The following is a 56,456-nucleotide window of genomic DNA, read 5'->3' as shown; positions in this document are numbered from 1 at the left end:
GCAACATCTTCGCGTCGCACGTGATCGACGGGAACATCAAGAACGTGCACACGGTGCGGTCCGGCATCGAGTACATGATGTACCTGGCCGATCACTACACCGAGGTGACGAAGACGGCGTCGCTGGGCTTCTTCCAGATCGGTGGCGGCATTGCCGGCGACTTCCCGATCTGCGTGGTGCCCATGCTGCATCAGGATCTGCAGCGCACCGAAGTGCCGCTATGGGGCTACTTCTGCCAGATCAGCGATTCGACCACGTCGTATGGGTCGTACTCCGGCGCGGTGCCCAACGAGAAGATCACGTGGGGCAAGCTCGGCATCGATACGCCGAAGTACATCATCGAAAGCGACGCGAGCATCGTGGCGCCGCTGGTGTTCGCATTGGTGCTGGGGTGGTGAATGACGGAGTCGTGGGGGGTGGGTTTACGCAAACCCACCCCCCACGACTACTGCGGCTGTTCGACCGAATCCGCCTCCACCTTCGGCACCCGTAACCGCTGGCCCACCTTGATGTCGTCCTGCGTGAGTTGATTGAGTTGCTTCAGGACGTCCGGTGACGTCCGGAAACGACGGGCGAGGCCGGTGAGCGTCTCGCCGCGTTTCACGATGTGAAAGACGTATTCGGCGGCCACCGGAGCCGGGGCCCGCAGCGTGGCGTCGAGCTGTTCGATTTCCCGCGAGACCGCGCCACGGGCCCGCGCGCTTTCCACCGCCACGCGCTGCGCGTCGACCCAACTGCCGTCGTCGACGATGAAATCCACCTGGGCGGCGGGGGTGCGCAGCACGAGTCCGCGTCCCCGTCCACGCCAGATGGTGCGGGGCGCCAGTGTGAATGCGGCGTCGTACGGATAGCTCTCGACGAGCAGTTCCAGCGGGCCATCGTCCCGTGGACGCAACAGCGGCGTGGGCGGCGCACCGACGTAGAGCAATCGTCGGTTGGTGGCCGCCACCACACCGAACGACTCGCGCCACATATCGGTCCAGCGGCGCTGCGAGGCGAACGCCTGGGCCACGATGTGTTCGCCGGGCAGCACCTGGGCACCGATCTCCCGCAGTGCGGCATCACGCGCCGTGCGCCGTGCGCCGATGGGCGGCACCACCGCCGCGGCGGCCACCACGGCGGCCGTGGCCAGAACGGCCGTGGTGCTGGTGAGCGCCACCAGCACCCGCACCCACACACTGCGCTGACGACGCGGCGGCGGCGCGGCGGCTCCGGCGCGAAGCCAGCCGCGGGAGGTTCCGCTGAGAGTCCCTGGCAGCTTCGGGACGGTCATAGGGCGTGCATGATCCTGATAAGATAAGCAATCATGCACACCGAAGATTCGACGCCGCCTGAATCGACAGGCCAGCGTCTCGCCCTGACCGCCACCGTGATCGGCACGATCGGGATCGCGCTCGCTTATGCCTCGGCGTTCGCTCCGCCGCCGATCGCCACCTGGGGCGCCTGGCTCATGGCCGTGATCATGCCACTGGTGATGATGGCGGTCATGGTGCTCGGCGCGGCACGGACGGGCCGTACGCTGGGATGGCTGCTCTGGCCGATGCTGCTGGTGTTCGTATTGGTGGCAGGTGGTTTTCTGCTGGCCCTGTGGCTGCCGGCGGAAACGCCGGACAGTCCGCTGTGGTTTGGGCTGCCACGGCGGGCCGCGATCGTGCTATATGGCGTGGGCGTCCTGCCGCTGTTCGTCCTGCCCCTGGCGTATGCACTCACCTTCGACCGGCTGACGCTCTCCGATGAGGACATCGCACGGGTGCGTGCCGCACGATCGGGTGGGGAGGGTCGCCAATGATCATGGCCGTCGTTGCCCTCGTGTACTTCGGGATCGTGGCCGCCATCGGTGTGTGGGCCACCAGACGCACACGATCGGCGTCGGACTTCTTCGTGGCGGGGCAGGGGCTTGGATTCGTCACGCTGGCCATCGCGGCCATGGCCGCGACGCTCTCCGGATTTGCATTCATCGGTGGACCGGGACTGGTGTACAGCCTCGGACTCGGCGCGGTGTTCATCGTGCTGCCCGCTGCGCTCACCAATTCCATGGGCGCCTGGGTGCTGGCCAAACGGTTGCGACTGCTCGCCGAGGTCCGGGAGATGATCACCATCCCCGATGCGATCGGTGCGCGATTCCAGTCACCCGCGGCGCAGGGATTGTCCGCCGCTGCCATCATCCTGGCCGTGATCAGCTACATGGCCACGAATCTGCTGGCGCTCGGACTCGTGGTGCAGGCCACCTTCCAGATCGGCCTGGCGCCGGCCATCTGGATCGGCACCCTGATCGTGCTGGCTTATTCGGTGTCGGGCGGCATTCTCGCGGGCATCTACAACGATGTCTTTCAGGGCGTGCTGATGGCCGTCGCCTCGACCCTGGTGTTCTTCTTCGCCCTGGGAAGTGCCGGAGGCATGAGCGGCATCTCGCACACCATTCTCGCGCACGATCCCGCCATCCTCGGACCGTGGGGCAAACTCTCGCCGCTGGCCGCGCTGTCGTTCTTCTTCGTGTTCGGATTGGGGACGCTGGGTCAGCCCCACGTGGCGCACAAGTTCTTCATGCTGCGTGATGCGCGCAAACTCAAATGGTATCCGCTGGTGATGACACTGGCACTCACGCTCACACTGCTGTTGTTCGTTGGAGTCGGTGTGGCCATGAAGGCGCTGGTGCTGCAGGGAAAAGTGCCGCCCCTGACCACGCCCGATGACGCCACCCCCACGTTCCTGCTGCACTTCACACCGTTGCCGCTGGCTGCGATCGTCTTTGCGGCGGTGGCCGCGGCCATCATGAGCACCGTGAATTCCTTCATGAGTATCGGTGCGGCGGCATTCACCCACGATCTTCCGGTGGCGTTCGGTCGGCGTGTGGATGATGAATTGCGATGGGGACGTATCTGGACCGCGGTGCTCACACTGATCTCGGCGGCCGTGGCGCAGTTGTCCGGATCGCTGGTGGCATTTCTGGGCATCTTCGGCTGGGGATTGTTCGCGTCCACGCTGGTGCCGGCGCTGGCCATCGGCCTCAATTGGAAAGGCGCCACACGGGCCGGTGCCGTGGCCTCCATCGCCACGGGGCTGCTCATCACACTGGGACTCGAGACGCTGGCGTACTTCCGGATCTTCACATTCCCGTCCGGCGTCACGGCCACGGCCATCGCCCTCGTTACCTCCCTGCTGGTGTTCTTCGGTGTGTCCTGGTTCACCCGCGAAACCGCGGCAGCGACACTGGCGCCCGACGTGCGCGCCGTCATGGACGCTTGAATGGACGCCTGACCGGTGTCCGACGACCTGTTCCCGTTGCACGGGGCGGCGCCCGCGCCGCTGGCGTCCGACGCGCACGCTGGCGAGCATTGGGGCATGCATCGTCAGGCGCTTCCGTGAGTCCGGCCCGTCGATCGTCGAACCGCCGTGCGGACGACGACCCGCAGGTGGTGGCTCCCACACAACTCGATCTCTTTCCCGTAGCCCCCGTGGTGGACGTGCTCGACGCACGGGCCATTGTGGGCCCGCGCACGGGTGTGGAGCATCTGATTCGTGTGCGTCTGCGTCCCAACGATGCGCCCCATCTGGTCTTTCACGATCGGCACGGCTGGTACTGCGAAGCGCACGGACCCGCATGCCGGGCCGTCTCGCTGGCGCAGCACGAAGTGCGTTGATCGTCTCCTCTTCGCTCATACAATTGGCGTGACGTGACCGATCCGTCGCTTCTCTGGAAGCCGAGTGCCCGTGATATCGCGGCAACGCGGCTGCAGCAGTTCCTGAACGACCTCGTGGCACGCGGTGTGGTGCCGACCGGAGGCCGCGATGCGCATGCGCTGCAACGCTGGTCGGTGACGCACCCCGAGCGGTTCTGGGCCGAGGTGTGGCGTGCGGCGGGAATCATGGCCGACGGCCCCGGCACACAGGATGCGCCCTGGCGCGACGTGTTGGTGGGTGGTGACCGTATGGCGCCGCCCGACCCGGTGCATGGCCCACGCTGGTTCACCGAAACGCGGCTCAACTTCGCCGAGCATCTGCTGCGGCGTCGTGACGACGGACTCGCGCTCGTGTCGTGGAACGAGCAGGGGCCGCAACAGCGACTGACCTATGCCACCCTGGCCACCCGCGTTGCACAATGTGCCGCGGCGCTCGCCGCGCGAGGGGTTGGCGTGGGAGACCGCGTGGCGGGGTGGATGCCCAATCTCCCCGAAACGGTCATCGCCATGCTGGCCGCCGCGTCGCTGGGTGCCGTGTGGTCGAGCTGCTCGCCGGATTTTGGCACCAAAGGCGTGCTCGATCGGTTCGGGCAGATCGCACCCACCGTGCTCATCGCGGCCGACGGCTATCGCTACGCGGGCAAGACCATCGATTGTCTGCCGCGGCTGGCCGAGATCGTGTCGGCCATTCCCTCGCTGCGCGCCGTGTGGGTGGTGCCTTACATGAGTGATGCACCTGCGCTGGACACGATCGACCGGGCCGAGCGTTTCGATCAGGTGCTCGCGGCAGAGGCCCAGGCCACGACGCCGGCGTTCGGGCGTCTGCCGTTCGATCATCCGCTGTACATCATGTACTCGTCGGGTACGACCGGTCTGCCCAAGTGCATGGTGCATGGCGCGGGTGGCACCTTGCTGCAGCATTGGAAAGAGCTTGCGCTGCACACCGACGTCTCGGCCGATGACGTGCTGTTCTACTTCACCACCTGCGGCTGGATGATGTGGAACTGGCTGGTGTCCGGACTCGCGGTCGGCGCGACGGTGGTGTTGTACGATGGGGCTCCACTCGCGCCCGATCCGGCCATTCTCTGGCGCATGGCGGAAGCGGAACGGGTGTCGGTGTTCGGGACGAGCGCGAAGTACCTGGCCGTGCTCGAAAAGGAAGGTGTGACTCCACGCACCACGGTGAATCTCGAAGCCCTGCGCGCCATTCTGTCCACGGGCAGTCCGCTCGCCGCGCACAGCTACGATTTTGTGTATCGCGATATCTCGCCGTCGGTGCGGTTGTGCAGCATCAGCGGGGGCACCGACATCATCAGCTGTTTTGCACTGGGCGACCCCACCGGCGCGGTGTATCGGGGCGAACTGCAGATGCGCGGGCTCGGCATGGCCGTTGCCGTGTGGAACGACGTGGGGCAGCCGGTGGAGCAGGAAGCGGGAGAGCTGGTGTGTACGCGGCCGTTTCCCAGCATGCCGGTGGCGTTCTGGAACGATCCCGACGGCTCACTCTATCGGGCGGCCTACTTCGAGCATTTCCCGGGCGTGTGGCGGCATGGGGACTGGGCCGAGATCACGGCCCACGATGGTCTCGTCATTCACGGACGCAGCGATGCCACGCTCAATCCCGGTGGGGTGCGCATCGGCACGGCGGAGATCTACCGCCAGGTGGAGCAGATCCCCGAGGTGCTGGAGTCGCTCGTGGTGGAGCAGCGCTTCGAAGGCGCCGACGGTCCCGACTCGCGCGTCGTGCTGTTCGTGCGCCTGCGGGATGGTGGTGAACTCACCGAGGCATTGCGCGACACCATTCGTCGCCGCATCCGCGAACATACCAGTCCACATCACGTGCCGCGGGTGGTGATCGCCGTACCGGACATTCCGCGTACCATCAGCGGCAAGATCACCGAGCTGGCCGTGCGGGAAACCATTCACGGCCGGCCGGTGAAGAATCAGGATGCCCTGGCCAACCCGGAAGCGCTGGCGCACTTCCGGGATCGGCCGGAACTCGTCGTCGGTCCTGACAGATGACCGGGTGTGCGGTCGGTCAGGGAACCGGCGCCGGGGCGCTCATGCGCACCACCAGGTCACCGGCCGGCTGTCCGTCCTTGGGCGTCTTGAGCTTCGACGTCACGAAGACCGCACCGGTGGCGTCGACGAACGCCGTGTTCGGGTAGCCAGCGACGGGCACATCGGCCACCTTGCTCAGCGACTTCGCGTCGATGACCGACACGGTGCCGGCCTGACGGTTGGCCACGTACACGCGACCCTGCTGCGGCACGAACACCAGGCCCAGTGCTCCCTCGCCGGCCGGGATGGTCTTGATGACCTTGTTCTCCTTGAGGTCGATCACCGACACGTCACCCGATTCCTGATTCGACACGAACAGGCGCGCGGCTTCGGCATCGAGCGCCAGCATGCTCGAACGCTTGCCATCGGTGTTGATACGACGGGTCACGCGGCCGGTCTTGAGGTCGATCACGGCGACCTGATTGTGCCCCATGTTGGCGGCGTAGAGCTGGTTGGCGGCCGGGTCGAGGGCCAGTCCGACCGTGGTGGCGCCGATGTTCTCGAGGATGCGCGAGAGGGTGTTGGTCTTGCCGTCGATCACCCAGATGCGGCCGCCCGTGACCGACGCGTACACGGTGTTCGACGCTTCGTCGACCAGGACGCGGAAGAGATGGGCGTTGGCTTCGGCCGGATCGGTGATCGTCGCGACGATCTTGCCGGTGGCCGCCTCGATGGCCGTGATGTTGCCGGCGCGCGTGTTCGTGGTGTAGAGGATGCCCGTGCGGGTGTTGATGCCCATGCCGTACGGCGCGGCGGCGCCGAGCGCGACACGCTTCTTCTCCTTGAGCGTGGCCGCGTCGTAGGTGATGAGCCCGCCGCCCGGCTTGTCGCGCGAGCCGGCGAAGGCCACGAACAGCGATCCCTTGCCGTCGGAGGCCAGCTCATAGACGCCGGGGCCGGCGGGCGCCTGGGCCGCGAGGCCGGATGCGCCATGCCCGGTGTGTTGAGCCTGGGCGGGAAGAGCGATCGCTCCGAGAGCGAGGGCGGTCGTGAAGGAGAGCAGCCGAGGGACGGGGATCACGGAAAGCTCCGGAATGGCGATTGAGGAACCGGCATCGGAGTCGAGGCCGGAGGTACGGGTTGTCACGCTCCAACAAATAGCCCCGGGTATTCCGAGGATTCAACTCCCAATTGATACGGAGGGGCGTGCTCCAGCGCTGGCGCTCTGTCGGGAGGACCCTGAACTTGTTGGTCGCCCGGGGTATCACCCGGTATCGAGCTCCCGCCCGCCTTCCGGAGAAATCCATGTCCCGGCTCCTCCCGCGATCGTTCTCCCGGTTCCTGACAGTGGCGGCCGCCGCCGTCGTCGCCCTGGTGCTGGCGGTGTCCCCAGCCCAGGCGCAGAAAAAGGCGGCCGATGCGGTCCGCCCTGCGACGCCTGCCGCGTCCAAGCCGTCCGAAGTCGCCAAACCCGCCAATCCGGCCCTGATCGACATCAACCGGGCCACTACGGCGCAGCTCGAAACGGTCCCCGGCATCGGCAAGGCATACGCCGGCCGCATCGTCGCCGGACGTCCCTACGCCAACAAAGCGCAACTCGTACAGAAAGGCATTCTCACGCAGGGTCTGTACGACAAGATCAAGGATCGACTCATCGCGAAGCAGTAGTCGTCCGTACTACCTTATCGTCATGCTCTTCTCGCCATTCCCGGAGGATCAACGGCAGCGCGCATGGATTGCCGCGCTGCCGCGATCGCACATCTGATCGGATGAGTCGTTCACGCGACAGGTCGGGCCGTCTTTCGCCCGACGGGTCGCGCCGTATTTCACGCGCAGCCATCCGGCCGTGCGTGTTCTCAACGACTTCCATCACCGAGGTGTGCCCATGGCCACGCTGACCGCTCCCGAAACGGGTATCGAGCAGGACGCTTTTCCGATCAACGGCACCGACTACGTCGAGTTCTACGTCGGCAATGCCAAGCAGGCGAGCCACTACTATCGCTCGGCCTTCGGTTATTCCCTCGTTGCCTATCGCGGCCCGGAAACGGGTGTGCGTGATCGCGCGAGCTATCTGATGCAGCAGGGGAAGATCCGCCTGGTGCTGACCACGTCGATCACTCCCGACACGCCCATCGCCGAGCATGTGCACAAGCACGGCGACGGCGTTCGCGACTACGCGCTGTGGGTGGACGATGCACGGCTCGCCTACGAGACCGCCATTGCACGCGGCGCCATCCCCATCCAGGAACCGCAGGTGTACACCGATGAGGATGGCGAGGTGGTCATCGCCGCCATCGGCACGTACGGCGACACCATCCACTCCCTCGTGGAACGTCGCAACTATCGGGGCGTGTTCCTGCCGGGGTTCCGGGCCGTCACGCCGCACTACCAGCCGGCCGATGTGGGACTCAAGTACATCGACCACTGCGTGGGCAATGTCGAGCTGGGCCGGATGAATCACTGGGTGAGCTACTACGCCGACGTGCTGGGCTTCCGCAATCTCATCACCTTCGACGACAACGACATCAGCACCGAGTATTCGTCGCTCATGTCCAAGGTGATGGCCAACGGCAACGATCGCATCAAGTTCCCCATCAACGAGCCGGCCTCGGGCAAGAAGAAGTCGCAGATCGAGGAGTATCTCGACTTCTACGGCGGCCCGGGCGCGCAGCATCTCGCGCTGGCCACTGACGACATCCTGACCACGGTGACCACGCTGCGTGATCGGGGCGTGGAGTTCCTCTCGGTGCCCACGTCGTATTACGACGACCTGCAGGAACGCGTCGGCAAGATCGACGAACAGGTGGACGAACTCGCGAAGCTCGGCATCCTCGTCGATCGCGATCCCGACGGGTATCTGCTGCAGATCTTCACGAAGCCGGTGGAAGACCGTCCCACCCTCTTCTACGAGATCATCCAGCGCAAGGGCGCGACCAGCTTCGGCAAGGGGAACTTCCGGGCGCTGTTCGAAGCCATCGAGCGCGAACAGGAACTTCGCGGCAACCTCTGAGGTCACGATGCCCATCTATCATCAGTTGGGGACCGTGCCGCGCAAGCGTCACATCGTCTTCCGTCGCCCCGATGGCGGACTGTATGCCGAAGAACTCATGGGTCACGAGGGGTTCGTCGGCACCTCGTCGCTGCTGTACCACATCCATCCGCCCACCACGGTCAAGTCGGCCCGCAAGGTGCGCGATGTGATCTGGGAGGCGGATACGGAAACGTCGCTGCGTCATCGGCATTTCCGCACGGCACGCGCGGCGAAGGGTGGGTCGGCCACCCTCGATCGCATCCCGCTGCTGTTCAACAACGACATCGGCATGCTGTACGTGGAGCCCGACGTCACCGACACGCACTTCTACCGCAATTCACAGGCGGATGAAGTGGTGTACGTGGTGGAAGGCAGCGGCGTGCTCGAGTCGGTGTTCGGCGAGCAGAGTTATCGCGCGGGGGACTATGTCGTCATCCACCGCAACATCACGCACCGGTGGCGGCTCGATCCTTCGCAGGGCCCCACCAAGCTGCTGGTCATGGAGAGCGCGGGGCATGTGCGCTTTCCCAAGCGCTACCGCAACGAGTTCGGACAGTTGCTGGAAGGGGCGCCGTACTGTGAACGCGACATCCGTCGCCCGGAACAACTCGCGCCACACGACGAGAAGGGCGATTTCCCGGTGCTGGTCAAGCAGTACAACCAGATCAACGAACTGGTGCTCGATCATCACCCGCTCGATGTGATAGGCTGGGATGGCTACTTCTATCCGTGGATCTTCAACATCCACGACTTCGAGCCCATCGTGGGACGCATTCACCAGCCCCCGCCGGTGCATCAGACGTTCCAGGGCGACGGGTTCGTGATCTGCTCGTTCTGTCCGCGTCCGTACGACTTCGATCCGCAGGCCATTCCCGCCCCGTACAATCACAGCAACGTGGACTCCGACGAGGTGCTATTCTACGCCTCCAGTGAGTTCATGAGCCGCAAGGGCATCGAATACGGTTCCATCACGCACCATCCGGACGGACTGCCGCACGGTCCACATCCGGGGCGCGCGGAAGCCAGCATCGGGGCCACGCACACCAACGAACTCGCCGTGATGATGGACAGCTTCCGTCCGCTCAAGGTCGCGAAGCAGGCCATGCCCATCGAAGACGAGGCGTATCACCAGAGCTGGCTCGATTCGCAGCACGCGCAGTTCAGTCCGCCGACGTCCTGACGATCTCCTGAGCGGCGGCACGTTCGCACCACACACGTATCACCTTCCGTCTCACCATCGTCGATGCCCCGTTTTTCGAAGCGTTTCACCGGATTTCCGGTCTATCCGTTGGCGCACATTCCGGCGCGCAAGAAGGCACTGCTTGCGGCCGGCGTGGATGTGATCGATCTCGGGGCCGGCGATGCGGATCTGGCACCACCACCACGGGCGGTGGCCGCGTTGCAGGCTGCCGCCGAAGTGCCCGCCATGCAGCGTTATGGCTTCGGGCTCGGGCACGTCCCGTACCGCGAAGCCATCGCTGCATGGATGCAGACGCGGTTCGCCCAGTCCGTCGACCCGATCACCGAGATCGTGCCACTGCTGGGCAGCAAGGAAGGACTGGCTCACGTCGCGTTCGCGTTTCTCGGACCTGACGATGTGGCCATCATCCCCGACCCGGCGTATCAGGCGTACATCGGCGGTACGCTCATGAGCGATGCCACGCCGTACGTGTATCCGCTGCGTCCGCGCACGGAATTTCTCGTCGAACTCGAGGAGATTCCAGCGGATGTCCTCGCGCGCACGCGGGTCGTGTATCTCAACTATCCGAACAATCCCACGGCGGCCATCGCCCCGCGCGAGTATCTCGAGCGGGTGGTGCGCATCTGTCGGGAACGCGACATCCTGCTCGTGTACGACAACGCCTATTCGGAGATGGGGTTCGATGGGTATGTCCCGCCGAGCATCTTCGAAATCGACGGCGCGCGCGATGTCGCGATCGAATTCCATTCGCTGTCGAAGACATACAACATGACCGGTTGGCGTTGCGGCTGGGCGGTGGCGGCACCGCCGCTCGCATCGGCGCTGGCCAGGGTGAAATCGTTCACCGATACGGGGCAGTACATGGGGATCCAGGCCGCTGGCGTGGCGGCCATCGAAAGCTGGGCGGAGTTCGTGCCGCGGAATCTCGCGGTGTTCGCCGAGCGACGGGATGCGTCGGTGGCGGCGTTTCGTGCGCAGGGCTTCGTGTGCGAGGTGCCCCGAGCCACGATGTATCTCTGGATTCCTCTGCCTGAAGGCATTGCCAGCGCGGCATTCGCCGATCGGCTCCGTGAAGAGCAGGGAGTGATCGTGATGCCGGGCTCCGGATTCGGCGCCGGCGGTGAAGGGTTCTTCCGGGTGTCGTTCATTCAATCGCCCGCCCGGATCGCCCAGGCGGCGGAGCGCGCCGGTGTGGTGCTCCGCGCCATGTTGGCCGAGCAGGGTGCGGGAGTGGGAGCGGGGGCGCGGTGATGGGGACGCGCGCGCGTCAGGTGGCCTGGGCGATGTTGTTGTCGAGCCTCGTTCTCATGTCGTGTCATCGTGGCAAGCGGCCGGGCGCCAACGTGAGCCCCGCCACGCCGGTCGCGCCGGGCGATGTCGTGTCGTCCGCGCCGCCGTCGACACCACCATCGTCCCCGCCATTCCGGCCCGCACCGCCGGACGTGGCGCCGACGCCGAAGCCTGCCGAATCCACGGTGAGCAAGGAACCGCCGCCGGTGCTCCGCGAATTCCGCGGCGTGTGGGTGGCCAGCGTGGCCAACATCGACTGGCCCAGCAAGCGCACGCTGACCACGGCGGAGCAGCAGGCGGAATTGCTCGCGCTGTTCGATCGCGCCGCCGAACTGCGACTCAATGCGGTGATCTTTCAGGTGCGGCCGGCGGCCGACGCGCTGTATGCGTCGAGCATCGAGCCGTGGTCGGAATACCTCACCGGCGCGCAGGGCAAGCGCCCCGATCCCTACTGGGATCCGCTCGCCTTCGCCGTACGGGAGGCGCATGCCCGTGGCATGGAACTGCATGCCTGGTTCAATCCGTATCGCGCCCGTCACACCGACGCGAAGTCGCCCCTGGTGGCCACGCACATCGCGCGCACCAATCCGGCGCTCGTGAAGCCGTACGGCGGCTATCTGTGGATGGACCCGGGTGAACCGGCTGTGCGGGCGCGCACGTTGCGTGTGGTACTCGATGTCGTGAAACGATACGACATCGATGGTGTGCACATCGACGATTATTTCTATCCGTATCCGGCCACGACGCGTCGCGGCAAACCCATCGATTTCCCCGACGCCACGAGCTGGGCCAAATACCGCAAACAGGGCGGTACGCTCTCCCGCGCCGACTGGCGACGCGAGAACGTGAATCTGCTCGTGAAGGAGCTCTACGAAGGCATTCATCGCACCAAGCCCTGGGTGCGTTTCGGCATCAGTCCCTTCGGCATCTGGCGCCCCGGATATCCGGAACAGATCCGCGGACTCGATGCGTACGAGAAGCTCTACGCCGATGCGCGGAAGTGGCTGCACGAGGGATGGCTGGACTATTTCACGCCGCAGCTCTACTGGCCCACCACCAAGCGCGAGCAGTCCTATCCCGCGCTGCTCGACTGGTGGTCGTCGGAGAATCGTCAGGAGCGTCACCTCTGGCCCGGCAACTTCACGTCGCGGGCAGGGGGACGGGGGGCCGGCGCGTTCACGGTGGCTGAACTGGTGCAGCAGATCCGGGTCACGCGCCTCAATCCCGGCGCGTCGGGCAACGTGCATTTCAGCATGAAGTCGTTCCTCGACAATCAGGCCGGCATGAATGATTCGTTGCGTACGGAGATGTATGCGGCGCCGGCGCTGCCGCCGGCGTCGCCCTGGCTGGCCTCGCCACCACCGGCCTCTCCCACGGTGCGGGTGGAGCGCAACGGCGGGCTGTGGCGGGTGGGACTCGCGCCGGATGGCACCGTGGCGCCCTGGCAGTGGCTGGTGCGCCTGCGAACCGACTCGGCATGGGTTACCATGGTACTGCCGGGAGGTACCACGCAGTGGACGGTGCCGCCGGCGCTCGGTGCCAACACGATTGCCGTCACGTCACTCAATCGGGTGGGGATCGAGAGTCCTACCGTCACGCTGCCGCTCGTGTCGGCTCCCGCGTCGGGTTCGGCTTCGGGTTCCAACATGGGTCCCCACACGGGCCGCACGTCGTCGCCTGCCTCCACCTCCGTCAAACCGGGACGCAACGATGCCCGCTGAACGGTCGCCGTTCTACTACCGGATGACGTCGGGAATCCGCATCACGGTGCGCCCGTCGTATCTCAGGGAACGTTCCAATCCGCTGCTGGGGCAGTTCGTCTTCGCCTATCACATCCGCATCGAAAACGTCGGCGATCAGGCGGCACAACTGCGGACGCGCCGCTGGCTGATTCACGACGAATCGGTGGGCGACTCGGTGGTGGAAGGAGAGGGTGTGGTGGGCGAACAGCCGCATCTGCTGCCCGGTCAGGTGCACGAGTACCGCTCGTTCTGCGTGCTCAAGGCGCCGCATGGCTGGATGGAAGGCAGCTACCGGTTCGTGCGGGACGACGGCAGTTCTTTCCAGGCCGCCATCCCGCGCTTCATGCTCGCGGCCGAACCGCGCGCCGATACGGTGTCCTGATCGCGTCCGCGCATTTGTCGCCCGGTCGCCCGGTCGCCCGGTGCCTCACGCGTCGAGCGCGTCCACCGGGATCACGTCGTGCATGGGCGCGTAGAGCGTCGCGAACATCGTAGGCTCCAGCAGATCGCGTACGATCAGCGCGAGCAGCGCCGCCAGGGCCGGCTCGGCCACCGGATCGAGGGTGGCGAGCGCTTCGTCGGGCGAAGCCGTCTCCGGCAACGGAGCGATCTCGGGACGGTGCACGAGTTGCAGCAGCGGCCCGGAGACGGCCTCCTGCGCCCCGCCGCGGCCGCTGCGCTCCATGACCGCGGCGAGCGCCGTCTCCGCCTGTTGCCAGCGACGGGTGTCGACCGCCGCGGCGTACGCCATGCAGGCCTGCGCGCGTTCCGTGGTGCCCAGCGCGGCCAGGCGCACCAGGAACCGACGAACGGCCGCCGTGGCGGGGCCGTAGGGTTGGGAGTCGTGCCGGAGCATCGGGGGGTGGTCGGTCACGGGTCCTGTGGCGCGCCGAGGAATGCCAACGGCTGGCCGTCAGCCCGACTCATCGTGTAGATTTGTCGGGTTACCGCCGGAGCGATTCCCGTTCCGGATTCACGCAGGGACTCACCGCAGGGACAGGGCAGCAGCATACATGGGGAAACAGGACGCGATTGAACTCGAAGGAACCGTCACGGAACTTCTCCCGAACGCGACGTTCCGGGTGACGGTGCAGAGTGGTCACGAAGTGCTGACGACACTGGCTGGAAATATGCGACGCAATCGCATCCGCGTGTTGGCCGGCGATCGTGTGACCGTCGAGGTCTCGCCATACGATCTGACGCGTGGCCGGATCACCTTCCGCCACAAGAACTGACACCCGGACTGAACGCATTGCGGGACATATCGCCCGGACGCTGCACGGCGGCGCGGCGATATCGTGTCCGGTGTCGTGTCGGATGTCGCGTCCCATGGCTCCGGCACCGGAGCCGCGGGTCACCGCAGGAAGAACCACCATCCCGCCGCCGCGCCGGCCGCGAGCAGGCCGCCGGCGAGCAGCAGCAGCGGGGTGCGTGACGCCGAAGGGGCCGCATCGTGCGATCCCGGCGCCCGGGGCGCGTGGGGCGTCGTTTCCACGGCCGATCCGGCATGGGGAGTGGGCAGGACCACCGCGACACTGCGCGGCGAACGCTGGGGCTGACTCGATGGGCTGGTCGGCGCCGGTACCGGAGCTGCGGGGATGTCTGCTGGTGGAGCGTCGGCCGGTGAGGCACCCGGCACCACCATGTCCGTCGCCTCGACACTCGCCATCGAAACATCCGGTTGGACAATACTTGGCGGCATCGCGGCTTCGCTGACGCTTTCCACGATCCCGCTGACGCTTGCCTCGACCTCGCGGTCCTCTCTGATCTCCGTCGGCTCGATGGCGTCCACCAACTCCAGAGTCGGCGTGATCGGCGCCCGTGGCGCTTCGAGATACTCCTCGTCGATCAACCCGTGGTGCACGGCGAAGTCGAGCACCAGCGGTTCCGCTGTCGGCGTGGCATCGGGCGTAGCGGCGGACATCTCCGGTATCTCCGGCATGGCCTGCACGATCTCCGGTCCGGGAATGGCCGGCACCCCCGAGGGAGTCGTGCGCAGCAGGACATCCGTGAGCGCGACGGCGTCCCGCAACGGTTGATCCTCCCATTCGACATCGACAGGAAAATCGGGGGGCAGGCGACGGGACAGATCAGCGGCGAGTTCACGGGACTGGTCACCGACCGGCGAGGCCGCGGGTGCTGCCGGCACGGCCGCTGAGGCCATGGGCTCTCTGGGCACGGCCGGCGTTGCGCCGGGTGGTGTTGCCACCGGCACGGCGGCCCTGGGTGTGCCGCTCTGCATCGTCCGCACCTCGGCGATGCGGGCCAGCAACCGATCGGCCGATTCCGTGGACTCATCGTGCAGCGCCAGCAGCGCATGGAGCCGCAGCAGAAACGGTTCCGCGCTGGCCGCAGCCCCGGTCGACAGCGCGATGCGCGCGGCGTTCTCCAGCACCACGGTGAGCCGCGGATCTTCCTCGCCCACATGACGCTCCACGGCCGCGATGGCGCGTTGCACGAGGGTCATGGCCTCATCACGGCGATCGGCCGTGGCCAGGATCACCGCGAGATCCATACGGGCCCGGGCGGCGGGCATGCCGTCCTCGCCCGTGAGCGCCACCCGCAGCGCGCAGGCCCGCTGCGCATGCCCCAGCGCTTCGTCGAGGCGGCCGGCGCGAAAACACGCCTGGGCCAGATTGCCCAGCACCAGCGCGAGGGGTTCGTGCGGGGTGAGCTCCTCCGGATCGGACGCCAGCGCCTCGGCGGCGACGGTAAACGCATCGGCCGCCTCCGTCCAATCGGCCGCGGCGGCAAAGGCCAGGCCGCGCCGATTGTGGTCCTGCCATCGTTCGTGCGTCAGGGGCACGTCGTAGTCCATGAGGAGCTCAACCATCAGAAATTGGACGCACCGTCCCGGGCAAGGTCACCACGATCTGCGCGACCGGGCCCGACGCGTGACGGTCGGTTGCATCGTCCGGGGCGGAACATCCGGCGGTCACCTCGCATGGAGCCCCCGGGATTCCGCAGGATCCTCCGGCAATATGCGCCTCCGCCCTCGAAGAAGTCAGCGGACAGGCGGGTGAGGTCGGTGATGTCGTCGCATCTCACCACGGTGCCGGGAGGCGCGGCCGAGGTCGCGCCGCTCGTCCCTGCATTGCCGTCCTGTAACGTTGACGGCGCCACCGCAACCCATAGCTTGTGGATATGCGCCCGTTCCCGTTCATGGATGGATGCGATATCCCGATTCGGCTGACGCCTTTCGTGCTGGCGGTTGCCTTGCTCGGCGGCTGTTCCGGCGGTGATGGATCGGTGACCGTGAAAGGTGATGTCGCGGGGCTCGATTCGCTGGCGCATCGCGGAGACTCGCTGATCGCCATGGCCGACCGCGGCCCGCGTGTTTCCCTCGATTCCCTTCGAGCGGCGATGGATGCCGAACTGCGCCGCAGCGGCGTCAGTGTGGCGACCGGTTCCGGTGACGGCGTGCTGGTGGGCGGTTCCCTGGCCCCGTCGGCAGCTGCCGAAGCGCCTGCTGCCGCACCGATGTCGTCAACGGGCGCCGAGATGTCGCGACGTGCGCAGGCCCGCGGGGATTCGATTGCCCGGGCCGTCGCGGCCCGCCTCGTGGGAGCCGGCGATGCGAATCGCAGTCGCAGCGATTCCCTGCGTGGTGTGCTCGCGTATCAGGGGAAGGAACCGGCGCGCCAGGTGGTGCTCCAGACTCCCGAGGCCACGGTGACGTTGAGCGGCATGGCCACGAGCGGCATGTCGCGGCTCGTCGGCAAGGAAGTGGTCATTCACGGACTCAAGGTCACGCCGCGGGATATCGTGGTCTCGGACTACGTCGTGCGTGCGGCCGATGGAGTGCCCGCCGTCGATGGCGTGCTCGATGCCGAAGGCGTGTTGCGATTGACCGACGGCAGCGGTGTGCGACGGGTGCCCGTGCCGCAGGCACTGCGTCCTTTCGCCGGGGCGCGGGTGTGGATCGCCCTGCGTGACGGGGTGCCGGTGAACTACGGCGTCATCGGACGGCGGTAGCGCACGGCCCCGATACCATTCCGATGCGGAGACGAGGGAGCAACCGGACCGGTGCTCCCTCGTCGAGTCTCAGCAGGCGCCGGGACGCGGCATCAGGCCGATTCGCGAATGGCCATCATGGGCGTCTCGCGATACACGTCGCGACTCGTGAGCAGACCGATCGCCATGGTGAGCAGCAGCATGCCGGCCGCGATCATGAACGTTGGCCCGACGGCGGGATTGAACGTTTCCTCGAAGACGAAATATGTGAGCGCCCACGCGCCCACGAACGACAACAGCATGCCGGTGAGCGCACCCAACGCCCCCAGCGCGCCGTATTCCGCGAGCAGTACGCGGGCGACCTGGGCCTGCGAAGCGCCCAGCGTGCGCAGCAACACTCCTTCGCGCAGACGCGCGCGACGCGTCGCGGCCACGGCGCTGAAGAGCACCGGAATGCCCATCGCCAGGGAGAACAGGCCGAGGAACCGGATGGCCAGCGTCACGCGATTGACGATCGATCCGATCGTTTCGCGCACGAGAGTGAGATCGACGCTCGACACATTCGGAAAACGTCGCACGACATCGCGCTGCATCGTGGCCACGGCTTCGCCACCCGGCACGTTGGCGACGATGACGAACTGCTGCGGCGCGCGCCGCAGGGCCGCGGGTTCGAACACCACGAAGAAGTTGGCTTCGAAACGTGCCCAGTTGACCGCACGCACGTTGGCCACCACGGTGCGCACCGGCACGCCCTGCACATTCCACGTGAGCGTGTCACCGATGTTCACGGCCATGTCGCGCGCCAGTTCTTCCTCGAGGGAGATCACGAAGGGCAGATCCGGATTGGCCTCCCGCGCCGCCGCGCGTGTCGTGGCCGGTGCGAACCAGGGGCCGCGCACCAGTTTCTCCGACGCCACCAGCGTGTCGCGATAGGTCGACCGGAATTCACGACGCATCGTCCAGCCGGCCCGGCGCACGGTGGTGTCCGCGAGCAGCGCCGTGACGCTGCGGCCATTGATGGCATCGAGGCGCATCGTGACGATGGGTGTCTGCTGCGCCACCGGATGATCGTGGGCCTTCAGCAGCGAGTCGATGGGAGCGGCCTGATCGTCCTGCACATCGAAGAAGAGCAGGTTGCCGGCCGCGCCTTCCGCGCTGGCCTGCACACGTCCCAGCAGATTGGCCTGCACCAGATACACGGTGCTGAGCAGAAACGCACCGAATCCCAGGGCCAGAGTGACGGCCCGGGTCTGATTGGCCGGACGATGGAGATTGGCGATGCCCTGTCGGAGTTCGAATGGCCACGAAGGGCGTGCGCTGCGTCGGGCCGCGGCGATGAGCAGCGTGGCCGCCACCCACAACACCGCCACCACCAGCGCGATACCGGCGGTGATGCCCAGTCCTTCCCGCACGTCGCCGATGCGCGAGATCACGATGGCCACGATGCTGCCCACCAGCAGACCGTCCACGAGGAGACGGGCCATGTCCTTCCACTCCTTGGGCAGCGCCGACGGATCGGCATCGCGCCGGATGGCCTGCAGCGGCGACACACGACGCAGCGCGAGCAGCGGTCGCAACGCGAACACCAGCGACACCCACACACCCGTCGCGAGACCGAGGATCAGCGGCCAGAACTCGAGCGTGATGGTGACATCGAGTGGCAGGAAATCCGAGACCACATTGGGCAGCAGGAACTGCACGGCCACACCGAGCAGCACACCCGCGCCGGCGCCCACGAATCCCATGGAGGCGGCCTGCACCACGTAGAGCGCGAGCACCTGCCGGCTGGTGGCGCCGAGACAGCGTAGCACGGCCACGGTATCGATCTTCGAGGAGACGAACGCGTTCACCCCACTGGCCACACCGATGCCACCCAGCAGCAGCGCGATGAGACCGATGACGGACAGAAAATCGGCCAGCCGTGAGACGGCCTCGGTGAAGTCCTGCTCCGTGTCGGCCACCGTGCGGATGCGTACACGGGTGGGGGGCGTCCGGCTCACGAGACCGGCCGCGGCACCGGCGCTGTCGGTACGCGGCTCGGCGCGTGTGCCCGTACCCGTGTCTGTCACGGTATCCGCTGCCGACAGCGTCACCGGCATGTCCCGGGCGCTGGTCGACGTGCTGTCGCGCGGGTCCTCCTCTTCGGCGGCTTGGGACCGTTCTTCTCCGCGGGCTTCGCGCGCTTCCTCGAGGGCGGCCTGCCTTGGATCGATGCGTCGGCGCAGATCACGCTTGAGCGTCGCGGCATTGCCCGATGAGGCCAGCGTCGCGGGCAGGCGCAGAATGAGATCGTATTCCACGCGACTGCCGAACGACAGCAGCCGTGTGCGCTCCAGCCAGCGATCGGAGACGTAGATGCGTGGACCGATGACCGCGGTGATCCCGGCATCGCCGGGCACGTTGCCCAGCGTGCCGCCGATGGTGAAGACCTGTTGGCCCAGGCGCAGGCGATCGCCCACGCGCGCATCGAGCGACACCAGCAGCGACGGATCGACGAACACCACGGTGTCGTCGTGCACCCGACGCCAGCCATCGGCCGGCACCGTTTCGATCTCACCGTAGAAGGGATATCCCGGCGAGACGGCGCGCACCTGCACGAGACGCGTGTTCCCCGAGGATTCGGCCAGCGCCATCGACGTGAAATTGGCCACACGGGCGTGCTGCACACCGAGGGTGCTCAGCGAATCGACCAGCGTGTCCACCACGGCGGGAAATGCCGCACGCGCCTGGAGTGCCATGTCGCCACCCAGCAGGGTGCGCGATTGTTCGCGCACCGAGCGCGTGACATTGCCCGCGAACGAATCGATAGCCACGAGCGCGGCCACCCCGAAGGCGATGGACGACATGTACAACGCCAGACGCCGGCGCGCCGACCGGCTTTCACGCCAGGCCAGGCGGAGCAGGGCGCCCAGCGACATGCCGGGCGCGCTCACGGGTGTACTCATGCGACGTCCTGATCGTGGCGGAGATCCTCGACGATGACGCCGTCGCGCAGACGGATCGTGCGCTGCGTACGCGCCGCCAGCGCCGCGTCGTGCGTGACGAGCACGATGGTGCAGCCCCGTTCGCGGTTGAGGGCCTGCAGCAGTTCGACGATGCGTTCACCCGTGGCGCCATCGAGATTGCCGGTGGGTTCGTCGGCGAAGAGGATGCGGGGCTCGTTGACGAAGGCGCGGGCGAGGGCCACGCGCTGCTGCTCGCCACCGGAGAGCTGCTGGGGGAAGTGGTGCACCCGATCCCCCAGGCCCACGCGCTCGAGCAGGTCGCGGGCCCGCGTGGCGGCCTCGCGCACGCCCACGCGTCCGGCGAGTTCCAGAGGCACCTGCACGTTTTCGAGTGCGGTGAGGGTGGGGATCAATTGAAAGCTCTGGAAGACGAATCCAACTTTCTCCCCGCGCAGGCGGGCCCGCTGATCTTCATCGAGCGCGCTGAAATCGACGCCATCGAGGGACACCGTGCCGCGTGACGGGGTATCCAGACCGGCGAGCAGGCCCAGCAGGGTCGTCTTGCCGCTGCCGGATGGTCCGACGATGGAAACAAAGGCACCCGCCGGCACGTCGAAGGTCACATCGCGCAGCACCGTGAGGGGCTGCGAACCACTCAGGTACTCTTTGGTAAGGCCACGGGCAACAAGCATGCGTTGGCAAGCAGAGGTTCGTTGGATCGGACGGCGGGTCGAGCAGTGGGTCGGACGGCGGGAACGGCGACGCGCTGGCCGGGTGCTGGCCGCGGGCGTGTCGCTGGCCCTGCTCGCGTGCGGAGGCAAAGGGGACACCTCTGCCAACGGGCGTGGCGCCTCCGGGGATTCAGGCGCCGGTGTGGGAGCGGATGCCAGCCGAGGTGCCGTCGCGGAGAATACACCGCGGGGCACGGATGGCGCCGCTTCCCGCAGGGACGGGGGCGGGGGCATCCCGCGGGTGGTGTTTCTGGGCACCAGTCTCACGGCCGGTCTGGGGGTGGCGCCGGAGCAGGCCTATCCGGCGCGGTTGCAGGCCAAGGCGGATTCGGCCGGGTACGCCGTGCGGATCGTGAACGCGGGGTTGAGCGGGGAGACGTCGGCCGGTGCGCTCCGTCGCGCGGCCTGGGTGCTGGACCAGCCGGCGGCGCTGGTGGTGCTGGAGGTGGGGGCCAATGACGGGCTCCGGGGAGTGGACCCCGATTCGACCTACGTCAATCTGGTGAAGCTGGTGGACGCCGTGCACGAGTATCAGCCGGCGGCCCGGGTCGTGCTGATCCAGATGGAGGCGCCGACGAACCTCGGTCAGCGTTATACGACGCGTTTTCACGCGGCCTACGAGCGGGCGGCCCGGGTGGCCGTCGTGGCGCTGTGGCCGTTTCTGCTGGAGGGGGTCGCGGGCGTGCCGGCGCTCAATCAGGCCGACGGGATCCACCCCAATGTGGTGGGGGCCCAACGGGTCGCCGATGCCGTGTGGGGCAGCCTCGAACCGACGCTGATGGATCTGGGCATCGTCCCGCTGGCGGCGGACACACTTCCAAAACGTCCCCGAACGCAGTAAGTATCGAGGCTGGACCAACTTCTCTACCTGTTCGCCGCTCGATCGATATGGCTTTTTCCGCAACCCAGATCCGCCGTGGCATGGTTCTCGTCTTCGAAGGCGATCCGTGCCGTGTCGTTGAATTCCGGCATCACACGCCGGGGAACCTGCGCGCGATGGTGCAGGCGAAGCTGAAGAACCTGCGCACCGGGTCGAGCTTCGAACATCGTTTCCGTGCGGCCGACACGATCGTGAAGGCGGACATGGAAACGCACGAACTGGAGTTCCTGTATCAGGGTGGGGATTCGTACCACTTCATGAACAGCGAGAACTACGACCAGCTCGAAATGGACGAAGAGTCGCTGGGCGATTCGGCGCCGTGGATGCAGCCGGGGATGAAGATCCTGGCGGAGTATTACAACGGCCGGCCGATCGGCATTCAGTTGCCGAATTCGCTGGTGTTCGAGATCGTCGAGACGACGCCGGTGGTGCGTGGGGCCACGAAGACGGCCTCGTCGAAGCCGGCGAAGCTCGAGAACGGTGTGACGGTGAACGTGCCGGAATTCATCGAACAGGGCACCCGCGTGCGCGTGAATCCGAGCACCGGCGAGTACCTCGATCGCGCGAAGGACTGAGTCGGACTGACATGTGTGGGCGCATCGAACTTCCTGCGCGCCCCCGCTTGAAATCAGTCGTTCGACCGGTTACCGTTTGCGTCTCCCGTAGAACTCCGCCCGCCGCTCGTCGGTGGGTGGTGTGTCACCGGGAGTCCCGATTGCAGAAGTCGCTGCATCGCTGTGGCGTACGGCTCGATCGGTCATGGTGGCCGTAGCTCAATCGGTTAGAGCACCGGATTGTGGTTCCGGGGGTTGCGGGTTCGATTCCCGTCGGTCACCCTGAGTCACACAGGAGTCTCACTGGCGGGCAGCGATTCTTCGCCGCTCACCGGAGGTCCGTAGCTCAATTGGTAGAGCACCGGTCTCCAAAACCGGCGGTTGGGGGTTCGATTCCCTCCGGGCCTGTTGTTCGGGTAGAAGGTGGTGTGGAGGGGGGCTTTCCCCCAACCTGCCACCATCAACTCACAACCGCAGTTTGGCGGTATCGTCTAGGGGACTAGGACACAGCCCTCTCAAGGCTGGAACACGGGTTCGAATCCCGTTACCGCTACTGAAGGTGCTGTTACGGTCGGAGTTCCAACGGCTCCATCGTCTATCGGTTAGGACGCGACCCTTTCAAGGTCGAGAGACGGGTTCGACTCCCGTTGGAGCTATCGACTCAGCCGAGTCGTGCAGGATGCAGGTGTGGTACCGCAGGTGTCGGACCGAAGTTGGGGGCGTAGCTCAGTTTGGTTAGAGCACTCGACTGTCACTCGAGAGGTCGCGGGTTCGAGCCCCGTCGCTCCCGTTGTATGGGCTCAGCAGGTGCAGGTGAAGTTGGCAGGTTGTGGTTGCAGGTCTCGGTCGGCTCGACCGGGCCCCTCGCCCTGGTGGTGAAATTGGTAGACACGCCATCTTGAGGGGGTGGTGCCGCAAGGCGTCGCGGTTCGAGTCCGCGCCAGGGCATGTTGTAGCCATGTTGTTCCTCCGCGGTGGACGCTACATTCCACCGCATTGCCACAGTAGCTCAGTGGTAGAGCACCCGATTCGTAATCGGGCGGTCATCGGTTCAATCCCGATCTGTGGCTCTTTCGCCAACGCCGATCCGTCACCCGACGGATCGGCGTTTTGCGTTGCCGAAGTCCCTGTTTTGTCCCCGTTGCTGTATTCCCCCTGTTTGCCCGTCCGCATGGGGATCCGTCGTGTCGATGTGTCTGCGCAGGAGGTGCCGTCGGCGAACGTTTCGTCAACGCTGTCGGCCCTCTTGCCGGTAACCTTTCCCGTGACCCCCGGGTCCAATCGGGGGTACCGCGTCCGACACCAACTCTGCAGGATGTTGCCGGAGATTTGCCGATGCCGTCGTTGCCCCCGTCTTTGCCCCCGTCGTTGTCCTTGTCGCTGCTCACGTCACCGTTCATGTCCTGGTTCACCGCGTTCTCTGGTCATTCCCGCGCCGCTGGCCGGCGGGCCGGGCTTCTGTGTGCCGGCGTCGGCGCCGCGGTCCTCGCCAGCGCCTGCCACACTGCCGAGTCCACAGGCACCATCATCCCGACCGCTACGGTGATGGAGATCGTGGCCGCCACCGACAGTCAGTCCGCGCCGGTGGGCACGACCCTGGCCAAGCCCATCGGGGTGAAGGTGTTCGATCAGAATGGCAATCCGATGGTCAACTCGCCCGTGTCCTGGGCCGTGCTCACCGGGGGCGGATCGCTCAGTCTGACGCTTTCCGGAACCGACGCGACCGGTGAAACCACGACCATCTGGACGCTGGGCAAGCGGGTCGGAGTGCAGATGGTCACGGCCACCATGATCAGTGGCGCCATCGACACGCTCGTCGCCTTCGGGACGGCGGGACCGGCGGCGGCCTTCGCGCTGCTCGATGGTGACAATCAGACGCTGGCGGCAGGAGCGACCAGTGCCGCGCTTCGGGTGCGGGCCTTCGATCAGTACGGCAATGCGGTGCCGTCGGCCACCGTGACATGGAGCACGACCGCAGGCACCCTCAGCGCGCTGCAGTCCACGACCGACGTCAGCGGCGTCGCGTCCGTGACGCTGCAGGTGGCCGTCGGCTCGCAGACGGTCACCGCCCGTCTGTCCAACGGTGCATCGCTCACCTTCAATCTCCGGGGTACGCAGCCCTAAGACGGTTCACGCACGGCGTTCATCACGTTGGCAATACACGATGTTCATGCATCGCGCTCCCGCTCCCCTTACTTCGGTGCGTGAGCGCGGCTAAGTTGGTCCGGACGTAGTGCATGCGGGCGTAATTCAGTTGGTAGAATGCCAGCTTCCCAAGCTGGACGTCGCCGGTTCGAGTCCGGTCGCCCGCTCTCCGTTCCAGCCAGACCCCGTCAGCGCTTTTTGTTGACGGGGTTTTTGCTTGCCGGTGGGAGTGATCGCCCTCCCCGAATCCCGGCCGCGCGCTTGACGCCATCAGGTGCCGACGCAATACATGAGCAACGTCGGGACACTGCAGCGGCCTCGTGGCAACGGACATGCCCGTGCCATTCGTGCAAGCCAGAGCGGGAAGGATGCCGCCGATGCACCAGATGTCGAACGGAGTGGACGACACCGGGGGTGTGCGATTTCCACAGACAGGCATCGGAGGCTGAGTGACCCTAGGCAGTGATCGCGACATGGATCTCGAGGAAGCGGTGGAACTGGCGATGCGTCAGAGCGGCGTCAGCCCCACGCGAGATTTCCAGTCGTTTGCGGTCCTCGAGCAGATGCTGCGCATGCTGCCGCATGGCATTCTCGTCGTGAGCGACAGTCACGGCGTGGAGTTCGCCAATCAGGCCTTCTGCGATCTCTACGGGCTCGCCATTCCGCCGTCGGCGCTCCTCGGGCACTCGGCGTCCGACATCCTGCAGATGGTCCGCTCCCGCTGGTTCGATCCGGTGCTCGAACAACAGCGGGTGCGTGAAGTGATGGCGCGGGGACGCACCCGTCAGGGGATCGAAGTCACCCTGCAGAACGGTCGTGTCATTTCCCTCGACTGGATTCCCATCGAGGTGAATGGACGCATCAATTGCCGCGTCTGGCACAACTACGACATCACCGACCGCAAGCACCTCGAGTCGATGCTCAGGCAGCGGGAACTCGATTTCCGCGTGATGGTGGAAAGCACGCCGATGATCGTGCTGCTGAGTGAAGGGCCCGGCCAGGCGACGGTGTCCGTGAACAGTCGCCTTACGGAAATCCTCGGCTACCGGTCTTCCGATTTTGGTGACGCGGAGGCGTGGTGGCCGCTCGCGTATCCCGATCCGGAGTACCGTGCGGAAGTGTCCACCGAGTGGACCCGACGGGTGAATGAGGCCATCCGCACGCAGGGCCGGATCCAACCCATGGAGACCCGGGTCACTGGTGCCGATGGTACCGTCAAGGACATCGAGTGGGGCTTCATCGCGGTGGGTCACCGCAATGTCGTCTACGGCATCGACCGGACGCCGTATCGACAGGCCGAGCGTGAGCGGGAGCACCTGCAGTCGCTCAATTACCAGCTGGAGAAGGCGCAGAGTCTCGATCGCATGGCTGGCGCGATCGCGCACCATTTCAACAATCAGTTGCACGTCGTCCTGCTGTCGTTGCAGATCGCCGCCGATGAACTCCCGCGTGACGGGGAAGTCGCGCGCCTGATCGACACGGCGAGGCAGGCGGCTTCGAACGCCGCCGAAGTGAGCACGAAGCTGCTCACCTATCTGGGGCTGTCGCATGCGACGATGAAGTCTCTCGATCTGGCGGATATGTGCCGACGCATGATCCCCATGCTGCAGGCCTCCGCGCCCGCGGGTGTGCAATTGTCGACATCACTGCCCGACAAGGCGCCGCGTGTGACGGCCAGTGAAGCCCAACTGCAGCAGGCGTTGCTCGCGCTCGTCGCGAATGCCTGGGAGTCGAGCGATCGGCCCCGCCATGACATCCGTATCGGCGTGGAAATCCGCGATGGCCGGGAGTTGACGGGGGGGCGGTTCTTCCCGCGGGACTTCGTACCCCAGCCGGGACGGTATGTCTGCCTGACCGTGACCGATCAGGGCGCCGGTGTTGCCGCGAGCGATATCGACCGGATCTTCGATCCTTTCTTCACGAGCAAGTTCGTGGGACGTGGGATGGGCCTGCCCATGACACTGGGGATCGCCCGCACCCACGATGCCGCAGTGCAGGTGGAGAGCGAGCCGGGCCAGGGGAGCACCTTCCGGATGTTCTTCCCCACGGCGGGGTGAGGCGCGCCGCCCGGACACCCGGCCATTCAGCATCTCCACGTCCACGACGTAATTGAGGGTGTGTCCACTCCGTCCTCCGTCTCCATGACATTCCAGCGTTGTCCCTCCTGTCAGGGGGACAATCGCTGCGCCATGGCGTTGGGGGCCGATGACGCTTCGACCTGCTGGTGCAGCCGGACGGTGGCTTATCTTCCTTCTGACCGCCCGACGACACCCCGCCCCGTCCCTCTCGCGGAGTCTGGGCCGGTCTCTCCCGCCTGTTATTGCGAACGATGCCTGGCCGTCGTTCGCGGCGTGACCGACCGGCCTTCTTGATTTCAGGATCTCTCATGGCAAGCACGATCTCTCCTGCCCCCGTCCCCGCCACGCCGTCCCCCGCGGTGCGCGCGGCCGCACAGGACTCCGGCATCTACCAGGCCCGTCACAAGATCCGGATCGTCACGGCGGCCTCGCTGTTCGATGGACATGACGCCGCGATCAACGTCATGCGCCGGATCATCCAGGCCAGTGGCGCCGAGGTCATTCATCTGGGCCACGACCGGTCGGTGGACGAGGTGGTCAACTGCGCGATCCAGGAGGACGTGAACGCCATTGCGATGACGTCCTATCAGGGCGGCCATGTCGAGTACCTGAAATACATGCACGACCGTCTCGAGGAAGCCGGATGTGGCCACATCCGCATCTTCGCCGGCGGTGGTGGCGTGATTCTGCCCGATGAAATCGCCGAGCTCCATGCCTACGGCATCGAACACATCTACTCGCCCGACGATGGGCGTGCGATGGGGCTGCAGGGGATGATCAACGACCTGCTGCGGCGCTGCGATTTCCCCACGGGGCGTGACGTCTCGGCGGAGGACGTGGAGAAGGCGGGTCAGCGCGATGCGCGTTCGATCGGCCGTCTCATCTCGGCCGCCGAAAACTGGCGGGAAGAACACCTGCCGCTGTTCGATCAGATCCGCGCCGATGCGGCCACGCGTCGCACGCCGGTGCTGGGGATCACGGGCACGGGTGGCGCGGGCAAGTCGTCGCTGGTGGACGAACTGGTGCGCCGCTACCTGATGGACTTCGCCGACAAGACCATCGGCATCATCTCCGTCGACCCCAGCAAGCGGAAGACGGGCGGTGCGCTGCTGGGCGATCGCATCCGCATGAATGCGATCAACAATCCGCGGGTGTACATGCGGTCGCTGGCCACGCGTCAGGCCAATCTGGCGCTGTCGTCGTACGTGCAGGACGCGGTGGCCATTCTCAAGATGGCCGGTTTCGACCTCATCATTCTCGAGACGGCGGGTATCGGTCAGTCGGACACGGAAATCACCAACCATTCCGATGTCGCACTGTACGTGATGACCCCGGAATACGGCGCGGCCACGCAGCTCGAGAAGATCGACATGCTCGACTTCGCCGATGTGGTGGCCCTCAACAAGTTCGACAAGCGCGGTGCGCTCGACGCGTTGCGCGACGTACGCAAGCAATACCAGCGGAATCACCGGCAGTTCGATCGCACGGTGGATCAGATGCCGGTGGTGGGCACCATCGCGTCGCAGTTCAACGATCCGGGCACGACGCGTCTCTATCGCACGCTGATGGATCGCATCGCGGAGAAGTGTCAGGCGCCGTTGCATTCCACGCTCGACGCCAATGGCGAAGAGTCGGAGAAGATCAACATCATCCCGCCGGAACGGGTGCGGTATCTCGCCGAGATCAGCGAGACCGTGCGGCGCTACAACGGCTGGGTGGCCGCGCAGGCGGAGGTCGCGAACAAGCTGCAGGCCTTGAAGGAAGCCGAGAAGCTGGTGGACGACGGCGGCGCCATCGCCGCGGTGAAAGACGAGGTGAGTCGCAAGCTCGATGGCGAGAACCTCCGCATCCTCGAGACGTGGCCCGAACAGCACGCCCGGTACGAAGGCACCACGTTCACCTATCAGGTGCGCGGCAAGGACATCACGGTGCCGCTCACGACGGAGTCGCTGTCGCATCAGCAGGTACCCAAGGTGGCGCTGCCGTCGTACACGGGATGGGGCGATGTGCTGCGCTGGGTGCTGCAGGAAAACGTGCCGGGTGAATTCCCGTATACGGCGGGTGTGTTCCCGTTCAAGCGCGAAGGGGAGGATCCCACGCGCATGTTCGCCGGTGAAGGTGGACCGGAACGTACGAACCGCCGTTTCCATTACGTCTCGCAGGGACAGCCGGCGCATCGGTTGTCCACCGCCTTCGATTCGGTGACGCTGTACGGCAACGATCCGGCCACCCGTCCCGACATCTACGGCAAGATCGGCAACTCCGGTGTGTCGATCTGCTGCCTGGACGATGCGAAGAAGTTGTATTCGGGATTCGATCTCGCCGATCCGAAGACCTCGGTGTCGATGACGATCAACGGCCCCGCGCCCATGCTGACCGGCTTCTTCATGAATGCCGCGATCGATCAGCAGTGCGAGAAGTACATCAAGGCCGAGGGACTCGAAGCCGAGGTGCAGGCGAAGATCGACGCCTACTTCGAGTCGGTGGGTCAGCGGCGACCCGTGTACAGCGGACCGCTGCCGCCGGGCAACGACGGGCTTGGTCTCATGCTGCTGGGTGTCACCGGCGACATGGTGCTGCCGCGGGAGGTGTACGACCGCATCAAGCGTGAGACCATCACGAAGGTGCGTGGCACGGTGCAGGCCGACATCCTGAAGGAAGATCAGGCGCAGAACACCTGCATCTTCTCCACGGAGTTCTCGCTCAAGCTCATGGGCGACGTGCAGGAGTACTTCACGAAGAACGACGTGCGCAACTTCTACTCGGTGTCCATCTCCGGGTACCACATCGCCGAGGCGGGCGCGACACCCGTTTCCCAACTGGCGTTCACGCTGGCCAACGGCTTCACATACGTGGAGTACTACCTGGCGCGCGGTTTGCCCATCGACAGTTTTGCGCCAAATCTGTCGTTCTTCTTCTCCAACGGCACCGATCCCGAGTATGCGGTGATCGGCCGCGTGGCCCGTCGCATCTGGTCGAAGGCCCTCAAGCTGCGTTACGAGGGCGCACCGCGCTCACAGATGCTCAAGTACCATGTGCAGACCAGCGGACGTTCGCTGCACGCGCAGGAGATCTCGTTCAACGACATCCGCACCACGCTGCAGGCACTGTACGCGATCTTCGACAACTGCAACTCGCTGCACACCAACGCCTACGATGAAGCCATCACGACGCCCACGGAAGAAAGCGTGCGTCGGGCGATGGCGATCCAGTTGATCATCAATCACGAGTTCGGGCTCGCGAAGAATCAGAACCCCTTCCAGGGCTCGTTCATCATCGAGCGGCTCACCGATCTGGTGGAAGAGGCCGTATTGCAGGAGTTCGATCGCATCAGCGAGCGCGGTGGGGTTCTCGGCGCGATGGAAACCATGTATCAGCGCGGCAAGATCCAGGAAGAATCGCTGTATTACGAGCAGCTCAAGCACACCGGGGAACTGCCGGTGATCGGCGTGAACACGTTCCTGTCGTCCGACGGATCGCCCACGGTGCTGCCGCGCGAAGTGATCCGCTCCACCACCGAGGAGAAGGAGCAGCAGATCGAGACGGTGGCGGCAGTGCAGGGGCGCAACGCCGAGCAGGGGAAGGCGGCGCTCGAACGTCTCCGGAAGGTGGCGCTGCGCAACGGCAACCTGTTCGAGGAACTCATGGAGACCACCAAGGTCTGCACCCTCGGGCAGATCAGCCAGGCGCTCTTCGCGGTGGGTGGTCAGTATCGCCGCAACATGTAAGACGTTTCGTCGTTGCCGACGGCTGCGGGTGTGACCCCCGTCGGCAACAACGTGGCAATGAAGATGGGGCCTGTCAGATCGCAGGCCCCATCTGCTCTTTCAGCAGGCGTCTCCCCTCGCGGCTCACCGGAACGGTGGCCCCGCTGCGCAGCAGCAATGAGGCCCCGCGGTCCCGCGGCGCACGCAGTTCCGCGACGTCGCTCACGGCGACGATGATGGAGCGGTGTACCCGCACGAAACGATGTGCAGGGAGCGTCCGTGCGAGCTGACCGATGGGGAGACGGGCCGTGAGGACACGTTGTCCGCCACATGCCTGACGAAGGTGCAGATGCACATAGTTGCCGTCGGCCTTGCACCAGCTGATGTGATCCTCCGGCACCATGATTTCCCGTTCGCCCACACGAACGCTGAGCTGAGCGGCGGCGATCGGATGGGCAGGCGGCGCGGCAACGGGCGGCGGTTCGGGCGCCACAGGGACCGGCGCTGCCGTCGCAGACCGCCACCGCAGCGCCAGGACCAGCCCACAGAACAACACTCCCGGCCCAAGCCAGCGCAACGCGTAGTCCTGCATGCGGACCGTCAGGGTCCGTTCCACCACCCAGGTGGAACGAGCGAGTGCGGGCAGGCCGAGGTCGAGTATCGCGCGTAGGGCGGCGGCCAGCGCGATGGCACCGACGATGGCCACGGCCAGGAGCGCCATGCCGCTCAGGGGATGCCGCCGGACCAGGGCGAACCAACGCGTCACGAGCGGCCAGCTGACGATCAGTGTCAGCAGCCACGCGATGACGGTGGCGGATGACCACGAAAGCGCCATGAATATCGGCGTCTGTCGGCCGCCGATGCCGTGCAGCAGCAGCGTCTGCGCCGTGATCAGGACAATGGCCGCGCCTCCCCATTCCGAGAGGCGCCGTAAACCGAAAGTGTCCGTCGAGGGGTGCGTGGTGGCGCCGTGGATGTTCATACCATCGATGAGCAGGTTCGTCACGCCGTGATTGCGGGCTGTTGAAGGTCCAGGAAGAATGCGCGTTCCGTCGGTCGGGCAACACCGATGTGTGCCGCAGACCTTCCACCGACCTTCCATTTCACGATCATGGCCGGCTTCTCCCACTACCCGTTCGGGACATCGCAGGTTGCAGGAACGAGGGCAGGACAATGTGCGCGACCATGCACGGGAGAGTGCAGGGGAAAATGCGCAGGAGCATTCGGCGCCGGCGCTGCCGACGCGCTGGTTCCCTGGTGCTGTGCCCTCGTCCTGCTGCTGATCGGCGCGGCCTGTCATCGCGCCTCGCCCCAGGACAGTGGCGCCGTGCACAGCGGAGAGCGGCTGGCTCCCGGCGTCCTCAGCCGGGATCGCGAGTTCATTGTCGCGATGTCGCTCGATGCCCGCGAGGCGGTCCTGTCACGCCGCACCTTCGAAGGCGTCGCGTTCGATCGGCGCATCGGTCTGGTGTGGTCCGAGCGCACGGAGGTGGGTGCCGGGTCGGACTGGAGTCTGCCCCGTCCCCTGGCGTGGAGCGACAGCACGGCGCTCGAGATCGATCCGGTCGTGATGCCGGGAACCGGCGACCTGCTGTTCAACTCCACCCGTGGAGGGGAGGGACGTGGCCGCGATCAACGGGATTTCGATATCTGGATCGCGCCACGTGAGAGAACAGGCTGGGGCGCGCCCCGTCGACTGCCCGCACCGGTCAATTCTCCCGTCGACGACTATTTCGCCACCATTGCATGCAACGGCACCCTCTACTTTGCACGCGCCGACAATGGTCCGCCGCGTCGGTCGGCGATCTTCCGGTCGCGACCGGTGGGTGGTGCCTTGTCGGCGGCGGCACACGATGCGCCGTATGCAGCGCCGGAATCGCTCGCGGTGATCAACGTCAGCGGCCAGGTGTCCAACGCCGCCATCGCCGCCGATGAATCGCTGATCCTGCTGGTGGACACCCGGGCCAGCGGGCAGGGCGATTCGGATCTCTACGTGAGCGCGCGGCAGGGGACATCCTGGAGCGAACCGGTTCCCCTGCGCGGGGTGAATACCGCTGCCGCGGAATTCGCACCGGCTTTCTCCCCGGATGGGCAATGGCTTTTTTTTGCCCGCATGCAACGTGGCCGGGCGGGCGAAGCCCCCATCGTCTCCGAAAATGTGTACGCGATCAGACTGCGGGACGCGCTGCCACTGGGGATCGCCGTGCCGGGGATGGCGCCGAGGGACTGCCGATCGTCACGCGGCAGATGAAGGCGGGCCATCCCCGGCGACCCTGTTCACGGCGCACCATCCGCCTGCTGACGGTAGTCGGAATCCTCGCGCGAGGCGGGCTGCGGAGCGGCCGGAGCGGTGCGCTCCATCAGCGGCCAGTCCGGCTGCCGGGGGGCCGAAAAGGTGTTGTGGCGGGCGGTCGGCTGACGGGTGCGATCGAATGGCATGAACATCGAAACCTCCTGGTACGAAGAAGGCCCCTCCTGGGAGGGGCCTACCGAATCTTTCGACCAGGTCGCCGCTCCCGAGATTGTCGGGAGAGGCGGCGGTGGCGTCACATGGCGACGGTGCGGCTTCTCTCCCCATTGCTGCGTACGACAAGAATCGCCGCAACCGGAATGGTTACGACGACGGAAATAAGGAGGCTAAGTCGCGGGGTGGCCATGTGGGGCGCGTGCATATTTTCCAGTCTCGGCACGTTTTTCTGAAATGTCAAGACGTTGCACATGAAAATCATGAAACACCGAACCCGTGCTTGTGGAAATAAAGAAATGATTCGACATTTCTTCTATGGCCATCAACATCAAGAGTCCAGAGGCGGAGCGGCTCGTGCGCGAGCTGGCGGAACTCACCGGCGAAAGTATCACGGACGCCATTCAACACGCGGTGCGTGAACGACTTACGCGGGAGCGCCTGCGCAAGCTCGGCGCCGTGGAGCGGTCGTGGAGCCGGGTTCAGCGCATCCAGGAGCGTATCGCGGGCATTGCGCCGATCGCCGATGCCGCGCCGGACGATGTGATCGGCTACGACGCGCAGGGGGTGCCGCGATGATTCTGACGACCTCGGCTTTGATGGCGCTCTGGCGGAATGGCGAGGAGGCGTCGGCGCTGCACGGGGCGATCATGCGGTCGCCCACCCGGCTCATTTCCGCGGCCACGGTGGTGGAGGCGGCAATGGTGCTGCTGGGGGAGCGAAAGGGCGGCAGTGACCTCGAACTCGATGCGCTGCTGCGCGAGCTCGAAGTGACGATCGTGCCCTTCACGGAAGATCACGCCCATCGGGCGCGGGAAGCGGCGCGTACCTATGGCCGCGGTCGTCATGCCGCGGGGCTCACGCTGGGCGATTGTTTCGCCTATGCCCTGGCGGGTGGAGCGGGCGAACCGATCCTGTGCGTCGGAGATCAGTTCGCCCATACGGATGTCGAGCGGGTCGCGTACTGACGCGTTGCGCGTCACGTGTCACGCGTCGTACACCGCCCGCTCGACATCCCCGGTCACTTCTTCGTCGATATCCGAATCACGCCGTTGGCGCCGTCCGGACCGTACTGGTCGATGGCAGCCGCTCCCTTCACGACTTCGACGCTGACGATGGTATTCGGGTCGATCTTCGCCAGCGCGTCGCGCGTGCGGCGCTCCCCGTCAACAAGGACAAGTCCATCGAAGGGCTTGTTGCTGCCGGTGACGAGACGAGGTCCTTCGCGCCGCATTTCACCAACCGTTTGCGCAGGCGTCTCCGCGACTGCGGTGCGGGCCTCGAGGATGACGGGCAGCGAATCGCCGCGCGTGATGAAGGGCGTGCGCGGCGCGCGGGTCAGTTCCGTCACGGCCGATGCTTTGTCGCGACCGTCCGCGGTGACCACATAGACGCGGTGTGTGCCGCCATCGGTTTTGTGTACGTCGATGGTCGCGATACGATCGGCGGTGAGCTTCGTGGCTTCGGCACGATCGACCCGTGTACCATTGACGAAGTACTCGGTGGACGCCTCGTCGATGGGGGTCACCCGCGCGACACGCTGCTCCGCCAGGGTCACGTCCATGGCCTGCAGTTCCGCCGACGTGGGAAGCTCCGCACGGCAGGCCGCGAGCAGGGCCGTGCCACCCAGCGTCGCGACGGACGCACGACGGAGGAAGAGGAATCGGGTGCTGCGAGCCGTCATGGTGCGAAGTCTCCGTTCGAGGTGGGACGCGCGGTAGGAAAAGGCCGTTGCCGATATCGGCATGCGGGCGGGGTTGCCCAGCAGGGAAGGCTGGGCGGAGAGATCGATGAGCAGCTCGCCATACCGACGGGCCGAGATGCCGCGCGCGAGCACACGGGCATCGCAGTCCAGTTCGATGGCGAGGCGCAATCGTGAGAGCATGAACCACACCGCGGCATTCCAGGGCAGGAGAATCGCCGTGATGCAGGCGGCAATGAGCAGCTGCGGATCACGCGCTTCGATGTGCGACTGCTCATGCTGCACGACCAGTCGCTGTTCGTCGTGATCGCGCGAGAGGAGCCATGCCGGCACCGCGATGCGCGGTGTCCGGAGTCCGAGGACCACCGGGCCATTCACATCGCCCACGTGTACGGCGACTCCATGCAGGTCCACGCGTGATGCACGCGCCAGGGCCCCTGCCTGGCGGCGGTAACTCAGCCCGAACAGACCGAGCAGCGTGAGGGTGGTGAGGGGCCAGGCGAGCACCACCATCCACTGCGCGGTTGGCGGAGCCGAGGCCACGAGATCCGCGCTCGTGGTGGCCACGGCGCGTATGCCCAGTTCGGTGCGGGTCAGCGCGGCGCTGGCGAGGGTCACGACACGGTCGGACCAGCTGCGGGCGAACGGATCCTCGTTCGTCACATGTGCGGTGATCGAGGCGGCGGGGAGAGTGACATCGCTGCGGGAGGTGGTCATACGCGCGGGAAGCAGCAGTGTCACCCCCAGCGTGATGGCCAGCGACGCGGCCCAGATGAACCGCGAAGGCAATGCGCGCCGCGCCAGATGGTGCGCCAGCGTGGCGATGACGGCAAGACCAGCCCCCACCATGAAACTGGTCGTCATCCAGGCCACGGACATCGACGCGAGTGCGCTCAACGACATGTCGCTCATGACGTCGCTCAGGATATGCCTCATGTCTCGTCTCCCAGGCGTTCGGCCAGCAGCGCGCGCATGCGTTCGAGTTCCTCACGGCTCAATCGCCGATCGCTCACGAGCTGCGCGAACATGCGCTCCGCCGATCCCTGGAAGATCGCTTCGCGAATGCGACTGATCGCGCTGCGTCCGGCCCGGTCGGCGGCGACCGTGGGGAAGTAGCGGTACGCACGGCCTTCGGGTTCATGACGCACATATCCCTTGTCCTCGAGGGTCTGCAGCGCGGAGAGCACCGAGGTGTAGGCCAGATCTTCGTCGAGCCCCTCGCGAACATCGGCGACCGTGGCCGACCCGAGTCGCCACAGGACGGACATCACGGCCAGTTCACGCGGAGGAAAGTGGTAGTCGGTCATCGGGCGAGATGGGGGAAGGTCAGCCGGGAAACGGACGCGTTACGGAGCGCCGGTGGCGGGGCTGACGCAGGCGGCGGGGGGGAGGGCGAGAGGTCGGGCGGACGTCAAATACTGAAACTTCCGTAGTATGGGGCGCGCCGGTCGGGCTGTCAACTGGTTTTTCAGTAGATGGTCGGTTCAGACCGTGCAGGTCTCGACAGCTTCACGCAGCGACGTCGCGCCATCGCGGCGTGGGATGAATTCGTGCGCGAAGACGCCCTGGTATCCACTGTCCGCGATGGCCGTCGCGATGCCGCGGTAGTTGAGCTCCTGCGCCCCATCGATCTCGTTGCGACCGGGCACGCCCGCCGTGTGAAAGTGGGCGATCCAGGGCCGGTTGGCTTTGATGGTGGCCATCACGTCGCCTTCCATCACCTGCATGTGGTAGACGTCGTACAACAACCGGAAGCTCGTACTGTCGACACCGCGGGCCACTTCCACGGCCCAGGCCGTGTGATCGGCATGGTAGTCCTTGTGATCGACTTTGCTGTTCAACATCTCCATGCACAGCACCACGCCATGTCGCTCGGCGACGGGCATGAGGCGTTTGAGTCCGGCAATGCAATTGACGATGCCCTCGCCGTCGCTCAACCCCGCCCGATTGCCACTGAAGACGACGATCTTCTTCACACCGGCCGCGGCGGCACGCGGGATGTAACTCTCGCCATCGGCGACGAGTTTGGCGTGATGATCTGGACGATTGAAACCGATCGGAATCGTGCCGAAGGAATTGCCCATGGTGCAGGCGAGGCCGTGCTGTGCGGGCACGTGCCATTCGTCGGGGCCCAACAGATCGATGCCCATGAGGCCGATCGATCGCGCGGTATCGCACAATTGCGCGATGGGGGTCTTCGAAAAACACCACCGGGCGACCGATTGATTCAGTCGCCCGGCGACGGGAGCAGGGGCCGTGATGCCGATGGGATCGCCAAGTGCGGCGACGACGGCCCCACGTCCCAGGGTGGAGAGGACGTCGCGACGGGAGCAGGAAGCGGACGATACATGGTCCATCGACGAGCGATCCATCGCGGGATCTCCGGGGTGGCGGGACTCGGGCCGCCGCCGCCGCACCTGCCGCGGAGGAGCTGCGGCAGTGAGGGTGGCAACGACTACTGCACGACTACTGCAACTGGATGTACAGCGGCACCGGCCAGAGCCGCAAGATGGCTTCTCGCGATGTCCGCGGATTGTCGTTCTTGGGCTTGGTGAACTGCTTCCAGCCGGCGAACTGCACGGGCTCCTTCTTCACGTAGCTGTAGTACGAATCGCGCTTGAGCCACGGCGCGCCGAAGCCGTCCATCTGGATCACCACCTGCACCCGCGGATCGAGCTTGATGTTCTTGTAGTTGGTGATGCCACGCTGCGTGAAACGATGCACCACCAGGACCTTGGGCGGCAGGTTGTGCTTCTCCACGAGATTCGCGAGGAAACGAATGGCGTAATTGATGTCCTCGGCGTCGTAGCTGCCCACGCGTTTGCCCGGAATGCCCCCCGAGCGCTTCATGGCGAATTCGGGATCGATTCCGAGGTGCACGTCGGGACGCAGGAGAAACTTCTCGATCCAGGGCAGTTCCTCCTGCAACGTGCTCTGTCCGATCTGCAGATCGAGGAACAGCAGGGCGTTCCGGCTCTTCGCCCAGCCATACACCTTCTCGATCATCGTGCTGTCCATGCGCGTGCGATACTTGCCGCTGGGCCCCGGATGCGGATTGGCCACTTCCGCGATCAGATGCAGAGCGGGCTGCACCGGGGTCTTTGGATCGGCGCGATTCCACTCGGCCACTTCTTCATCGAGCTTGCGCAACATCTCCTGCGGCTCGAACTCGCCGAGGATGCCCATGCGCGTGCTGAGCGGATTGCCGTAGAACGCGATGATGCGCTTGTTGGGAAGAATCGAATTGGGGAGCGGCGCCGGCATGCGCGGCGGCCACAGCGAATCGAGGTCGCTGCCCGTGTCGCGGAACGAGAGGTGCCGTTCTCCCGATTGTGGACCCAACGCACCGGCGGGGCGCCGCTTCGTGGTGTCCTGCGCGACCTTGGGCTTGGTGGACGGAGCGGACGTCGACGCGGACGATTGGGTGGCCGATTGAGCCGCCGCCTGGGCCGTCACCACCGCAGGGGCGAGCAACGCCACGCCGAGGAGGGCGGTCAGGGTCCTGCGTGTGGACAGACAGATCTGGTGCATCAGGATATGCTGAGGGAAGAACGCTACAGACTAGCGTCGTGACGGTCCGCCACCAACCCCGCGACGGATGGGCCGATCGATGTCGAGCGCGAGTCGGCCGGCGGCTTCGGCGCGCACCACCAGCCACCGCGGATGGACGAGCACATCCATGAGACGACCGGTGGTGACTGTGCCGGAAAGACGTACCCCGTCGGTGAGGTCGCGGTTCAGTGCGCCTTCCACCCGTTCGCGGGTTTCTTCGAGTGCGGAATCGAGTGGGAACCGCGCACTCGCGCGGAGGCGTTCGAGCAGATCGCCCTTCTTGAGCCAGGCCAGCCCGGCGACGAGGGCGTCACTCGTGGCCACGTCGAAGTCGAGATCGGAAACGACCAGGGCGCGGGTCTGATGATCGATGGTGGGAGTCCCCACCAGATAGGCCGTCCCGCGCACCCCACCGCTCACGGTGACGGCGAGCACCACGCGTCCATCGTCGAGTGGATAGAGGCGGATGGAGTCGATCACCACGGACCGGCCAAACCGGTAGAAACGTCTGGCCCCCAGCTGCTTCTGCATCATCGCGCTGGCGTCCTGATAGTCGAGCAGGCCTTCGATGAAGAGACGGGCGCTGTCACCGATCTGACTGAGCGACGGCGTGAGCTTGGGCAGGGGGACGATGAGCTGCTCGGGTTCCGGGCCGGAGATCATGCGTGGATGCGCCCAGAGACGCACGTCGGCCACGAGCATGCTGTCCTCGAGTGACAGCTTGCCCACGCGAATGAGTTCCGGCTTGAGCTGCAGCCAGAGACTGTCGGTCACGCGGATGTTGCGCTGCATGGCCGTGAACCACGTGGTGACACGCGTCCGCACATCGATGCGTCCGACTTTGCGGTCGACCGCGGGCATGCGTGCGTTGATCTGCGGCAGCACCGCCTTGGTGACATGGTCGGTGACGTCGATGCCGATGAATGTGACGCGACAGATGTCCCGTTCGGTTTTCGTGAGCGGTTCGACGGACGTGACTCGCGTGCGGGCGGCGAGTTTCCATTCGGGCGTGAGGGCGACATCGCTGTGCAGCACGACGCGCACCCGCGGACGACCTTCACTGGTGCCGGCCTTGCCGTCTTTGTTGGTGTCCTTGGGTTCCCCGCAGCCGGCGCTCACGGTGGGGCCGATGACCGGACGGAACCAGGCCCGGGCTTCATACGCAACGACGGTCTCGAGAACCAGCTTGCCGCCCTCCACACGCACGGTGAACGGCGTACGGGTGGCTTCAAACGCCACGAGTTTGCGATCGTTCCCGCCCACCGGGATCCGCTTGTTCGGATCGCCGAAGCGACGGGGGACGGCGGTTTCGAGTGCGGTCAGCAGTGGCTCGAGCGCATACCGCACGGGCGCGTCCACCACCGACGCGTCGAGCGTGGGGAGCGTCGGGATGATGTGCGCACCGGGCTTCGCTTTGGGCGAAGCGGGCGCGAGTGCATCGGCGGTGCACCCCTGGAGCAGGGGCAGCAACACCATGACGCCGACGGCGGTGCCAACCGCGGTTGCCCGTTGCATTTGCCGCTTGCTCAATGCTGCCTCCGCCCTAGGTTGACGCCACATGCGTATCGATCTGACTCAAAGAAGCGCCGTTGTCACTGGCGGCGCGAACGGTATCGGGCTGGCCACGGCGCGCCGGCTGGCAACGAGTGGCGCGCGGGTCGCGATCTGGGATCGTGCGGTGGCCACCGGTGCCGCGGCGGTCGACACCCTCACGGCGGAAGGGTTGGAGGTGATGTTCATCGAGACCGATGTCACCGACGGTGTCAGCGTGGCGGCGGCCGTGGCCGAAACCGTCGGACGGTTCGGCGGACTCGATATCCTCATCAACAATGCGGGCATCGTGCGCGATGCGCAGCTGGTGAAAGTGCGGGACGGGGTGGTCGTGGGCGGCATGAGCGAAGCCGACTTCGACGCGGTGGTATCCGTGAACCTCAAGGGAGTGTACACGTGCACCCAGGCGGTGGTGCCGCACATGCTGGCTCGCGGGTGGGGGCGCGTGGTCAATGCGTCGTCGGTGGTGGCGTCGAACGGGAACTTTGGACAGACCAATTATGTGGCGGCCAAGGCTGGTGTGGTCGGCATGACCCGGGTATGGGCCCGTGAGCTCGGACGCCGGGGGATCACGGTCAATGCCGTGGCACCCGGGTTCATTGCCACCGACATGACCGCCGCCATCCCGCCGGGCATTCTGCGGAACATGCAGGAGCATACACCACTGGCGCGACTCGGCGCGCCAGACGATGTGGCCAACGCCTATTGTTTTCTCGTTTCCGAACAGGCGGGGTTCATCAACGGCGCGGTGTTGAGCGTGGACGGGGGGCTGGTGATCGGGACGTGACTTTGGGGGCAGGGTACTGCATTCGCCCCAGAATGGTCACCGCGCGAATGCCCGCGATCCGTCCATTGGCCGGCCAGCGGCGTGGCGCGGGCAGAATGGCGGCCATGCGCGCCGCTTCTTCCCGCGTGAGCGATCGGGCGCTCTTTCCAAATTGCGCACGCGCGCCAGCCTCCGCGCCAAAGGCATTCGGCCCCCACTCGGCCAGGTTCAGATAGAGATCGAGAATGCGCTCCTTGCTCAACAGGAAATCCATCATGAGCGCGAGGTAGGCCTCGAGTCCTTTGCGGATGAAGGAACGACCGTTCCAGAGAAAGATGTTCTTGACGACCTGCTGTGTGAGCGTCGAGGCGCCACGCAGTTTGCCGCCCTGGCGACGACGTTCGAGGGCCTTCTCGAGTTCGATGAAATCGATGCCGTCGTGCAGGTAGAACCGATCGTCTTCCGAGGCGAGCACCGCACGGCGGAGATAGGGCGAAAATTCGCTCCGGGCGATGGGATCGTGCGCCGGCCACACCGGACGTTCTCCATTGGCCAGGCGGTCCACCACGCGGCCGAGCATGACCATGGTGACCGGCGGGTCGACGAGGCCCAGTGCGAGAATGCAGGGCACGGGCGCCACCGCGAGCCCGATGAGGAGCAACAACACCCGTTGCCACCATCGACGCGCGCGAAACCATCGGGCCGCCGAGCGGACCATCAGGGCTGGACCATCAGGGCTCGCGCAGATGCGGCGGTGTATCGGGCGGCTGGCGACGCCAGCGCCGATGTTGCCAGAAGTACTGATCGGGGTACTCGCGGATCTTCGCTTCGAGCATCTGCGTGAAGCGCAGCACGATGGCGTCCACGTCGGCTTCACGGTCACCGGTGGATGCGATCTCCACCGGTTCGATGAACAGCGCATACCGTCCGCCCGGCTGCCGCACCACCACCATGAACAACACCGGTGCGCCGAAGCGCAGGGCAAACACGGCCGGGCCGCGGGGCGTCTTTGCCGGTCGGCCGAAAAACGGCACGAAGGTACTGGCCAGGCCGAGGGCATCGTGATCGCTCACGAAGGCCACGGCCCGATTGGCCCGCAACGAACGTGGCGTGCGTCGCACGGCATCACGGTCGTGAATGACCTCCATGCCGATCTGATGGCGGGTGTGATTGACGTAGTCTTCGAAGATCGGATTGGCCATGCCGCGCGCGACGGCATCGAGGGCGATCCCTCGCGCCGCGAGGTAGGAGCCGCCGAACTCCCAGTTGCCGAGGTGTCCGGTGACGATGATCAGCCCCTGTCCACCGGCCAGTGCCTTCTCGAGCAGGTCCCATCCTTCCACCCGCTCGATACGCGCGATGATCTCCTCGCGGGACGTGCCCGGCAGGATGGCGGTTTCGAACGTCGTCCGTCCGAAGCTCTCGTACGACCGCGCGGCGATGTCGTCGACCTCGGCCGGCGAGCGTTCGGGAAAAGCCGCCGCGATCTGCCGCGTGGTGACGCCGCGGCGGATGCCCAACGGCCAGTACGCGAGACGGGCGATCCGTCCGCCGACCCAACTGGCCGTTCTCCAGCCCACCAGACGCAACGCCCCCACCATCAGGCGGGTGACGGCATACTCCAATCGGTGCGTGAGTGTGGGCGCGCGGGGCGATGCGGTTTCAGTCATGCGCGGTGGAATGTAACCCGCCTCACCGGTCGCGCCGTGCCGCCTCCGATGCGCGGGGTGCTGCGCCATATTTCGAAGATGACCGTTTCTCCGCCGCCCGATGGGATTCCGCGCCTTCCGGCCACCGGAGTGTCGAATGCGGGGAGGTCCGGAATGGAAACGCCGGGGCTGGGCGTGCCCACCACATCGGCGCAGCGACTGACACAACTGGGGTTGGTGATCAACGCCCTCCTGGCGGTCGTGAAGCTGGTGGCGGGCTTGCTGGGCAATGCCTACGCGCTCGTGGCCGATGCGATCGAAAGTTCGATCGACATGGTGGGTTCGCTGGTGGTCTGGGGCGGTCTGCGCATTGCGAGCCGGGATCCCGACGAACGATATCCCTTCGGATATGGTCGGGCCGAAGCCATCGCGGGCGCGGTGGTGGGCGCATTGATGCTCGGGGCCGCCGCGGGGATCGCCATCGAAGCCATCGGTGAGATCCGTACTCCGCATCATGCGCCGGCTCCCTGGACGCTTGGTGTGCTGGCGCTGGTGATCGTGATCAAGGAGTTGCTGGCCAAACGGGTGCTGGCGGCGAGCGCCGAGACCGGCAGCGTGGCGGTCGCCGCGGACGCCTGGCATCATCGTTCCGATGCCATCACGTCGGCCGCGGCCTTCATCGGCATTGCCGTGGCGCTCATCGGTGGACCGGGATGGGAACCCGCGGACGACTGGGCGGCGCTCGTCGCGGCCGGTGTCATCACGGTGAACGCCGGCCTGCTGCTGCGGACTGCCGCGCACGATCTCATGGACGGGGCGCCCGCGCGGGCATTGCAGGACGATGTGGCGCAGGCGGCACTGGGCACGAGCGGCGTCCTGGCCATCGAAAAGCTCAAGATCCGGAAGTCGGGCACGGCCTTCTACGTGGATATCCATGTGCAGGCCGATCCGACGATGTCGCTGCACGATGCGCACATTCTGTCGGGACGCGTCAAGTCGGCGATTCGCCTACGCATTCCGGCGGCCACGGGCGTATTGATTCACATGGAGCCGTACGAACCCGCGTAGTGCGACGCGGGTATGACGCGCCGTATCGGAGTGCGCGTCGTGCATGTGCATCACGCGTTCCTCACGCATTCATCACGTATTCATCGGGAGGCGCTATGGGCAACGTTCCGCAGTTTCACGTCCTGAATGTGGCCGAGTGCGAAGCCTTGCTCGCCTCGCAACACGTGGGACGTCTGGCGTACACGTTCCGCGACCGGGTGGATATCGCACCGGTACACTATGTGTATCGCGATGGGTGGATCTACGGCCGTACCGGCCTGGGCACCAAGGTGGAGGTGCTGGCGCATCATCCCTGGGTGGCCTTCGAGGTGGATGAGATCGACTCGATGTTCCGGTGGCGCAGTGTCGTGGTGCACGGCCGCATCGAGATCCCCGATCCGGACGGGACCCCGCAGGATCGCGAACGATACGAAGCGGGCGTGGCGGCGGTGCGCTCGCTCGTGCCCTCGGCGTTTTCATCCGACGACCCCACGCCGGCGCGGGAGTTGGTGTTCCGTCTGCCCACGCACGAGATGACGGGGCGCGCGGCCACGGACGTGGGAGCACGATGACATGAGCAGCGCATCGATGTTTCTGGAAGGCCTTCGTCTCGAACCCGTGCATGGTTCTGGAGATGCGTCAGGACGACTCGCCCTGGGCGGCAAGGCGGCGCGATGGGAAGATGCGCCCTCCAAATCGGCGCTGGAGCCAGCCACCGCGCAGCTGCTCGAGCGCCTCTCGGCATTGCAGGACGTGTTTCACGCCGACGGTCGTTACGCGCTGCTGATCGTGTTTCAGGGGCGTGATGCGGCGGGCAAGGATGGCGTGATCCGCACGGTGTGCGGCGCGTTCAATCCCACCGGCGTGCAGGTCTCGGCGTTCGGACCGCCGACGGCATTGGAACTGCGGCACGATTTTCTGTGGCGTGTACACGAGGTGGTGCCGCCGCGTGGTGTGATCGGCGTCTTCAATCGGTCCCACTACGAGGACGTACTGGCGGTGCGTGTGCGTGGGCTGGCGCCGGAAGACGTGTGGCGGGCGCGGTACGATCAGATCAATGCGTTCGAACAGATGCTGGCGGAGAATCGCGTGATCATCCGCAAGTGTTTTCTGCATGTCTCGCGTGACGAGCAGCGCGAACAGTTGCAGGAGCGCCTCGACGATCCCACGAAGAACTGGAAGTTCCGGCTGGACGATCTCGAGGACCGCGCCCGATGGGATGCGTACACGGAAGCCTATCGGGAAGCGCTCCAGCGATGCAGCACGGAATGGGCGCCGTGGTATGTCGTGCCCTCGGACCGGAAATCGGTGCGGAACTATCTGGTGGCGCGGATGCTCGTGGAGACCCTGGAGTCGTTGCCGCTCACGTATCCGAAGATGGACGACGCCGTGCGTGAAGCGGCGCGTGACTTCAAGTAGTCGTCAATTCGTCGTCATCATGTGGCGATCACGTACCGGGCGGCCACTTCTTCTTGATCAGTTTGTTGACGCCTTTGTTGATCTCGTCCTTGGCCTTCTGCTCCGCCTTGTCGACGCCCTGCTTGGCTTTCTGTTCCGTCTTGCGCGACGCCCGCTGCTTGATCTCGTCGGAGGTCATCTTCACGAACGCGCTGTTGGGATACTTCGCCACCACGGGCGCGATCTTGAACGTGGCCCCGCCATAGTCCCCGGCATCGGCCAGGCTCATGGCGTTGGAGATCTTCACCATCGCATCCATATCGTCCACCCGATTGGCCTGCTGGCGGGCATCGAGTTTCGCTTCACCTTCCGGCGTGAGAGCGATATCGAGATCCTTGACCAATTGTTTGGTGAGCCGCTTCTGCAAATCGAAGAAGTCTTCCTGTTTGCCGGAGACCTTGGCGGTCTTCACGATGGCCCCCGTCTCGACGCGCACGATGCGGGTGTCGATGCGCACCTGCGGATCGACCGCGGCCAGTGAGCCGATGACGATGTACTGGGCTCCCGCCAGCCGTCCCACCTTCACGGCCGTGGTGGAGTCGAAGTAGCGCGAACGCTGGGCATCGATCTCTTTGGTGACATCGGCCAGACGTTCCCGTTCGAGGAGCTGGATCTCGTCGACGGCAGCGAGGTCGGTGGTCATCATGGCCGCCATGCCCTGGCCCAGATGATCGTAGTCGGACTTGCCGGTGTTGTTGTCGAACGCCAGCACGGCGACGGTCTTTTTCGCGGGCAGCGTCGTGGCGGTGCCGGCGGCGGCAGGGAGCAGCCCGAACGCCAGCAGGGCGAGCGCGAGCAGGGTAGGCATGGAAAGAAAGCTGTGGGATATGTCGCGGAAGTCAAACGAATTTTTGGGGATTTGTGATGCCGGAGGCGCGGGGGAGGGCCGAAGCGACCGACTGGGTACGGTGCGAGGCTGCCAGCTGGGCCAGCGGACTCAGGGACTGGTCCCTGCGTGAGCAAGGGATTACGTTCTTCAGTCTGTTCCCGGCAGAATTGGGGATGGACGCAGTCGTTCGGGACGTAGCGCAGCCCGGTAGCGCACCTGAATGGGGTTCAGGGGGTCGCGGGTTCGAATCCCGCCGTCCCGACTGCAGAAACGAAAGCCCGGCAAGCACTTCGCTTGTCGGGCTTTTGTCGTGTTCGTGACCGGAGACCTGAAGGACTCACCGGGGGCATACGGACGCTCAGGCTCGTCAAAGCGTGCGAGGCAGCGCCTCCAGTCGACGCAGTTGCTCGTGAAGCCGCTGATGCACGCGCACGACGTCGTACCCACTGGTGACGACCACGTGGGCCTGGAGTACCTCGCTCAGCACGTCCTCGTCTTTCAGCAACGCTTTCGCCATCCGAGAGAGCGTTGCACGTACGCGTGCCGGTGTCTGCTCACACTCGGCCGACAGCGATGGGCGTGAGGCGATCACCGCGAGGATATCTTCGAGATCGTGACTGCCAAACAGGTCGTCCGCACCACGATCCTGGTGGGCCGCCCATTTGAGTGCGATGAAGACGGGAGGAGCGGCATGGTGTATGACCACGACACTGCCATTCGGCCGCGCCAGTGTAACCGGGACAGCGGTCTCGACGGCGATCAGATCGAGGGGATTTCCGCTCCCGCCAAGATACGTGCCCGCCGGCACCAGGTCGAAAGGAATTCCAGTAGGTGTCGTCCAGCGATGGGCATGGCCCGTTGCCTCAGCACCCAAAGCGAGTTGGCGAAACCCGAGTTTACGGAGCTCGTTCTGGAGTGATTCGAACTCCGGGTAGTTGGCGGCAATTGCCAGGCCATCCACATCCGTCGTCGGACGTACCCGAGGGGAGACGGGGTGCGTCTGCAGCAGCGGTGCGATCGCCCCGCCGATGAAGACGACCCTGTCAGCGAGCGGCCCAAGTGCCGCGGCCACACCGCCCAGATGCTCGAGTGCTGGAGAGGTTCTGCCTGTGAATGCGGGCGCCTTCATCCCTGCTCGGACACTGGGCGATGTTCCGCAGCGTTTCGCGGCTGAATGGTTTCCGTGAGGTAGGCCACGGCCAACTGCCGTTCACGGACACGGCCTACACGCAATGCGTCCACGGCGGACAGCATGGCATACAGTTGCGGGCGTTCGCGTGCGACTCGTGCTGCCTTCGGCCATAGGGGTTCGATCTCCGGCCCCTCGCTATCACCTTCCGCGTCCGGCCAGACCACCGCATCGTCGACCACCAGCGAACCACGCATCGCGGGACCGGCATGGGCCGTCGGGACACCCCGCGTCGTCTTCCCAGGGACAGCAGGAAACGCGTACCGAACGCCGTGGGTCAGGAATTCGACCAGCGCGTGGCGGTTCACGGCCCGCTCGCCCTCGAACCCTTTGCGGAGCAGCCCCGCCGTGAAGAGTCGACGTACGGACTGGTGGGCCGTACTCGTGCTGATCTCGAGTTTTCTGGCCATTTCGGCGAAGGAGTCTGCCGGTGCCTCCAGTAGGTGGAGGGCAACCGGCACGTCCAGCGGATGCAGAGCATACTTCGACACAGAACCTCCCGTTCTATGTTCGCAAATATCGAATGAATATTATTTACAGGTTTCCGAAACGCAAGCTCGGCATGAGGTAGCTTCCAGAGGTCCGGAAGAGTCACCTGCGCCGCAATCCGTCGCTCAGATTGCGCCGCTCGAAGCGGTATTGACGCCCGAGTTCTCCCGCACGACGTCCATCCAGGAGCGGAGCATTCGCTTTGATCGCGAGCGGACCATGGCCGCGTTCGGGGCGTTCGACGACCCCATCACGCCGCTCGCCGGATGTCCGAAGCGACCCTCGAGGAAGCGCAGAATTGGGATGTCTGCCCTTTTCAGGAACCACGGAGCCAGGCGATGCTCTCCATTGCCTGGCTCTGTGGTTGTGAGACCGGAAGTTCTGTCGTGTCAGAGCGTCTTGAGATACTCCACCAGGTCCCGCTTCTGCGCGTCGGTGAGTCTGAGGTTGCGGGTCCGGTCATAGTGGGCCACCACATCGGCGAGTGTGGCGGCGCTGCCATCGTGGAAATACGGCGCATGTTGCCATAGTCCACGTAGCGGGGTGGTGCGATAGCGTTTCTGGGTGGTGCGTGCGGCATATCGCGGGTCCATCCCCGTCTCGCCGGGTGCATGCAGTACGCCGTCGTTGACGTCCGTGAAGCGCGCGCCTGCATGACAGGATGCGCAGCCTGCCGCCCCGGCAAAGAGCGTCCGTCCCCGTGCGGCGGCCTGTGCATCGAAACTGCCGACCGGAGGTGGCGGCGGTTCCAGACTGAGTTGGTAGGCCCGCAGGGCCGCCAGTTTCGGTGTCACCATATCCGGCGTCTGCGTGACGTTGATGTTCAGTCGCGGATCACTGAACGATCCGCGTCCGTGCATCTGTGTGACGGCCACATAGGCGTTCCAGTAGGAGACGGGTCCTTCCGCTGTGAACGTCTCGCGGGCCACGCCATTCAGCCCGTATGCCGGTGGCAGGACGAGCGGTGTGTTCAGGCCGTCCATGTTGATGCGAGGGTCGTATTTTCCCGGCCCCCACCCATTGAGCACGGCCTTGGTGGCCGCCGGCACGGCAGGAGACAGGGCCACGATCGCCCCGGGATTCAAATCGACGTTGGGCGCGCCATCGATACGCCGTCCGATACCGCGCGCGAACGAGTTGTCCACGGTCGAATGGCAGAGCGCGCAGGTGATACCCACCCGGGCGAGTGTCTTCCGGCCGGTCATGTCGGTCCGTACCTCGCCCTTGATCCCGAGCACCGCATCCAGTTCGATCAACGCGAGGGTCGTTTGCGGACTATCGAGATCGACCTGGCCTGCGGCGAGCGCGCTTCTCACGGCCGCGGGCAGCGCATCGACATCGACTTTGAGGCCCACGCCGAGTGCCGCCACGGGAGTCACCGCCGACTGAATGACTTCGTGCATGCGCAGCGTGTCGGTCCAGTATTGCTCGTCACCGAACGTATCGAAGCGGAAGATGTCCTTGCCCTCGGTGACGAGGGCGGGATCGAGTGGTTCGGGGGCGGGGATTATCGGCTCTTCACTGCCGCGGCACGCCGCCACTCCGAGAATCGTGACACACGCGGCGACCGCGGTGGCATGAGCAACCATGCGCCAGCGCCGCACCGTGCAGGGGCCGGAGTCTGCATCGGGAGATGGATCAGGCGTCTTGCCCATCTCAGTGATCCAGGTGTTCCAGGTCCTTGGCTCCGGACTGCCCGTTCAGCCGCTTCTCCATCTGCTGCGCGGCGATCATGTGCGCTTCGAAAGCCGGCGCCACCTTCACCACGAGGGCCCGTAGCTCGGCGTTCTGGATGGCCGGGAGCAACGTCGTCTTGATGGCATCGATCACAGCCTTGTGGAAGTCGGCCTCGTGTCGCAGGAAGGCCACGTCGAAAGACGCACCCTTGAGCGTCCGCAGGCGGGCCATGGCGGCCTGATGATCCTTTTCCATCTGCCGATCGGCGGGCGGGGTGGGCGAGACGCCGAGTTTCTTGGCAAGATCGCGACCCATCTGCCGTACTCCTTCATGGTCCCGTGCCAGCATGGCCCCGAAGTCCCGCACTTCCTTCGACGATGCATGCTCGGCTGCTAGGCGGCCGGTCTCGATGTCGGCGCCATTGGCGAGATCGAAAATGGCCACGATGGTGGGATCATCCAGGCGCAGCACTGCGGCTGCGGTGGAGAGCGAGGGCACCTGGTTGGTGGCAGGGACCGTGAGCGCGGCAGGGCGAGGGGAGAGCTGGTCCGGTGATTTCGGCAGGGGATCCGATGAGCGGTCTGCGGCCGCGAGGAGGGCAAGTGGGGCGGCCGTGACGAGGAGAATCGTCGCAACGGCGGTGCGACGGGTGGACGGGGTGTTGGGCTTGAAGGCGGGCATGGGACGGTGTTCCTGGTAGGAGAAATTCGGTTCGGATTGAACCGGAGGCGGGATGTGGCGGAGGCCACCATCGGCGCGCAGGACCAGGGTATCGTCATAATATCCAATTTGTCAATAGTTTTTTGTTGTTATTTGACATTTTGTCTTATTTCGGTATTTTTAGGCCTCAGTCTTCAGCGTGAGGAGTGGAGGTTGTCTTCATCGGTCTTCCAGCGAATCGTGGATGGCACTCGAGGTCGGTTGGTGTCTCTGCTGCGGCGAGGCACTCACACCGTCGAGGAGTTGGCGGCCTCGGTCTCGCTGACCGACAACGCGGTGCGATCGCATTTGGTGGCCCTGGAACGCGATGGGCTGGTCCGACCGAACGGGGTGCGGCGCGGGGGCACAGCGGGCAAGCCCGCTACCCTCTACGAGATTTCGCCAGAGGCGGACCTGTTGTTCTCCCGGGCCTACGCGCCGGTGCTCGCATCACTCGTGGAGGTCATCGGCGAGCGGATGTCGCCGGGCGAGACCGAGGAGGTCCTGCGCGATGTCGGGCGCCGCATTGCAGCGGCAACGGGTGTGGCGCCGACCGGTGAACTCCGGGTTCGGGCACAGGCTGCCGTCGCGATTCTCACATCGCTGGGTAGCCAGGTGGAACTGCTGGAAACAGACGGACATCTGACCATTCAGGGGTGTGGCTGTCCGCTCGCCGAAGCCGTGAAGGCCAAGTCGGAAACATGCTGCGCGGTGGAAGGGCTGCTCGAGCAGCTCGTCGGAGCGCCGGTCGTGCAGCAATGTGCACACGGGGAACGCCCCAGTTGCCGTTTCGGAATCGAGATACCGAAGTCGGAGTAACTACCAGTACCTACGGTGAAGCCGCCGCCGTCGCCGCAAACACCACCGGATTCCCCTTCGCGACCGGGGCCTGCACCGTCGCCGTCACGCGCTGCGGGCCCACGACCGGGCCCAGGATCCAGGCTCCGCCCGAGGCCAGGCCGCCGGCGCTCGTGATGACACTGGCGTGCTGGATGCTGCCGCCGCCCGCGGTGACGCGGAAGAGCACGGTCACACCCGGCACGGGATTGCCATAGTTGTCCGTGACTTTCACCGTGGGCGCGGTGGAGAGGGTGTCGCCCACTACGGCGCGGCCGCTGGTCGCCGATGCGGCCGTCACGACTTTGGGCGCGCCCACACTCACATCGCTCGTGAAGGTGAGCGTGGTGCCGGTGATGTTCACCACTTCCGCGGTGGCCTGCTGATCGCCCAGCACGCCGCCGAAATACCACGTGCCTTTCGCCAGTCCGTCACGTCCCGATTTCACGACGCTGGTCTGCATGCTGCCGCGACCGGTGAGCACTTTGAATTTCACCGCGGCATTGGGAAACGGATCGCCGTCCGCATCGAGCACACGCACCTGCAGCATCGTGCTTTCGCCCGTGCGCCCATTCACATTCGTGTCGCTCACCGCGACCAGTGCGGTGTCGGCGGGTGGCGCTTTGACGGTGGCTACGAAACGCAGGGTGTCGTCGATGCCCTGAGCGGTCACCAACACGGTCTGCGTGCCAGCCTGCCTGGCGAATGTCCATGTCGCGTTGGCGACGCCGGTTTTCCCCGAGACCGCGGGTGAGGGGAGCACGGTGCCGCTACCGGTGAGCGCGCGGAATGTGACCGAGGCCTTGGGCAGCGGTTGTCCACGCTGATCGCGCACCAGCACACTCAAGGTCCGACTGCCGCCGATGATGCCGGTGAGCGAACTGTCCGTCATCGATTGCAGGGTCACGGCCACGGGCGGGGCTTCCACATCGGCCACGAACACCAGCGTATCGGTGAGGCCGTCCACCGTCACGCGCAGCCGCTGATCGCCCACCGTGCGCGTGCTGAAGGTCCAGGTGACCTTCGCTTCTCCGCGGTTGTTCGAACGCACGACCGGATACGCCACCGTGCCGGCGTTCGTATCGGGCGTGAAGTTCACACTGGCCGACTGGAAGGGATTGCCCAGGGAATCGACGACGAGCACGGTGACCACCGCGTTCCCCGCGTACGTGCCTGTGAATGCCGCCGAACTGACGGCGCTCACATCGTACGGGCCGGGCAACGTGGCCGTGAAGATGAGGGTATCGGGCGCGCCCTGGATCCACACGCGCAGGGTCTGCGCGCCAACCGCCGGTCCGAATCGCCAGGTATTCGTGGCCTCGCCCGTGAGGTTGGTGTTCACGGTGGCGCGACTCATCGCCCCATGACCCGCCGCCGGCTGAAAGATGACCACGGCGTTGTGCATGAGACGCCCGGTGGTGTCCGACACCACCACCTTGACGGTGGCCTGCCCGCCGAGCTGGCCCTGGACGAGCGTGTCGCTGCGTGGCGCCAGCCGCAGGGATGCGAGTGTGGTACTCGCGGCCAATGTCGCCGGCCAGGATAGGGCCGATGCACTGTCGACATCACGGTCGACGTCGTGACCGACGTCTTGATCGATATCATTGCCCGGCGCGCGCATGGCGGCGATGGAGGGTTCCAGCGTCGACGGGCTCTGTTCGCCACAGGCCAGCAATGTGCCAAGCAGTACCATCGACATGGCCGCAATCGGGATACCCCGCCTCATGCTGCGCATCCGCTCTCCAATCCGTTCTTGCCGTATTGCCGACGCGCTTCGTCACGCGCCGCCACCGAAAGGAATTATCGGTTGCAGGGCAGGGCATACTCCATCTGTGCCGCCGATTCACGTCCGGCCTTGGTCGTCACATGGTGTGCATGGCCGCATCGTGTGAAACTCACCGGAGTCTCAAAGGAGACTCAAAGGAGCCTCACCCGAAACTCCGGTCGGTGAAATCGGCGGCGTCTACACGTCCCGGGCCGCGGCGCGCCCCGCGGTGCGGCCGCTGAAGAGACATCCGCCAAGGAACGTGCCTTCGAGCGCGCGATAGCCGTGGACACCGCCGCCACCGAAGCCTGCCACTTCTCCGGCAGCATACAGACCGCGCAACGGGGTGCCATCGACCCCGAGGACACGGGCGGCGAGATCGGTGGCCAGCCCGCCGAGTGACTTGCGGGTGAGGATGTGCAGCTTCACTGCGATGAGCGGACCGTTGGCCGGATCGAGAATGGGCGAAGGCGAGGCGATGCGCATGACCCGTTCGCTGAAGAACCGGCGCGCACTGTGAATGAGTGCGAGTTGTGGATCCTTGCCGCCATTGTGCACGAGTTGCCAATCGCGGTCGCGCACGGCCTGCTCGACGAGGTCATGACGCACGAGTGGTGTGTCGGTGAGCGTGTTCATGCCGTCGACGAGTGCACGCAACGAATCACGCACGACGAAGTCGGCACCCCGATCCATGAATGCCTGCACCGGGGCGGGTACCGCTTTGCCCAGACGTTTGAGAACGAGGCGAATATTACGTCCGGTGAAGTCGGGGTTCTGCTCACTGCCGGACAGCGCGAATTCACGCTTGATGATGGCCCGGTTCAACACGAACCACGTGTGATCGTATCCGTGCGTCGTGATGTGCTGCAGTGTGCCCAGGCTGTCGGATCCCGGTACGTTGGGGAAGGGAAACCGTGCCCCGGTGGGATCGAGCCAGAGGCTGCTGGGGCCGGGGAGGATGCGGATGGCATGTTGCGGCCAGATGGGCGCCCAGTTGCGGATGCCTTCGGTGTAGTGCCACATGCGATCGGGATTGATCAGCCGCGCACCCGCACGCACCACCTCCTGCTGCAGCAGTCCGTCCACATGCGCCGGCACGCCGGTGATCATATGACGTGGCGCCGGACCGAGGCGGTCGACGGGCCAGTAGTGGCGGACGAGATCGTGGTTGCCCCCGATGCCACCCGACGTCACGATCACGGCGGACGCGTGCAAGGTGAAATCACCGATCACAGTGCGCGAACTACTCTCGCCGCGCGCCACGGTGGAAGGTTCGAGAATGTCACCATGCACACCATGGACCGTACCATCGGTGACATGCACGCCACGCACCCGATGACGGAAGCGCAAGGCAATGCGCCCACGGTCCACGTGCGCCTGCACGCGTCGCAGGAAGGGCTCGAGCACCCCCGGGCCGGTGCCCCAGGTGATGTGAAAGCGCGGCACGCTGTTGCCCGAGGCCGCTGCGCCACTGCCGCCACGTTCGGCCCAGCCCACAATCGGAAACCAGCGCATCCCCTGGGCATGCAGCCACGCCCGCTTCTCACCCGCCGCGAAGTCCACATACGCCTCGGCCCATCGACGCGGCCATTCGTCGTCGGGGCGATCGAAGCCGGCGGTGGTCATCCAGTCGCGCAGCGCGAGATCGCGTGAATCGCGAATGCCCAGCCGGCGCTGCTCGGGCGAGTCGACGAAGAACAATCCGCCGAGCGACCAGAACGCCTGCCCGCCCAGATTCTGCTCGCCTTCCTGATCGAGCAGCAGCACCTGCTTGCCGGCATCGGCGGCTTCGGCGGCCGCGACGAGTCCGGCCAGCCCTGCGCCGATCACGATGATGTCCGCGAGATGGGCGGTATGGCCTACGTGTTGGAGGCCGGGAGCGCGGTCGGCGTGCGTGGGCGCCATGGTCAATGCGTCAGGGCGTAGATGAGATAGTTGGTGGCGAACTTGTAGGCATCGTTGGTGAGATTCACCGCGTACCACCCCTGGCCGGACCACTCCATGTAGTCGCCAATGTCATTGTTGTAGTTGACGATCGTGAGCAGGCGTTTGGCCGGATCGTTGTCTTCAAAGATGCCGTAGTACTCGGCTTTGGCCGCGCGATTGTCGGGATGGTGCATGCCGTCGAGTGAGGCGATGCTGAAGAACGTGTTGAAGATGGGATGCGAGCGGTCGAGCCGGATGAACTGGGCGTCGGGCAGCACGAGTCGCATGGAGTAGGCGAAGTTCTCCCACTGCCGGAAGTAGAAATCGTCGACGATGAGAAAACCGCCTTTCAGCAACCAGTCCCGCAGCCCCGCGGCCTCCGTTTCGGTGGGGCGCCAGTAGCCGGGCTCAGAGAGGTAGGCAATCGGATAGCGCGACAGGCCGGGGTCGTCCATGTCGTGCACATTGCTGCCGCGGGTATGCACCCGCATGGTGGTGAGATCCTGCACGATGGTCATGAAGTTGCGCTCCATGGCCGGGTAGTCGTACACCCATCCCGGCGGACCGTATTCGATGTAGCGCAGTCGCACGAAGGTGAAACGTCCGTCGTACGGCACGTTGGGTTCGATGCGCTGGCGGCGCTGCGAGTGCACGATCGCGGCCGAGCCGACGGTGAGCAGCAGCAGAAGCAGCGCCGCGGTCTTCTTCATGACGTCAGGCGCAATGATTCGAGCGCCGTACGGGTGGCCGACGGAATGGGCGTGGGGCGACGTGTCGTGCGATCGACGTAGACGTGCACGAAGTGCCCGATGGCGGCGGCGATGTCGTCGTCGTTGCGGAACAGCGCGATCTCATAGCGGACGCTGGTGGTGCCGATGTGCTGCACGCCGAGTCCGGCGGTGACGCGGTCGGGGAAGCTGAGCGGTGCGAAAAAACGACAGCCGGTTTCGACGACGAGACCGATGGCATCACTGGTGCCGATATCGAGCAGGCCCTGTGAGATGAGCCAGCGATTCACGGCGGTATCGAAAAAACTGTAGTACACGACGTTGTTGACGTGACCGTAGGCGTCGTTGTCCATCCATCGGGTGTCGATGGCCGTCAGATGGGGAAACCGATCGCGTCGGATCGATGTCGTGTCGAGGCTCTTGCTGCTGCTCATCCTGCTATAGTGCCGCGCTTTTTCGTGTGTCGCCACTTGCGCCACCCTTCCCAGAGATTGGCAACGAGCAGTCCCCCCAGGAGGAAGTACACCGCACCGACCGTCATGTAGAGGAGCATGCTGACGATGGCGGCGATGGCGCCGTACCGGAGTTGGTCACCGTACCGTGGCGGCGAGGTTGGCGGGTCGGTGGCCATGAAGCCGGCGAAGAACAGGGCCATGTGCACGTCGGGCGCGCGATAGAGGGCCGCCATGCGCGCCGGATCGCCGACATAGGCCAGGAGGGTGGCGATCAGGAAGTAGACGCCCAGAAACGACAGGGCGAGCGGGGCCTTGTGCAGCCGCCGGGTCATGAAGAGCGCCGCGGCCAGCAGCAGCAGGATCCAGGGCCAGGGCAATTCGGGGAGCGCTCCCCACCAGCTCTGTCCGGAACCGAAGAGGTAGTAGCTGGCCACGAGGCCGGCGGCAGCTGGATTGAGCACATTGGCCCGTCGCACCCGCAACGCATGTTTGGCCACGATTCCGATAGCCGCCGCGGAGGCCGCGATGTACCAGGGTTGGTGCGGACTCAGGACCAGGGCGACGAGCCAGCCGGTGAGCATGGCGCCATCGGGCACACTCCACTCCCGGTCGCGCCAACGCAGGAGCGGCACGTCGATGAGCGCCGCGGTGACGACCGCGGCGGCGAGCGACGGCATCACGAGACGCCATCCGGTGTGCACCACGGCCGGCACGGTGAGCAGCAGCAGAACGCCGGCAAACAGTCCTTTGGGGGAGCGTATCCAGCGATACAGGTGAGGCCAGTCGGCGCGCAGGTGACTCGTCACGTCGATCGTATCACGAAACAGGGTGATCGTTCTGAAAACCGGGAGAATGCACACGACCACCGGCATTCACCACATACCAGTCGCCCCGATCATCGATCAGCAGCGCATCGACGCCCTGGGCTTCCAGAAAGGGCAGCCCGCGCTCACGTCCCATGATGAACGCGGCGGTGGCCAGCGCATCGGCCATTGCGGTGCTCTCGCCCACGACCGAGCAGCTCACCAGTCCCCGCGATGCGCGGCCGGTGGTGGGATCGATCAGATGATGCCCATCGGCGGTGCGGCGTTCGTACGAACCACTGGTGCAGAGGGCGCCACTGTCGATCGAGACGCGTGCCAGCAGGGCGCCGCGCACGAAGGGATCGCGGATACCGATGGACCAGGGCCGGCCGAGCAGGTTGTGTCCGCGACAGTAGAGATCACCCCCGGCATCGATGGCGATGTCGGGGAGATCGTGCAGCGTTTGCGCCATCAGATCCACGGCGAAGCCTTTGGCGATGGCGCCGAGATCGAGGCGCAGGGGGTGATGAAGCGTGACCGTATGTGCGGCCCGATCGATCTGTATGGACTGCCAGGTCGCAGGCGGAGAACTGCCGACGGTGGGGTCGAACGCGCCGTTCGAGGTACGGGCCACGGCGATGGCGAGATCCAGCAGATGCTCCAGCAGCGGGCTGACCGGCACGGGCTCTCCGACCACGGCGCACAGTCGCGAGAGTTCACTGTCCGGATCGAAGCGGGAACAGATGCGTTCGACTTCAGCCACCCACTGCATGGCGTCGCGGGCCCGGCTCAGCAGCGCCTCTTGGTCGGGCCCGACGAGCTGAATGGCCACAACGGTCCCCATCGCCGAGATCACATGCTCGACGAGATGGTTCACTTGGCCTTGGCGAGCGCGTCGACGACCGAGTAGTAGAACGCGTTGGCGCTGTGC

At 65.5% G+C, this 56,456-nt stretch carries 53 protein-coding genes and 9 tRNA genes (2 of these 62 cut by a window edge); 35 read left to right on the top strand and 27 right to left on the bottom strand.

Annotation, left to right across the window (positions count from 1 at the left end; all coding sequences use genetic code 11):
- Positions 1–398 carry the 3' end of a deoxyhypusine synthase family protein gene (locus tag WG208_RS15440; RefSeq protein ID WP_337172270.1) on the top strand. It extends 589 nt beyond the left edge of the window, so only the last 398 of its 987 coding nucleotides appear in the window; the start codon falls outside the window, past its left edge; it ends in the stop codon at positions 396–398.
- A gap of 47 nt (positions 399–445) precedes the next feature.
- Here the strand turns inward: WG208_RS15440 and WG208_RS15435 are convergent, their stop codons facing one another.
- The gene (locus tag WG208_RS15435; RefSeq protein ID WP_337172269.1) at positions 446–1,273 is read right to left on the bottom strand and encodes a LysM peptidoglycan-binding domain-containing protein; all 828 of its coding nucleotides are present in this window, start codon (positions 1,271–1,273) and stop codon (positions 446–448) included.
- Positions 1,274–1,306: 33 nt separating this feature from the next.
- Between WG208_RS15435 and WG208_RS15430 the strand changes: the two genes are divergently transcribed.
- From WG208_RS15430 to WG208_RS15415, 4 genes are all read left to right on the top strand, one after another.
- Complete coding sequence (locus tag WG208_RS15430; protein WP_337172268.1) at positions 1,307–1,789, top strand: hypothetical protein; 483 nt, start codon at positions 1,307–1,309, stop codon at positions 1,787–1,789.
- Positions 1,786–3,246 (top strand): hypothetical protein, encoded by a 1,461-nt coding sequence (locus WG208_RS15425; protein WP_337172267.1) that lies wholly within the window; start codon positions 1,786–1,788, stop codon positions 3,244–3,246. The genes WG208_RS15430 and WG208_RS15425 overlap by 4 nt, the downstream gene beginning before the upstream one ends.
- A 116-nt stretch (positions 3,247–3,362) precedes the next feature.
- Positions 3,363–3,641, top strand: a complete 279-nt coding sequence (locus tag WG208_RS15420; protein WP_337172266.1) for a hypothetical protein — start codon at positions 3,363–3,365, stop codon at positions 3,639–3,641.
- Between the two features lie 33 nt (positions 3,642–3,674).
- On the top strand, positions 3,675–5,702 hold the full coding sequence (locus WG208_RS15415) for an acetoacetate--CoA ligase (protein WP_337172265.1): 2,028 nt from the start codon (positions 3,675–3,677) through the stop codon (positions 5,700–5,702).
- Positions 5,703–5,718: 16 nt separating this feature from the next.
- Here the strand turns inward: WG208_RS15415 and WG208_RS15410 are convergent, their stop codons facing one another.
- The gene (locus WG208_RS15410) at positions 5,719–6,762 is read right to left on the bottom strand and encodes a YncE family protein (protein ID WP_337172264.1); all 1,044 of its coding nucleotides are present in this window, start codon (positions 6,760–6,762) and stop codon (positions 5,719–5,721) included.
- 224 nt (positions 6,763–6,986) lie between these two features.
- Between WG208_RS15410 and WG208_RS15405 the strand changes: the two genes are divergently transcribed.
- The 6 genes from WG208_RS15405 (at position 6,987) to apaG (ending at position 13,327) form a co-directional block, all read left to right on the top strand.
- Positions 6,987–7,349: a helix-hairpin-helix domain-containing protein gene (locus WG208_RS15405; protein WP_337172263.1), complete on the top strand. Its 363-nt coding sequence runs from the start codon at positions 6,987–6,989 to the stop codon at positions 7,347–7,349.
- Between the two features lie 217 nt (positions 7,350–7,566).
- Positions 7,567–8,691: a 4-hydroxyphenylpyruvate dioxygenase gene (hppD, locus tag WG208_RS15400; protein ID WP_337172262.1), complete on the top strand. Its 1,125-nt coding sequence runs from the start codon at positions 7,567–7,569 to the stop codon at positions 8,689–8,691.
- Between the two features lie 7 nt (positions 8,692–8,698).
- Positions 8,699–9,892, top strand: coding sequence for a cupin domain-containing protein (locus WG208_RS15395; protein WP_337172261.1), 1,194 nt, complete (start codon positions 8,699–8,701; stop codon positions 9,890–9,892).
- 63 nt (positions 9,893–9,955) lie between these two features.
- On the top strand, positions 9,956–11,164 hold the full coding sequence (locus tag WG208_RS15390; protein ID WP_337172260.1) for an aminotransferase class I/II-fold pyridoxal phosphate-dependent enzyme: 1,209 nt from the start codon (positions 9,956–9,958) through the stop codon (positions 11,162–11,164).
- Positions 11,164–12,924 (top strand): family 10 glycosylhydrolase, encoded by a 1,761-nt coding sequence (locus tag WG208_RS15385; RefSeq protein WP_337172698.1) that lies wholly within the window; start codon positions 11,164–11,166, stop codon positions 12,922–12,924. Before WG208_RS15390 ends, WG208_RS15385 begins: the two co-directional genes overlap by 1 nt.
- Entirely contained in the window at positions 12,914–13,327 is a 414-nt protein-coding gene (apaG, locus tag WG208_RS15380) for a Co2+/Mg2+ efflux protein ApaG (RefSeq protein WP_337172259.1), read from the top strand. The genes WG208_RS15385 and apaG overlap by 11 nt, the downstream gene beginning before the upstream one ends.
- 45 nt (positions 13,328–13,372) lie before the next feature.
- On the opposite strand, the gene WG208_RS15375 is transcribed toward apaG, so the two are convergent.
- Positions 13,373–13,819 carry a hypothetical protein gene (locus WG208_RS15375; RefSeq protein ID WP_337172258.1) on the bottom strand — a complete coding sequence of 149 codons (447 nt, stop codon included), beginning with the start codon at positions 13,817–13,819 and terminating at the stop codon, positions 13,373–13,375.
- Positions 13,820–13,958: 139 nt separating this feature from the next.
- Between WG208_RS15375 and infA the strand changes: the two genes are divergently transcribed.
- Positions 13,959–14,180, top strand: a complete 222-nt coding sequence (infA, locus tag WG208_RS15370; RefSeq protein ID WP_337172257.1) for a translation initiation factor IF-1 — start codon at positions 13,959–13,961, stop codon at positions 14,178–14,180.
- Between the two features lie 119 nt (positions 14,181–14,299).
- Here infA and WG208_RS15365 read toward each other — a convergent pair whose 3' ends face one another.
- Positions 14,300–15,778, bottom strand: coding sequence for a tetratricopeptide repeat protein (locus tag WG208_RS15365; protein WP_337172256.1), 1,479 nt, complete (start codon positions 15,776–15,778; stop codon positions 14,300–14,302).
- Between the two features lie 311 nt (positions 15,779–16,089).
- Between WG208_RS15365 and WG208_RS15360 the strand changes: the two genes are divergently transcribed.
- Positions 16,090–16,920, top strand: a complete 831-nt coding sequence (locus tag WG208_RS15360; protein ID WP_337172255.1) for a hypothetical protein — start codon at positions 16,090–16,092, stop codon at positions 16,918–16,920.
- Between the two features lie 92 nt (positions 16,921–17,012).
- Here the strand turns inward: WG208_RS15360 and WG208_RS15355 are convergent, their stop codons facing one another.
- Both WG208_RS15355 and WG208_RS15350 read right to left on the bottom strand, forming a co-directional pair.
- On the bottom strand, positions 17,013–19,844 hold the full coding sequence (locus WG208_RS15355; RefSeq protein ID WP_337172254.1) for an FtsX-like permease family protein: 2,832 nt from the start codon (positions 19,842–19,844) through the stop codon (positions 17,013–17,015).
- Positions 19,841–20,536 (bottom strand): ABC transporter ATP-binding protein, encoded by a 696-nt coding sequence (locus tag WG208_RS15350; protein ID WP_337172253.1) that lies wholly within the window; start codon positions 20,534–20,536, stop codon positions 19,841–19,843. Before WG208_RS15350 ends, WG208_RS15355 begins: the two co-directional genes overlap by 4 nt.
- On the opposite strand from WG208_RS15350, the gene WG208_RS15345 reads away from it, so the two are divergent.
- The 13 genes from WG208_RS15345 (at position 20,535) to WG208_RS15285 (ending at position 29,960) form a co-directional block, all read left to right on the top strand.
- Positions 20,535–21,416 carry an arylesterase gene (locus tag WG208_RS15345; RefSeq protein ID WP_337172252.1) on the top strand — a complete coding sequence of 294 codons (882 nt, stop codon included), beginning with the start codon at positions 20,535–20,537 and terminating at the stop codon, positions 21,414–21,416. The genes WG208_RS15350 and WG208_RS15345 overlap by 2 nt on opposite strands.
- A 47-nt stretch (positions 21,417–21,463) precedes the next feature.
- Entirely contained in the window at positions 21,464–22,030 is a 567-nt protein-coding gene (gene efp, locus WG208_RS15340) for an elongation factor P (RefSeq protein WP_337172251.1), read from the top strand.
- A 187-nt stretch (positions 22,031–22,217) separates the two neighbouring features.
- Positions 22,218–22,291: transfer RNA gene (locus tag WG208_RS15335), tRNA-His, on the top strand.
- Between the two features lie 53 nt (positions 22,292–22,344).
- Positions 22,345–22,417: transfer RNA gene (locus WG208_RS15330), tRNA-Trp, on the top strand.
- A 72-nt stretch (positions 22,418–22,489) separates the two neighbouring features.
- Positions 22,490–22,562: transfer RNA gene (locus tag WG208_RS15325), tRNA-Glu, on the top strand.
- A 31-nt stretch (positions 22,563–22,593) separates the two neighbouring features.
- Positions 22,594–22,665 (top strand) — tRNA-Glu (locus WG208_RS15320).
- 59 nt (positions 22,666–22,724) lie between these two features.
- Positions 22,725–22,799, top strand: a tRNA-Asp gene (locus WG208_RS15315).
- Between the two features lie 76 nt (positions 22,800–22,875).
- Positions 22,876–22,957: transfer RNA gene (locus WG208_RS15310), tRNA-Leu, on the top strand.
- Positions 22,958–23,007: 50 nt separating this feature from the next.
- Positions 23,008–23,079 (top strand) — tRNA-Thr (locus WG208_RS15305).
- Between the two features lie 265 nt (positions 23,080–23,344).
- Positions 23,345–24,133: an Ig-like domain-containing protein gene (locus tag WG208_RS15300; RefSeq protein ID WP_337172250.1), complete on the top strand. Its 789-nt coding sequence runs from the start codon at positions 23,345–23,347 to the stop codon at positions 24,131–24,133.
- Positions 24,134–24,248: 115 nt separating this feature from the next.
- Positions 24,249–24,321 (top strand) — tRNA-Gly (locus tag WG208_RS15295).
- Positions 24,322–24,603: 282 nt separating this feature from the next.
- The gene (locus tag WG208_RS15290; RefSeq protein ID WP_337172249.1) at positions 24,604–26,211 is read left to right on the top strand and encodes an ATP-binding protein; all 1,608 of its coding nucleotides are present in this window, start codon (positions 24,604–24,606) and stop codon (positions 26,209–26,211) included.
- A gap of 329 nt (positions 26,212–26,540) precedes the next feature.
- Positions 26,541–29,960 carry a methylmalonyl-CoA mutase family protein gene (locus WG208_RS15285; protein ID WP_337172248.1) on the top strand — a complete coding sequence of 1,140 codons (3,420 nt, stop codon included), beginning with the start codon at positions 26,541–26,543 and terminating at the stop codon, positions 29,958–29,960.
- Positions 29,961–30,033: 73 nt separating this feature from the next.
- Here WG208_RS15285 and WG208_RS15280 read toward each other — a convergent pair whose 3' ends face one another.
- Positions 30,034–30,945, bottom strand: coding sequence for a LytTR family DNA-binding domain-containing protein (locus WG208_RS15280; protein ID WP_337172247.1), 912 nt, complete (start codon positions 30,943–30,945; stop codon positions 30,034–30,036).
- 105 nt (positions 30,946–31,050) lie between these two features.
- Here WG208_RS15280 and WG208_RS15275 point away from each other — a divergent pair, with 105 nt between their 5' ends.
- On the top strand, positions 31,051–32,190 hold the full coding sequence (locus WG208_RS15275) for a hypothetical protein (protein WP_337172246.1): 1,140 nt from the start codon (positions 31,051–31,053) through the stop codon (positions 32,188–32,190).
- Positions 32,191–32,216: 26 nt separating this feature from the next.
- On the opposite strand, the gene WG208_RS15270 is transcribed toward WG208_RS15275, so the two are convergent.
- Positions 32,217–32,384 (bottom strand): hypothetical protein, encoded by a 168-nt coding sequence (locus WG208_RS15270; protein WP_337172245.1) that lies wholly within the window; start codon positions 32,382–32,384, stop codon positions 32,217–32,219.
- 337 nt (positions 32,385–32,721) lie between these two features.
- Between WG208_RS15270 and WG208_RS15265 the strand changes: the two genes are divergently transcribed.
- Both WG208_RS15265 and WG208_RS15260 read left to right on the top strand, forming a co-directional pair.
- On the top strand, positions 32,722–32,982 hold the full coding sequence (locus tag WG208_RS15265) for a type II toxin-antitoxin system VapB family antitoxin (RefSeq protein ID WP_337172244.1): 261 nt from the start codon (positions 32,722–32,724) through the stop codon (positions 32,980–32,982).
- Entirely contained in the window at positions 32,979–33,371 is a 393-nt protein-coding gene (locus WG208_RS15260) for a type II toxin-antitoxin system VapC family toxin (RefSeq protein WP_337172243.1), read from the top strand. The genes WG208_RS15265 and WG208_RS15260 overlap by 4 nt, the downstream gene beginning before the upstream one ends.
- Positions 33,372–33,424: 53 nt before the next feature.
- Here the strand turns inward: WG208_RS15260 and WG208_RS15255 are convergent, their stop codons facing one another.
- The 5 genes from WG208_RS15255 to WG208_RS15235 all read right to left on the bottom strand — a co-directional run bounded on the left by WG208_RS15255 (position 33,425) and on the right by WG208_RS15235 (position 39,187).
- The gene (locus tag WG208_RS15255) at positions 33,425–35,041 is read right to left on the bottom strand and encodes a M56 family metallopeptidase (protein WP_337172242.1); all 1,617 of its coding nucleotides are present in this window, start codon (positions 35,039–35,041) and stop codon (positions 33,425–33,427) included.
- Positions 35,038–35,412: a BlaI/MecI/CopY family transcriptional regulator gene (locus WG208_RS15250; RefSeq protein WP_337172241.1), complete on the bottom strand. Its 375-nt coding sequence runs from the start codon at positions 35,410–35,412 to the stop codon at positions 35,038–35,040. Before WG208_RS15250 ends, WG208_RS15255 begins: the two co-directional genes overlap by 4 nt.
- 177 nt (positions 35,413–35,589) lie before the next feature.
- Positions 35,590–36,477, bottom strand: a complete 888-nt coding sequence (locus WG208_RS15245; protein WP_337172240.1) for a TIM barrel protein — start codon at positions 36,475–36,477, stop codon at positions 35,590–35,592.
- A 94-nt stretch (positions 36,478–36,571) separates the two neighbouring features.
- On the bottom strand, positions 36,572–37,636 hold the full coding sequence (locus WG208_RS15240) for a hypothetical protein (protein WP_337172239.1): 1,065 nt from the start codon (positions 37,634–37,636) through the stop codon (positions 36,572–36,574).
- Positions 37,637–37,666: 30 nt separating this feature from the next.
- On the bottom strand, positions 37,667–39,187 hold the full coding sequence (locus WG208_RS15235; protein ID WP_337172238.1) for a DUF4403 family protein: 1,521 nt from the start codon (positions 39,185–39,187) through the stop codon (positions 37,667–37,669).
- Positions 39,188–39,215: 28 nt separating this feature from the next.
- Here WG208_RS15235 and fabG point away from each other — a divergent pair, with 28 nt between their 5' ends.
- A complete protein-coding gene (fabG, locus tag WG208_RS15230; protein WP_337172237.1) occupies positions 39,216–39,995 on the top strand; it encodes a 3-oxoacyl-ACP reductase FabG in 780 nt (259 codons plus the stop codon).
- Here the strand turns inward: fabG and mtgA are convergent.
- Together mtgA and WG208_RS15220 are read right to left on the bottom strand one after the other, a co-directional pair.
- Positions 39,946–40,692 (bottom strand): monofunctional biosynthetic peptidoglycan transglycosylase, encoded by a 747-nt coding sequence (gene mtgA, locus WG208_RS15225; protein WP_337172236.1) that lies wholly within the window; start codon positions 40,690–40,692, stop codon positions 39,946–39,948. The genes fabG and mtgA overlap by 50 nt on opposite strands.
- A gap of 13 nt (positions 40,693–40,705) precedes the next feature.
- The gene (locus WG208_RS15220; RefSeq protein WP_337172235.1) at positions 40,706–41,644 is read right to left on the bottom strand and encodes a lysophospholipid acyltransferase family protein; all 939 of its coding nucleotides are present in this window, start codon (positions 41,642–41,644) and stop codon (positions 40,706–40,708) included.
- Positions 41,645–41,722: 78 nt separating this feature from the next.
- On the opposite strand from WG208_RS15220, the gene WG208_RS15215 reads away from it, so the two are divergent.
- The 3 genes from WG208_RS15215 (at position 41,723) to WG208_RS15205 (ending at position 44,089) form a co-directional block, all read left to right on the top strand.
- Positions 41,723–42,691: a cation diffusion facilitator family transporter gene (locus tag WG208_RS15215; protein ID WP_337172234.1), complete on the top strand. Its 969-nt coding sequence runs from the start codon at positions 41,723–41,725 to the stop codon at positions 42,689–42,691.
- Positions 42,692–42,786: 95 nt separating this feature from the next.
- Positions 42,787–43,242 (top strand): pyridoxamine 5'-phosphate oxidase family protein, encoded by a 456-nt coding sequence (locus WG208_RS15210; RefSeq protein ID WP_337172233.1) that lies wholly within the window; start codon positions 42,787–42,789, stop codon positions 43,240–43,242.
- A 1-nt stretch (position 43,243) separates the two neighbouring features.
- The gene (locus WG208_RS15205) at positions 43,244–44,089 is read left to right on the top strand and encodes a PPK2 family polyphosphate kinase (RefSeq protein WP_337172232.1); all 846 of its coding nucleotides are present in this window, start codon (positions 43,244–43,246) and stop codon (positions 44,087–44,089) included.
- A gap of 28 nt (positions 44,090–44,117) precedes the next feature.
- Here WG208_RS15205 and WG208_RS15200 read toward each other — a convergent pair whose 3' ends face one another.
- Positions 44,118–44,936 (bottom strand): CsgG/HfaB family protein, encoded by an 819-nt coding sequence (locus WG208_RS15200; RefSeq protein WP_337172231.1) that lies wholly within the window; start codon positions 44,934–44,936, stop codon positions 44,118–44,120.
- Positions 44,937–45,145: 209 nt separating this feature from the next.
- Between WG208_RS15200 and WG208_RS15195 the strand changes: the two genes are divergently transcribed.
- Positions 45,146–45,219, top strand: a tRNA-Pro gene (locus WG208_RS15195).
- A gap of 105 nt (positions 45,220–45,324) precedes the next feature.
- On the opposite strand, the gene WG208_RS15190 is transcribed toward WG208_RS15195, so the two are convergent.
- From WG208_RS15190 to WG208_RS15175, 4 genes are all read right to left on the bottom strand, one after another.
- Positions 45,325–46,086, bottom strand: a complete 762-nt coding sequence (locus WG208_RS15190; RefSeq protein ID WP_337172230.1) for a hypothetical protein — start codon at positions 46,084–46,086, stop codon at positions 45,325–45,327.
- Positions 46,083–46,556 (bottom strand): hypothetical protein, encoded by a 474-nt coding sequence (locus WG208_RS15185; RefSeq protein ID WP_337172229.1) that lies wholly within the window; start codon positions 46,554–46,556, stop codon positions 46,083–46,085. Before WG208_RS15185 ends, WG208_RS15190 begins: the two co-directional genes overlap by 4 nt.
- 468 nt (positions 46,557–47,024) lie before the next feature.
- Entirely contained in the window at positions 47,025–48,290 is a 1,266-nt protein-coding gene (locus WG208_RS15180; protein WP_337172228.1) for a c-type cytochrome, read from the bottom strand.
- Between the two features lies 1 nt (position 48,291).
- Positions 48,292–48,993, bottom strand: a complete 702-nt coding sequence (locus WG208_RS15175; protein WP_337172227.1) for a DUF4142 domain-containing protein — start codon at positions 48,991–48,993, stop codon at positions 48,292–48,294.
- A gap of 192 nt (positions 48,994–49,185) precedes the next feature.
- Here WG208_RS15175 and WG208_RS15170 point away from each other — a divergent pair, with 192 nt between their 5' ends.
- Positions 49,186–49,830 carry an ArsR family transcriptional regulator gene (locus WG208_RS15170; protein WP_337172226.1) on the top strand — a complete coding sequence of 215 codons (645 nt, stop codon included), beginning with the start codon at positions 49,186–49,188 and terminating at the stop codon, positions 49,828–49,830.
- 10 nt (positions 49,831–49,840) lie between these two features.
- Here WG208_RS15170 and WG208_RS15165 read toward each other — a convergent pair whose 3' ends face one another.
- From WG208_RS15165 to WG208_RS15135, 7 genes are all read right to left on the bottom strand, one after another.
- Positions 49,841–51,547, bottom strand: coding sequence for a hypothetical protein (locus tag WG208_RS15165; RefSeq protein WP_337172225.1), 1,707 nt, complete (start codon positions 51,545–51,547; stop codon positions 49,841–49,843).
- 264 nt (positions 51,548–51,811) lie between these two features.
- Positions 51,812–53,518 carry an FAD-binding dehydrogenase gene (locus tag WG208_RS15160; RefSeq protein ID WP_337172224.1) on the bottom strand — a complete coding sequence of 569 codons (1,707 nt, stop codon included), beginning with the start codon at positions 53,516–53,518 and terminating at the stop codon, positions 51,812–51,814.
- A 2-nt stretch (positions 53,519–53,520) separates the two neighbouring features.
- A complete protein-coding gene (locus WG208_RS15155; RefSeq protein ID WP_337172223.1) occupies positions 53,521–54,249 on the bottom strand; it encodes a DUF4159 domain-containing protein in 729 nt (242 codons plus the stop codon).
- The gene (locus tag WG208_RS15150) at positions 54,246–54,701 is read right to left on the bottom strand and encodes a thioesterase family protein (RefSeq protein WP_337172222.1); all 456 of its coding nucleotides are present in this window, start codon (positions 54,699–54,701) and stop codon (positions 54,246–54,248) included. Before WG208_RS15150 ends, WG208_RS15155 begins: the two co-directional genes overlap by 4 nt.
- Positions 54,698–55,528, bottom strand: a complete 831-nt coding sequence (locus tag WG208_RS15145) for an RnfABCDGE type electron transport complex subunit D (RefSeq protein WP_337172221.1) — start codon at positions 55,526–55,528, stop codon at positions 54,698–54,700. The genes WG208_RS15150 and WG208_RS15145 overlap by 4 nt, the downstream gene beginning before the upstream one ends.
- Positions 55,529–55,538: 10 nt before the next feature.
- Positions 55,539–56,369: an FAD:protein FMN transferase gene (locus WG208_RS15140; protein WP_337172220.1), complete on the bottom strand. Its 831-nt coding sequence runs from the start codon at positions 56,367–56,369 to the stop codon at positions 55,539–55,541.
- Positions 56,370–56,398: 29 nt separating this feature from the next.
- Positions 56,399–56,456, bottom strand: the end of a protein-coding gene (locus WG208_RS15135) for an FMN-binding protein (RefSeq protein ID WP_337172219.1). 407 nt of this gene lie beyond the right edge of the window; the window shows 58 of its 465 coding nt (coding positions 408–465); its start codon lies off the right edge, out of view — the gene reads right to left on this strand; it ends in the stop codon at positions 56,399–56,401.

The organism is Gemmatimonas aurantiaca (assembly GCF_037190085.1).
In the GTDB taxonomy this organism is placed as follows: domain Bacteria; phylum Gemmatimonadota; class Gemmatimonadetes; order Gemmatimonadales; family Gemmatimonadaceae; genus Gemmatimonas; species Gemmatimonas aurantiaca_A.
Note: the sequence above shows the minus strand (reverse complement) of the source record. Positions and strands in the feature narration are given on the sequence as shown.

Bases quoted from the DNA above. Each gene is read 5' to 3' on its own strand.
- hppD (WP_337172262.1), top strand. From the start codon at position 7,567: ATGGCCACGCTGACCGCTCCCGAAACGGGTATCGAGCAGGACGCTTTT.
- WG208_RS15215 (WP_337172234.1), top strand. From the start codon at position 41,723: ATGACCGTTTCTCCGCCGCCCGATGGGATTCCGCGCCTTCCGGCCACC.
- WG208_RS15140 (WP_337172220.1), bottom strand. From the start codon at position 56,369: ATGGGGACCGTTGTGGCCATTCAGCTCGTCGGGCCCGACCAAGAGGCG.
- WG208_RS15390 (WP_337172260.1), top strand. From the start codon at position 9,956: ATGCCCCGTTTTTCGAAGCGTTTCACCGGATTTCCGGTCTATCCGTTG.
- WG208_RS15190 (WP_337172230.1), bottom strand. From the start codon at position 46,086: ATGAAGGCGCCCGCATTCACAGGCAGAACCTCTCCAGCACTCGAGCAT.
- WG208_RS15345 (WP_337172252.1), top strand. From the start codon at position 20,535: ATGCGTTGGCAAGCAGAGGTTCGTTGGATCGGACGGCGGGTCGAGCAG.
- WG208_RS15430 (WP_337172268.1), top strand. From the start codon at position 1,307: ATGCACACCGAAGATTCGACGCCGCCTGAATCGACAGGCCAGCGTCTC.
- WG208_RS15435 (WP_337172269.1), bottom strand. From the start codon at position 1,273: ATGACCGTCCCGAAGCTGCCAGGGACTCTCAGCGGAACCTCCCGCGGC.
- WG208_RS15155 (WP_337172223.1), bottom strand. From the start codon at position 54,249: ATGAAGAAGACCGCGGCGCTGCTTCTGCTGCTGCTCACCGTCGGCTCG.
- apaG (WP_337172259.1), top strand. From the start codon at position 12,914: ATGCCCGCTGAACGGTCGCCGTTCTACTACCGGATGACGTCGGGAATC.
- WG208_RS15260 (WP_337172243.1), top strand. From the start codon at position 32,979: ATGATTCTGACGACCTCGGCTTTGATGGCGCTCTGGCGGAATGGCGAG.
- WG208_RS15385 (WP_337172698.1), top strand. From the start codon at position 11,164: ATGGGGACGCGCGCGCGTCAGGTGGCCTGGGCGATGTTGTTGTCGAGC.
- WG208_RS15425 (WP_337172267.1), top strand. From the start codon at position 1,786: ATGATCATGGCCGTCGTTGCCCTCGTGTACTTCGGGATCGTGGCCGCC.
- WG208_RS15355 (WP_337172254.1), bottom strand. From the start codon at position 19,844: ATGAGTACACCCGTGAGCGCGCCCGGCATGTCGCTGGGCGCCCTGCTC.
- WG208_RS15175 (WP_337172227.1), bottom strand. From the start codon at position 48,993: ATGCCCGCCTTCAAGCCCAACACCCCGTCCACCCGTCGCACCGCCGTT.
- WG208_RS15270 (WP_337172245.1), bottom strand. From the start codon at position 32,384: ATGTTCATGCCATTCGATCGCACCCGTCAGCCGACCGCCCGCCACAAC.
- WG208_RS15160 (WP_337172224.1), bottom strand. From the start codon at position 53,518: ATGGCGCCCACGCACGCCGACCGCGCTCCCGGCCTCCAACACGTAGGC.
- WG208_RS15185 (WP_337172229.1), bottom strand. From the start codon at position 46,556: ATGGCCAGAAAACTCGAGATCAGCACGAGTACGGCCCACCAGTCCGTA.
- WG208_RS15285 (WP_337172248.1), top strand. From the start codon at position 26,541: ATGGCAAGCACGATCTCTCCTGCCCCCGTCCCCGCCACGCCGTCCCCC.
- WG208_RS15150 (WP_337172222.1), bottom strand. From the start codon at position 54,701: ATGAGCAGCAGCAAGAGCCTCGACACGACATCGATCCGACGCGATCGG.
- mtgA (WP_337172236.1), bottom strand. From the start codon at position 40,692: ATGGTCCGCTCGGCGGCCCGATGGTTTCGCGCGCGTCGATGGTGGCAA.
- fabG (WP_337172237.1), top strand. From the start codon at position 39,216: ATGCGTATCGATCTGACTCAAAGAAGCGCCGTTGTCACTGGCGGCGCG.
- WG208_RS15255 (WP_337172242.1), bottom strand. From the start codon at position 35,041: ATGAGGCATATCCTGAGCGACGTCATGAGCGACATGTCGTTGAGCGCA.
- WG208_RS15265 (WP_337172244.1), top strand. From the start codon at position 32,722: ATGGCCATCAACATCAAGAGTCCAGAGGCGGAGCGGCTCGTGCGCGAG.
- WG208_RS15165 (WP_337172225.1), bottom strand. From the start codon at position 51,547: ATGTCGATGGTACTGCTTGGCACATTGCTGGCCTGTGGCGAACAGAGC.
- WG208_RS15395 (WP_337172261.1), top strand. From the start codon at position 8,699: ATGCCCATCTATCATCAGTTGGGGACCGTGCCGCGCAAGCGTCACATC.
- efp (WP_337172251.1), top strand. From the start codon at position 21,464: ATGGCTTTTTCCGCAACCCAGATCCGCCGTGGCATGGTTCTCGTCTTC.
- WG208_RS15405 (WP_337172263.1), top strand. From the start codon at position 6,987: ATGTCCCGGCTCCTCCCGCGATCGTTCTCCCGGTTCCTGACAGTGGCG.
- WG208_RS15245 (WP_337172240.1), bottom strand. From the start codon at position 36,477: ATGGATCGCTCGTCGATGGACCATGTATCGTCCGCTTCCTGCTCCCGT.
- WG208_RS15365 (WP_337172256.1), bottom strand. From the start codon at position 15,778: ATGGTTGAGCTCCTCATGGACTACGACGTGCCCCTGACGCACGAACGA.
- WG208_RS15240 (WP_337172239.1), bottom strand. From the start codon at position 37,636: ATGCACCAGATCTGTCTGTCCACACGCAGGACCCTGACCGCCCTCCTC.
- WG208_RS15200 (WP_337172231.1), bottom strand. From the start codon at position 44,936: ATGCCTACCCTGCTCGCGCTCGCCCTGCTGGCGTTCGGGCTGCTCCCT.
- WG208_RS15180 (WP_337172228.1), bottom strand. From the start codon at position 48,290: ATGGGCAAGACGCCTGATCCATCTCCCGATGCAGACTCCGGCCCCTGC.
- WG208_RS15300 (WP_337172250.1), top strand. From the start codon at position 23,345: ATGCCGTCGTTGCCCCCGTCTTTGCCCCCGTCGTTGTCCTTGTCGCTG.
- infA (WP_337172257.1), top strand. From the start codon at position 13,959: ATGGGGAAACAGGACGCGATTGAACTCGAAGGAACCGTCACGGAACTT.
- WG208_RS15360 (WP_337172255.1), top strand. From the start codon at position 16,090: ATGCGCCCGTTCCCGTTCATGGATGGATGCGATATCCCGATTCGGCTG.
- WG208_RS15275 (WP_337172246.1), top strand. From the start codon at position 31,051: ATGGCCGGCTTCTCCCACTACCCGTTCGGGACATCGCAGGTTGCAGGA.
- WG208_RS15205 (WP_337172232.1), top strand. From the start codon at position 43,244: ATGAGCAGCGCATCGATGTTTCTGGAAGGCCTTCGTCTCGAACCCGTG.
- WG208_RS15210 (WP_337172233.1), top strand. From the start codon at position 42,787: ATGGGCAACGTTCCGCAGTTTCACGTCCTGAATGTGGCCGAGTGCGAA.
- WG208_RS15250 (WP_337172241.1), bottom strand. From the start codon at position 35,412: ATGACCGACTACCACTTTCCTCCGCGTGAACTGGCCGTGATGTCCGTC.
- WG208_RS15220 (WP_337172235.1), bottom strand. From the start codon at position 41,644: ATGACTGAAACCGCATCGCCCCGCGCGCCCACACTCACGCACCGATTG.
- WG208_RS15350 (WP_337172253.1), bottom strand. From the start codon at position 20,536: ATGCTTGTTGCCCGTGGCCTTACCAAAGAGTACCTGAGTGGTTCGCAG.